Below are 56,537 nucleotides of genomic sequence, written 5' to 3'. Positions count from 1 at the left end.
CAAATCGACACCCTGACCCGTGAAGACGTTCAGCAGCGTGCTCCAGGCGTCTTGCCCGAGCGCTGTCTTCACCTGCTTGTAGTCGGTCAGGACGAACCTGAACTTGCCGTTCTCGGGTGTGCCGAAGCCACCGCGCAGACAGTCGGCCAGCGCGTCGAAGTTGGCGCCGAAGTAGCCGCCGTCTCCGTTGACGGCGCGGCCGATCTCGGTGAACAGGTCGGCCTTGGATCCGACCGCGGCACCGTCGATCCGATAGGTCCTCACATGCCTCCGATCCGGCAGAAGCTCTGGTAGTGGTCGCCGGTGTAATAGAACTCCGGCGGATGGTCGAGCGGCTGCCCGCCGGTGACGATACGGCGGGTGCCGCGGGTTTTCGCGCCGGGCGTGGGCACCGTGTACTCGTGGTAGTAGCCCCGTTCATGCTGGGGCAGCGCGCGTTCGTAGTTGCCGAAGACGACGCCGTCGTTGCGCGGGTACGGGAACGGGCCGCCGGACTCGATGAGCTTGACGGTCTGCACGGCCTGCGGCGGCAGCCCGTCCAGGTCGCATGTGCCGTCGGCAGCCTTCACCGCGGTCGCCGAGCTGACCGTCGCGGACTTAACGGCTGTAGAGGCACTGTGCCCGCAGCCAGCCAACAGCCCGACCAGCATCACCACTGTCGCTACCCGCCGCACCGCCACGACGCTAGCAACAAATCCCGGGATACCGCAGAACCTCGTGGCACGATCGTTACTCGAGTGAGCACAACGTCCCCTTCAGAGCAGTCCGCAGCCCGCCGCGTCGCACCCGCGAGCGGACGGAAAGCCCTGTCCACCAAGCAATTTCGCCCCGACATCGAGGGGCTGCGCGCGGTCGCGGTACTGGCTGTCGTGCTCTACCACGCCGGCATACCCGGGATGCGCGGCGGATTCGTCGGCGTCGACATGTTCTTCGTGGTGTCAGGTTTCCTGATCACGGGGCTGCTGTGGCGGGAAGCCGGCCAGACCGGAACGGTGCGGCTGGCATCGTTCTACGCCGCACGGGCGCGGCGATTGCTGCCCGCTGCCGCAGTGGTGCTGGTGGCGACGTCCGTCGGCGCGGTGGCGCTGCTGCCGCCGCTGCAGGCTCGTGGCGTGCTCGGCGACGCGATCGCCAGCGCGCTCTACGTCGGCAATTACCGATTCGCCGTGGAAGGTACCGACTACCTGGCTGCCGACGCCGCACCCTCGCCGCTGCAGCACTACTGGTCCCTCGGAGTCGAGGAACAGTTCTACCTGCTGTGGCCGGCGCTGATCATCGGGGTCGCATGGCTGTTGACGCGGTCCGGCCGGGACACGCGCTCGGCCGGACCGTACGCACTGGTGCTGCTGGCCGTGACGGGTGGCTCGCTGGCACTGTCGTTGGCCTGGACGCAGACGATGCCGCCGTGGGCGTTCTTCTCGCTGCCCACCCGCGCGTGGGAGTTGGCCGTCGGTGGTCTGATCGCCTTGACCGCCGCGCGTTGGCGGACGCTGCCACCGGTGTGCGCGGCCATCGCGGGCTGGGGCGGGCTGGCGCTGATCCTGGTGACGTGCACTCAGCTCGGGGATTCGGGACCCTACCCCGGCACCGCCGCGTTGCTGCCGACGTTGGGCACCGCGCTGGTGATCGGCGCCGGGTGCGCGATACCCGATCTGGGGGCGGGACGGCTGCTGGCCCTGCCGGTGATGCGCGGTATCGGCCGGGTGTCCTACTCGTGGTACCTATGGCACTGGCCGCTGCTGTTGTTGGCGCCTGCGCTGTTCGGCGGCCCGCTGGAGCTGGGCGGCCGGGTGCTCATGGTCCTGATGTCGCTGGGGCTGGCGATCTTGACGCTGCACCTCATCGAGGATCCGGCCCGATTCGCCGCGGCCCTGCGTGCCTCCGCGTGGCGGAGCCTGGCGGTCGGTGCGACCGCCACGGGAGTTGCGGTGTGCGCCGGGCTGGTTCTGCTGGCCGTGCGTCCCGTGCCGACGGGTTCGGGGCCTGCGGCGATTCCGGTCGCAGCCGTGCAGTCCCCCGCGCCGGGGCCGACACCTCGGATGCTGACACCGGCCGAGCAACTGCGGGCCGCCGTGGCGACGTCGGTGAACCTACGGGCCGTGCCGTCGAATCTGTCACCGCCGCTGGGGAACATCACCAAACCGGAGGTGTTCCTCAACGGCTGCGTGTTGTCGTGGAAAGACGTCACTCCGCCGGAATGCGCCTCCGGTCAGGTGAATTCGAAAACCACCGTGGCACTGATCGGCGACTCGCATGCGGGTATGTGGCATCCGGCATTGGAACCGATTGCGCGTCAGCGTGGTTGGCGGCTGGAAACGATGGCCAAGGTCACCTGTCCGATGTTGAAGCTGCCGATCGTCAGTCCCTATCTCGGCCGTGAGTACACCGAGTGCAAGCAGTGGCGGGCCGCAGTGCTCGCCCGGGTGCAACAGGAACGGCCGGCGCTCGTCGTGGTCGACATGGTGCGCCGCTATGGCGCCGACTTCGGTTTCACCAGCTACGACCAGGTCTGGCTGGATGCGCTGACCCGGTTGGTGTCGCAGTTGCGGGGCACGGGCGCCAAGGTGCTGGTGCTCGGCCCTGTTCCCGATCCGCACGGCACCGTGCCGACGTGCCTCTCGGCGCACATCAACGATGTCACAACCTGCACGCCGCAACGATCGATCGCCATGAACGACACCGGTATCGCCGCCGAGACTGCGGCCGTGCAAGCCGGAGGCGGGCAGTACGCGAACCTCGCCGAGTTCTTCTGCACGGCCGACCGCTGCCCCGTCATCATCGGCAACACCATGGTGTTTCGCGACGACAACCACATCACCACCGAGTACGCGCAACTACTGAGCCCCATCGTGGGCGGGCTGGCCGAGAGCGCGCTGGCGCGGAACTGAAAACCCGGCTCGTGGCGCCGTCAGCTGCCGGCGCGCAGCAGTTTCGCCACGACGGCAGCGACCTGACCCGCATAGCCCCCGCCGAAGAGCACCACATGCGCCAACAGCGGGTAGAGCTGATGCAGCCCGACGCGACCTTGCCAGCCATCGCGCAAGGGGCACACCGATTGGTAGCCGGCCAGCACCTCGCCGAGATGTGGACAACCGAACAACGTCAGCATCGCCAGATCGGTCTCGCGGTGCCCACCGTGCGCGGCCGGGTCGATCAACACCACACCGTCGGCCGTCCACATCACGTTGCCGCTCCACAGGTCACCGTGCAGCCGAGCCGGGCCTTCATCGTCGTCGAACCGGCCCGCACGGCACAGCGCCGCCACCTCGGCCAGGCCGCGACGGGCGGCCGCGTCGAGCCGTCCCGCAGCCAGCGCACCCATCGGCTCCAGGCGCTCCTGCGCATAGAACTCGCCCCAACAACCATGGTGGCTCAACGACATCGGAAGCGGTTGCGTCATCGGCCCGAAAAACGCTGCGCCACGGTAGCCGTCGGGTCCGGCGCCGAACGCCGCGGCACCCGCATTGTGGGTGACCGCCAGCATGCGACCGAACTCGTGCGCGGCCCGCGCCGACGGGGCGACCGATTGCAGCCGTTGCAGCGTCAGTGATGTGGCGTCATACGCCAGAACCCGAGCGCACGGCACACCACCGTCGACCGTCAACCACTGCAGCCCGGCGGCTTCTGCCGCGAAAAACCCTTGCGGCGCCGCCGGATTGCGTTTGACGAAATAGTCCATCAGACCCGCCTTCTGCGCGATGGACTTCTGCATAGAGCGAGGGTACTGCGCGCCGTTACTGGGACCCAGCCGGTGACCTGACCCGCGCGAGGGTTTCCGTGATCCGCAGAGTCAGCTGGGTTCGAGGTCGATCCTGATTGTCAATCTGTCGGTTCCCGCGGCCCGCACCGCAAGGCTGTTGAAACCACCGAGCTCATCGAGTCGTTTCTGGGTGTCGTCATCGGGGAGCAGTGTGGCGGTGCCGGTGTGCCATCGCCCTTTGAGCCGTAACCGCACGTGAGGGTTGGATTGAATGTTGCGAACATAGTCGGATCGGTATCCGTGTTCGGACACCAACCAGAAACTGTTGCCCTGGCGTCGGCCACCGATAGGCGTGACCCGCGGCAGACCGCTCTTGCGGCCGGTGGTCTCCAGCATGATCAGCCGTGATGAGCGTCGCGCCAGCGGGTTGACGACGAGGCGCTGGCCCGTATGGATGAGTCGGAATTTCAAAAGGTTTCGGTCAACCACGTCATATCCCTCTAGTCAGATGGTGTGTCAATCGTCAGCGATTACAAGCGTCTTGCTGCCTTGCCTCGAAGAGCTGCGTCACCTACATGTTTGCATCATCGATATGGCGCGTCATCAATTTTTCTCGCACCGCGTTGACGATTTCGAGTTCACCCGTTTGCTGCATAGACAATCCCGTTCGGGGCGCGGACTTTCGACAAACGATCGCGAGCACTTCTTCGATCCTGCCGTCGAGGTCTTCGACCGGATCCGAGCCACCGGCCGACAGTCGCATCCTCAGACGTTGCCAAAGTCCGCTTTGAAGGCAATCGCCAATCTGCTGAAGGCGCTCTCCCAACATCATTCACACAGCTCATACATAGGTCACACACACATGTTCGGGTTGGAACTCCCACGCTGGCGATTCTCTGGGAGTTCGCTGCGGTTGTACATGGACAACGTTTCGAAGCCGTCGACGGTGTCAATGTGGACTCGTATGCCCGCGGTGACATCACGGCGGGGGTGGTCGGGGAGAAAGAGGCACTATGACCGTGAAACGCATAGCCGGTACCGCGGCAGCGGCTGCGGGCATCGGCATGTCAGCGCTGTTGGCGGCGGGACCAGCCGCGGCCGTTCCGCAGGCGCCGCAACTTTGTGATCAAGCCAATTCCGCCAACTGCCCGCCAGGGCCGGGCGGCGCGCCTCAGGCGCCCAACAACGCACCACAGAGCCCGCGCGGTAATCCGCCGCAAAACAACGGACCGCAGGGCAACCCGCCGCAAAGCAATGCGCCTCAGGGCCCGCAGGGCAATGCGCCGCAGGGCAATGCGCCTCAGGGCAATGCGCCTCAGGGCCCACGCAACGAGGGTCCGCGTAACGGGCCACAGGGCAGTCTGCCTCAGAATGAGCCGCAGGGTCCGCAGAACAACGGACCAGAAGGCAACCCCCGTCCGAATGGCCCACAGGGCAACGGACCTGGCAACGGCCCACAAAACAACGGGCCTCAGAACAACGGCCCACAAAATAATGGACCCGACAACCATCCCAACGGTCAGCCGAACGCGCCCGCGGGCCGCTACGACCGCGGTAATGACCAGATCGGCGGCCCGCGGGACGCACCGCACGGGTTCAGCACTCCAGGCAACGGCGCCCCGCCGCCCCCGCCGGAGCGGGGTCCGGGCTGGAATGACGGTCCTCCCCCCGGCGGTCCACCGCCCAATTGGGACGGCCCTGCTCCTGCCGGTGGCTGGAACGGCCCGCCGCCCCCCGGCGGCTGGAACCGCCGGTATGACGGCCCAGGCCGTGACATCACCCAAGCCCGAATGGATTTCGGTCCGTTCAACTACAACGGCTACACCGCGATCCCGATCTTCAACCCCGTGTTCGGGGGCTGGGGTTTCTGGTTCTTCGGTGTGTGGATCCCGCTGTTCTGATCAACACGACGCGGCGGCGCCGGAACTGCTCGCACGCCGAGCCGGTTTCGGCGCCGGCCGGCTCCCGGCGGATCAGCTGCCGGAATCTACAACCTCTTCTAAGGAGAAGACATGGTCACACGCGTTGTGATGATCGGCGTAGCGAGCGCAGCGGTCGCGGCCTGCGCCATCACCGGATGCTCGAACGGTACCTCCAGCGACAACTCCAGCAAGCCCTCGTCGTCGCAGTCCGGGTCAGCAGGCACTTCAGGCTCCGTCGGCGCTTCCGGCGCCACCACAGTCGTCATCGACGGTCAGAATCAGAACGTGTCCGGGCCGGTGACATGTACCGCCACGGACTCCGACATCAACGTCACGATCGGCGATTCGGCCTCCGGCGTAGGCGCCGTCATCAGCAACGACTCTCCGCCGAACGTTCACTCGGTGGGCCTCGGCACGGTCAACGGTGTGGCACTCGGATATGCCGATGCCGCAGCCGGACACGGCAACGCATCGGCCACCAAGAGCGGCAACACGTACAAGATCACCGGCAACGCCGTCGGTTTCGACACCTCGACCCAACAGCAGGTGACGAAGTCCTTCGAGCTCGATTTCACCTGCCCATGACCAAGCATCCGGCACCTCTGCCGACCCATCAAACCTGGTGCCCTGGTCGATTTGCCTCGAACTCTCAAGAGCCGAACCGGAAGATCAACGCGCTCACCGCAATGACCAACGCCGCCAACGCAATCACCGGCGCCACGGCGACCAGAGTCAGCGACGCACCGACCATTGCGCCGCCCATCATGGTCGCCACGACGCCGTAGCGCAGCTTCGCCCGCTCACCGGTGCCGCCGGCCAGACGGCTGTCGAGCCCGATGCCCACGATCGTCTGGGTAAGCACCGTGGTACTGAGTTCCTGGATGCCGAACTGCCGCGCGGTGGCGTTCTGGATACCGAAAGTGATCGCCAGACCCGAGATGAGGATCAGCTTGCGGTTGTCCTGATAGTCGAGCACACCGGCGCCGGCCAGGGCCGAAAGCATCAGCAAAATAACGACTTCCACCGAATGCGTGACCGTCAGCCAGGTCCGGGGACTGCTTTGGAGGTGCCGCGCGAACCGCCCGCCCACCACGGTGCCCACGACGAAACTGACGAAGGCGACAACCGCCGCCGCAAGATCCACCCCGGAGTGCGGCACCAACCAGAACCCGAGAAAAATCACGTTGCCGGTCATGTTCGCGACGAACACATGGCCGAGCACCAGCACACTGACCGCATCGACCACACCGGTCGCGAAGGTGAGCAACAGTAGCGCGGTAACGGTGAGCCGGTCGGATACCGGTGACTGAATGGCCATCGCCTGGTTTCTCAGGTTACAGCTGCGGCGAGAGATCCAGCTTGGTCAACGCGGGCATCTGCGTGATCCGCCATGTGCCACCGTCACGCTTGAGCGTCAGCCGGTAGGACAGGTAGCGCAGCGACGGGATGTTCTTGGTGATCGGGCTGGTCGACACCGAGTTGGTGTACACGATCGCAGTCGCTTCGTCCGGCCCGATGGTCTCCACTGCCGTGCCCATCACCTGGGTGTTGCTGGAGACTTGCGCCTGCTTGTTGGTCGGCACGATCGAGTCGACGAATGTGCGGTACTGCACGGCGAAATCACCCGACAAGTACTGGGACGCGCGCTGCGGCAGGGAATCGATGTTGTCCGGTGTGTAGGTCCACAGCGTGGTGATCGCGTCGGCCGCCGTCTCGGCGACCTTCAGCTTGGTCGCGACCAGCGCCTGATCCGCCAGGTACGGCTGCACCATGGCGCCCGCAAAGGCCCCCGCCGCCACGAACAACGCCGCGGCCCCGGCCGCCGCATACGTCAACCGCTTCCCCGCCGGGCGGAACGGCACCATGATGGTTTCGGCGTTCTCGTCCTCAGGTTCGGCCGGCCCCTCGGAATCCGCCGCCTCATCCGAATCTGTTGGTAATTCATCAGATTCATCGTTCGCCGCAGCGTCCTCAGCCTCACCGGCGGCCACGCGGCGACCTTTACCGACCGGCGTCCGCGATTTGGGGCCGGCCTCCGGCGAGGGCGTGCTCGTCGAGAGTTGGTCGGACTCCGGCCCGTCGGTTGCCGTCTCATCGGACGACTCGGTTTCCGCCACGGCCTCGGTATCGACCGGCGCCTCTTCGACCTTGCGCTGCCACGGCATCCGTCGGCGCCGACGCGGCTCGGCCGAATTTCCCGGGCCTGCCTCCTCCGACCGTTCGGTGGTCAGATCACCTGATTCAGCTGGCTGATCTTCCACTGCTGTCCCTCTCGAATCGTCGTGACCACCCAGCGGTTTCCGCTCTCGATTATCGATTTCCCATCGGGTGACCGGGTGCTCGTCTTGGCCGCGACCAGCACATCAGCGCTGCCGTTGTCGTTCCAGCGCTGGATGCCCGCGTCTTCGACGGTGCCCTTGGTCGGCTCCGCGCGGGCCACCTGGACGACGATCTCGTTCTCTCTTTCTTTGAACATTTTCGCGAAATCGCCAGTGGCCCATTTGTTCAGGATGTTATCGGCGTAAGGGTTCGCGTGATACGGATCGATCGTCATGTAATCGGCCATGAACTCGCGCGCCGCTCCCAGCGCCCCCGCGGCGTTCCCCTGAGCCCGATCATCTGACACGTGGCGCACCAACATGAACACGCTGCCGGCGATGGCCGCCGCGATCAGCAGAGTCGACAGCACCGCCACCACCGGCAGCCCCCATCGCATGGGTGACTTCGGTTGCACCGCAAAGTAATCTGCCTCCGCGGTGTCGATCTTGCGCCGCGGGCTCATCAACCCGCCCCATTCATCTGTGGCTTCGTGAGCACGGTGAGGTTGTCCACCCGCCACTGCCCATCGATCTTGCGGAAGTCGACGCGCACCGTCGCGGTGAGGAACTTCAGGTTCTTCGGGTCGGTGCCGCGCTGGCCCTGCAACGCCAGCAACATCGTTCCCGCGGTCTTGGTCGACCCGGGTAGCACGGCGCTGCTCACGGCCCAGTACTCGTTGGTGTTTGGACCGGCCTTGCGTACCGCCGCCTGCTGCTCGGCCAACTGCGGACGGTAGGTGTCGGTGGTCACGGTCAGCGCCCTGGCGAAATCCTTTTCCATCGAGTCGACGCCGTAGCTCAGCAGCTGTTCGACGGTCCGCGGTCCCTGGTCGGCGAGCTGTGCGCGAGCCTGCTGGATCGTCAGCTCCTGGCGGTATGAGCCCCAATAACCCAGTCCTGCCGCAGAACCACACAACAGCGCAGCCACCAGCATGACCACCGCGGCCCGCCGGCGGACACCGCGCACCTGCTCTTCGGCCACCGCGACCCGGTGCACCTCGGTGCGGGCCAGCAGATCGGCGAATGTCCGATTGCGGCTGTCCCACAGCGGCCACAGCCAGCCGATGCACAGGGCGGCGGTGTCCAGCAGATGCGCGAGTTCACGCAACGTCAACCGGACCAGCCCCACGTCACCGCCGGCGGTCACCACCCGGATACCGAACACCGACCGGCCCAGCGTCCAGCCGGTCGTCGCGGGCGCAACAACGCGGTTGACCAACATCGCGACCACCACCGCAACAGCCACGCCGACGTACACCCACCACGGCCAGCCGTGGGTCGGCGATGCCGACGCCAGCACCCCCAGCGTCACGATCACGGCCAGCCCCAACAGGACGTCGATGGCGAACGCGCCCGCACGCACCGGCCAAGACGCCAACACCGGTTCCGGGGCGGCGGTTGCGGTCTGCGAGTCGACGGTGTCCGACGAAACGGTGTCCAAGGAAGCAGTGTCCAATACGGTCGTCACGAGGTGACCTGGTCGAGCCTGGCCACTTTGTAGACACCCTCGTCGGGCGCCATCTTCACCCGAAGCCGGTAGCCCTGCTCCTCGTCGGACTTCTCGCTGTTGCTGACGACTACGCGGACCGCGACCAACAGATCCATCGAGCCGTCCTCGTTGTGCTTCTCCACCGCGGCCCGCAGGTCCGAGACCTGGACCTTGACGTTTGCCGCCTGATAGGCGTCCACCAGCATGCTGCTGTAGAGCACCGACTGCGCACCGAAGTCACCGGTCGAACAGTCGATGATCTTGGCCTGGGCCGCCGCCATCGCTGCCGTGTCGGGCGCCTGCGTCGCCGTCACGCAATCCTTGGCCGCTTGCAGTGCCGCCGCCTCGTCGCGAGCGATCTGCTCGCTCTCGCCGTGCGACCGCAACGCGAGGTAGCCCCCGGTACCGGCCAGCGCCGTCAGGACGAGCAACCCCGCACTGATCGCGGCCATCGCGCCCCGGCCCAGCCGGGACGGACGCCGCTCGATTTCAGCAGCCGGCGTGACTTCCGGCCCGCCGGACTGCCCTATAGCCTCCTCGGCACGAGGTTCTGGATGTTCGGTGTCCTGCTGGCCGGCGAGGTTCAGCTGGCTGGCGCCAGCATCTCCTTCCATCCGTCATCTCCTGGTCTATTCGAGTTGGTGACGGAGTACTTCACACCGTCCGGACCGACCACCTCACCGCTTGACGGGCTATAGATCGCCGTCGAACCTGCTGCCGGAGTGTAGATGCATGGATTCGGCTGCTGTCCACTGCAAATGACGCTACCCCCTCGCGGCGCGGTCAGCGGATCGCTGGTCGGAGCCGATCCGCCCACTTCAGTGGGCGGTAACATACTCGCCGGCAACGGGTTCAATCCGGTGTTCACCGAGGGCGCGGGGATCACCCGGCCCGGATCCACAGGCTGGTCGCATCGCGCGGCCGGGGCCGGACAGTTGCGGACCTGATTCGGGTCGCCGTACCACGGGTTGGTGCCGAGCGGTACGTACGGTTCATTGCTGCGGCACTCGGCCGGGGTGGCCGCGCGCTTGCCCGGCACATCGGCGCACGGGTAGTTACGCGCCCCACGGACCGCATTCTGCGCGTCCTTGGGGATCTTGCAGTACAGGCCCGACGGCACCGGCGCCGTCGTGGTGTCGGCGGGACCCCGCCACTGCGATGCCGGCAAGAACCCCGTGAGGCACGGTGGCGGCGCGTTGATCCCGAGGCCGAGGTGAATCAGGGCTTCCGGCTGAAAGGTCGTGAGTACCTGCGCGATCGAGCCGCCCTGCGGCAGCACCACCAACGCCTGCTCGACATTCTTGTGGTAGCGCTTGAGCATGTCGATGACGATCTCGAGGTTCGCCAACGTCTGCGGCAGCGACTCCCGGACGTCCCCGAACACCGCGTTCAACTGATCCGCAGTCGGTGCGGCCTGCTGGATGCCGCTCCGTAGCACCGCATCATTCTGGGCAGTCTGGGCGGAGATCGTGTTCAGATTCTTCGCCCAGCGCGAGATCGCGTCGCCCGAATTCACCTGACTGTCGATGATCGGCCCGGAGTTGGTGACGATGTCGTTCACCGGGTCCAGGTTGTCCTTGAAATCGCTCGCGATCGCCTGCGTCGAATCGACCAGACGCTGCAGTGACGGGCCCAAGCCACCGACCGCTTTTGCGGTCTCGTCGAGCAGCAGGCCGATCTTCTCCTTCGGCAGCACCGACAGACCGTGCTCGGCGGCATCGAGCGCCGGCCCCACCTCAGCGGGCACGGTGCCCTTCCTGATGGTGTCGCCCGACGCGAAGTACGTATTCGACTCCCCGGCGGAGATCAGATCGATGAACTGCTCACCGACCGCCGACACCGAGTGCACGTTGGCCGTGGCGTCGGTGGGGATCTTGAACTGGTCGTAGATGTTCATCTGGATCCGGGTACCGGTCTCGGTGGGCTCCACCGAGGTGACCTTCCCGATGGTGGTACCGCGGTACGTGACGTTGGCGGTCTTGTACAGGCCCGCCGAGTTGGGCAACTCGGCGTTCAGGTTGTACATCCCCACGCCTGCCCAGGTCGGCAGGCGGAGGTACACCACGGCCAGCACGGCCAGCGCGACCAGCGTCAGCGTCAGGAAGATGACGAGCTGCATCTTGATGAAGCGGGTCAGCAGCACCTCATTCCCCCCTTTCCACCAGCGGGCCACCGGGTACGTCGTGCGGATTTGGCGTGAACCGGATATCCGGAATCATCGTGTTCGGATCACGACCCCAGGCCTGTTCCAGCGCCCGCAGCATGCCCGAGACACCGGTACCGGACAGGAACGCATTGTCGATCGCACTCAGGGTCAGATCCAGGTCCAGCGACACGTTGAAGTAGTCGCCCCGAATGACCTTCGGGACGTTGTCGATGTTGAACGGGGCGGTGAGTATCAGCTTCAGCGCACCGACCAGGTAGGGCGCGGCCCGGCTGAGCTGCTTGAGCGGACGCTGCAGGTTCTCCAGATTGGTGTGCAGATTCGCATTAGTTCCCGACAGCGTCTCGTCAGCCGCGGCCGAGAGCCGGCCCAGCGCTGTCACCGCATCGGCGAACAGATCGCGGGTGTCGGCGAAATGTTGAATCAGCGGCGGGAACTCGGTAAGCACCCGATCCAACGTGTCGTTGCGCTGGGCGACGATGTTGAGCAGTTGATTCGTCGAATCGATGGCCCGGGTGATGTCGTCGCGCTGCTGGTTGAGCTCGTTGGTGAACGTGTCCAACCGGCCCAGGAACTCCCGGATCTGATCGGCGCGACCATTGAGGATGTTGAACACCTCGGTCTGGATCACCTCGATGTTGGGGATGCCGCCGCCGGTCAGAATCCCGGAGATCCCGGCCAGCGTCCGCTCGATCGTCGGATACGCCGAGGACTGCGCCAGCGGGATGGTGTCGCCGCTGCGCAGCATCTCCTTGGACGGATTCTGATCCGGCGGGTTGAGCTCGACGTGCTGCGAACCCAGCAAGCTGGTCTGGCCGATCTTGGCCAGTGTGTTCTTCGGCAATTCGATGCCCGGCTGCAGGTCGAGAGTCAACGTGGGCACCCAGTTGACCAGCTCGATGCTGCGCACCCGGCCGACGAACACGTCGCGGACCCGCACCCGGCTGTTGGCGTTGAGGGCCAGTGTTTCGGGCATCTGCACGTACAGCGTGGTGTGGCCGCTTTCGGTGCCCGGACCGCCTGGCAGCGGGACGTTCGCGATGCCACGCCACTGACCGCACGAGGTCAACATCAGCGTCGCGGCCGCCAGCGCCGCCAGGCGCAGGCCCACCCTCTTGGGTGCCGGTTTCTTCGGCAACCTCATCGGACGCATTACGACCCTCCTGCCTCGGCCGGCAGCGGCGGTGCACCTGGTGCGGGTGCCGGAGCGGCCGGAGCCGCCGGGGCGACCGCCGACACCGGATCTCCTGGAACGACGCCGGGCGCCGGTCCGGGCGGTGGCCCTGGCTGTGGATACCACGGCGGCGGCAACGGAGTGTTCTCGCTGTAGGCATTCGGTGGGCCGGGTAAGTTGCCGCCCGGCGGCACCCCGAATGCCGGCGGAGCCGGTGGAGCCACGATGTCGGGACCGCCCATCAACTCGGCCAACGACTCCGGAGTCAGCATGTTCTGGGTGAACGGCTGCACCTGGACACCCTGCATGCCCGGTGCGACAGTCCAACCCGGCTCGTGGTTGCCGTGCGAGAACAAGGTGTCACGTGCCCAGATACCGGGCACAGTGGTGTCCTTGTACCCCGGCGGCGGCTGCAGCCGCGGCTCGGAGTACGCGATCTGCTTGGGCAGCGTCATCGCGGTGCTGGCCAGGTTCATGCCGAACGGCAGGTAGTTGGACTTGATCGCGTCCAGGATCGGCGCCAGGTACTGCGCGCACAACTCGGCCGAATCCTGGTAGCCCAGACGGCTGCCCGCCTGGATCGAGCTGCAGATGAACTGCAAGGGGTTGGCGAAGCTGGTCAGGCCCGGCAGCACCGGCAGACCGATAATGCCACCCTGATTGGGCGCCACGATGTTGACGAAGTTCGCGGCGAGGTTCGGGTAGGCGTGCAGACCCGTCTCCAGCCCGTTGCGCGGCTCGGGCTGCAGGATCGCCGTGGTGGTCTCTTCGAGGTTGTTGACGTCGTGGGTCAGCACGCCGCCGTTGCGGTCGAGGAACTGGCGAGTGGTCTTGAGCACCCGGTTGAGGTCCTGCAGCGCATTGGACAGTTCCTGATCCTTGGAGAAGGAATTGGTGAACTGGACCAGATCGTTGTTGAGCGCCACGAACTGCTGATCGCTCTTGTGCAGCGCATTGACGAACAGCGCCAGGCTCTTGACGATCGTGAAGAAGTCCCCGCGGCCCTGGTTGAGCGTGGTCAACGCCTCCGACAGACCGTTCAGCGTGCGGTTGAGCTGTTCCCCCTTGCCGGCGAAGCCGTCGGCGAACGACTCGATGACGTCGCCGAACGGACCCTTGGGCTGTTCGGGGGTCGGGCCCAGCTCGGCGAGCAGGCGGGTCACCTGATTACGCAGCTCGTCGTACTCGATGGGGATCTGGGTGCGGTCGACCGGGATGACCGCGCCGTCCTGCATCTGCGGGCCGCCGGTGTAGGGCGGTGACAGCTGGATCACGCGGGACGCCACCAGGCTCGGGTTGAGCACCGAGGCACTGGCGTTCTCCGGCACCTTGTACCGGTTGTTGAAGTGGAACACCACCTTCATCTTGTCGCCGGCGGTTTCGATGCTGTCGATCGCGCCGACCCGGACGCCCATGATGAGGACCTTGTCGCCGGGATACAGCGCAAGTACCTCGGGGAAGTACGCCGTGACCGTGGTGTTGGTCAGCTTCTTGTACAGGCTGATGCCGAAGTAGCCGACCACCAACGCCAACACGACGCCCACCGCGCCGACGATCGCCGCCAACCGCGACATATGCGGCAGCTTCAGGTTCCGGATGTTGAAAATCGTTGACATAGCTCGACGTATCCCCCTACCTATCCCTGCGACCCGGGCGGAAGGAACGGCGGGTTACCCGGCAACGGGGCCGTACCCGCAGGAGGTAATTCCGGTCCGGGGCCGGGCGGCGCCGGCGGTGCGTTCAGCGGTGGCGGTATCGGGGCAAACCCGGGGACGAACTCGTCGGGCCCCGGTTGCGGGCTGACCGGCACCGTGCGGGCACCCGGCGGACCGGGGGCCAGCGGCGCCGGCGCACCCGGCTGATCCGGCGGCAGCTGACCGGGGATGACCGCGCTGGGGACGCCCGGCGAATGCGCGACGCCATCCGGATTCGGCGCTGATGTGGCGACGTCCGGCGGGGTGTAGTTCGCGCCGTACGGGTTGTCGCCGAACGGTCCCGTGGTGGCGGCCGCACACGGCAGCGGGTTGCCCGGGGACGGGATACCGTCGGCGGGCGGCGTGTACGAGCACGGAGAACCGGGCGGGACGGCCGGTCCCGGATGCTCGGGAGTGCCTTCCAGCGGGGTCGGGGCGGGCGGCGGTGCGCCGTTCTCGAATCGCTCGCCGTTGGGGTCTGGGAACCGGAACGACGGCAGGCCCGCGTTGCGCCAGAACTCCTCGGGATCGATACCGCGCTTCTTGAACGCAGCATCGACGAACGGTTGCAGAATCTGCGGCGGCAACAAGTTGACGAGCATGACCTTGAAGTACGGGCCGGAGGCCAGCGCCTCGGCCAATGACGTGATGAACTTGCCCGCGATACTCAACGTGTCGGCCAGGTCCTGCTTGCGCTGGGCCAGGATGTCGCTGACCGTGCGGAGCTGCTCCAACACGTGGTTGAGGTTCGGGTTGTCGCTGATCAAGCCCTCGACCTGATGCGATACCGCCGACACCCGTTCCAACAGCATGCTGACGACCTGGCCGCGCTGGTTGACCGCGGCCAACAGGGTCTGCGCGTTCACCAGCAGCTGGTTGACCTGCGTGCTGCGGTCGCCGAGCACGGTGGCGATCTTGTTCGCGTTGGCCAGCAGTTGCCGGATCTGATCGTCACGCTTGCCGATGGTTTCGGAGAACCTGGCCACCCCGTCCAGCGCGGCGCTCAGGTGCGGCGAGGTTTGATCCACCGTCTCCGACAGCACATTCAGCGATTGACGAACCGACTGGGTGTCCCAGCCCGAGGCGTTGCGTGTGACGTCGAAGATGGCGTCGTAGATCTGGTAGGGCGTCGTCGTCTGGCCTACCGGCAGAATCCCGCGCGGGGGCAGAGTCTGGTTGCCTCGCGGCTGAATCTCGATGTTCTTGCGACCCAGGATGGTGTCGGTCCGGATCGCGGCCCGGCTCTCGGTGCCGATGGTGCGGCCGCCGAGCGTATAGCCGATCACCACCCTGTCGCCGTTGATGTCCATCGACCTGACGTCGCCGACGTCCATGCCGGCGATCCGCACTCGATCACCCAGGTTCAGACCACCGGTGTCGGTGAACTGCGCATAGTAGGTCGGCACCGCGAAGATCATCGGCACGCTGGTCAACGTCGAACCCACACCGATGATGAGCGCGACGACAACCACGCCCATCAGGCCCTTACGGAACCGGTCGGAACCCTGCAGTGTCCTCATTTCGGCGTGCACCTACCCGACGGCTGCGACGTGATCCGTACGTTTCGGACCGGTCCGCCCGGCTGCAAACCGTTGAGCTTCAACGTGATGTCGCACGCGTAGAAGTTGAAGAAGTCACCATAGATGCCACCGGCACGTCCGATGATCTTCAATGCGGCCGGCATTTGCACCAGGATGTCGTTGACCTCCTGCTTCTGGTCGATCAAGGGCTTCTGGATGACGTCGAGATATCCGAGAGTGTCCTTGAGCAGCGGCCGGTTGTCGCTGAGCAGATCGGCAAGGGAACCCGCCACGTTGCTGATGTTGGCCACCGAGGCGGCGATCGGGTCGGCCCGGTTCTTCAGCCCGGTGATCAGCGTCTCGAAGTTCTTCAGCGTGTCGTCGAACTGCTTCTGGTGCTTGACGGTGGTGTCCAGCACGATGTTGAGGTTCTTGATCACCTCACCGATGGCCTGATCCCGATCGGCGATCGTGGAGGTCAGCTGGGAGGTCTGGTCCAGGATGTCGTTGATGGTGCCGCCCTGGCCCTGGAAGACCGTGATCAACGACTTGGCAATGGTGTTGACCTTGTCCGGGGCCAGCGAGTTGAACAGTGGCCGGAAGCCACCCACCAAGGCGTCGAGGTCCAGCGCGGGCTGGGTGCGTTCCAGCGGGATGGTGCTGCCGGGGGGGATGATCTTGTTGCTCTCGCCGCGCTTGAGCTCGAGGTAGCGGTTGCCGATCAGGTCCTGGTAGCGGATCACCGCGGTGGTCTGGTCGAACAACGGCAACGACTTGTCGACGTCGAACGTGACCTCGGCCTGCTCGCCGCCGTTGATCAGGTCGACCTTGGATACCTTGCCGACCTCGACGCCGGCGGCGCGGACGAACTGCCCGCTGCGCAGACCGCTGACGTTGTTGAAGATCGCCGAGTACTCGCTGGTGCTGTTGAACCGGAGCTGGGCGAACACCACGAAGATGAGCCCGGTGAACGTGAGCAACACCAGGGAGAAGATCCCGAGCTTGATAAGCGTGCCCTTGATGCTCATGCGGCTCCCTCGCAGGCTCGGGTTCCGCATGCCCTCTGTTTATTCGTTCCGCTAGCTTCACTCATGGGTTGATCGTGTTCTCCCCCACTTGGCGGCCCCAGACATACTCGGCCGTCAACGGCTGGCCGAGTTCGAAGTGGTTGTACGGCGCAATCGATGCACCGGTGTCCATCACCAGGTACGGCATCGGCCACAGATCACGCGTGATGGGCTGCCAGCAGCCGGGCCGGCCCTCAGGACCCCCCTTGGCGTTCACCCTGGGCAGGTTGTCCGGGTACACGTACGGGTTGGCCGCGCCGACGAGTTCCGCGCGTTCCCGCAGCGAGTAGCCATTGCCGCCAAGCGACGCCGCAGCACTCGGCGCCGCATCGTGGAAGTTGCGGATGGTGCAGAACAACGCCGGGCTGTACTCGTCCAACAGAGCGGACGTCGGCAGCAGATCCTTGGCGCCGCGGACCAGGTATGGGCCGCCACGTTCGAAGATGTCGCCGCCAGTGTTGCCGAACCCGACCGCGGCGACCAGCGCCTGATCGAGGTTGCCGCGTTGGTCGTTGAGGGTGCGGGCGGTGGTGACGGCGTTGCTCAGCCCGTCCCACAGATCCGGTGCGGCCTTGGCGTACACGTCACTCAGGTCGGCCAGCCCCGTGATGTCGTGGCGGATCTGGGGCATGCGCGCATTGAGGTCGGCCAGGATGGTGTTGCCGTTGACGATCGACTGGCCGAACTTGTCGCCGAGCCCATCGAGCGCCTGAGCCGTCGCGGTCAGGGTCTCGTTCAGCTTGATCGGGTCGACCTGTTCGGAGATCTTCGTGATGGTTTCGAACAGCGTGTTGAACTCGGTCGTCACGCCCTGCGCCTGAATCGGCGTATCTGCGGAGACGCGCTCGACCGACGGATTCGCCGGTGAGATGAACGAGATGTACTTGTTGCCGAACACTGTGGTGGCCCGCAGCTCGGCGTCGACATTCTGCGGGATGAGGTGCAGGTACTTCGGGTCGACGTCCAGGATCAGCTTGGCTTCCGGGTTGTCGTTGACCTCGACGACGTGCACCGAGGCCAGCCGGCCGATCGGCACCCCGTTGTAGGTGACCTTCGACCCCGGGTCCATCGACAACCCGGCCCGGCCGGACAGCACCGTCAGCTGCGTCTTGGGCTCGAACACCCCACGAAACTGCAACCAGGTCAGGCCGAGAATCAGCGCGGTGATCACGGCCAGCACGAGCCCCGCCAACTTGTACGGCGGCGTCCTCGACTTGTTCAGGGGGGCGTGCGGCGCGGTCATGGCGCTACACCGTGAGGTTGAAGTTGGGGTTGGTGCCGTACAGCGCCAACGATGCCAACAGAACCACCATCACGATCGCGATCAACGAGGTGCGCATCGACCTCCCCACTGCCTCACCGACACCGACAGCACCGCCACTGGCGAAATAGCCGAAGTAACAGTGGTTCAGCATCACGATGATCGACATGATGATGACCTCGAGGAAGGACCACATCACGTCGTCGACGCGCAGGAACGTGTGGAAGTAGTGCTCGTACGTTCCGACAGACTGTGCATAGAAAATGGTCGTCACCGTCTGCGCCGACAGGAACGACAGCAGGATCGCCATCGCGTACAGCGGGATGATGACGATGGCGCCGGCCATGAGTCGGGTGGACACCAGGTACGAAATCGACTTGATGCCCATGACTTCCAACGCGTCGACCTCTTCGCTGATGCGCATGGCGCCGAGTTCGGCGGTGGCGCCGGCGCCGACCGTGGAGGCCAGCGCCTGACCGGTGACCACCGGCGCGACGACGCGGATGTTGGCCAGTGCCGCGAAGAAGCCCGTGAACGCCTCGACACCGATGTTGCCCAGGGATGCGAAACCCTGGATGGCGATCAGTGAACCGGCCGAGAGGGTGACGAAGCCGATGATGGCGACGGTGCCGCCGATGACGGCCATGGCGCCGGTGCCCATGCCGATCTCGGCGACCAGCCGGAGCGTCTCACGCCGGTAGTACCGGAGCGCGTGGGGGACGTGACCGACCGCCTGCACCACGAACCATGCGACATGGCCCATGCTGTCGAGCAGCCGCGCCGGAGCAGCCGCCACCTCGGATGTACGCGAGAACGCCCGGGGAAACCGGGAGCGAAGGACGGTTGCCGTACTCATCTCAGGTCTTCGTTCCGAACCGCACACCGATGGTGGTGAGGACGACGTTGACTGCGAAAAGAGCGATGACGCACAAGACCAGGGTCTCGTTCACCGCGGTACCGACACCTTTCGAACCGCCTGCTGTCGTCAGCCCGCGGTAGCAGCCGACCAGGCCGGCGATCAGACCGAAGATCGTGGCCTTGATGACCGAGATCATGACCTCGGGGAAACCGGTGAGCAGCGTCAGCGTGGAGACGTAGGCACCGGCCGAGACGTTCTGGATGTACACACCGAAGAAGAAGCCACCGACCAGGCCGATGATGATCACGGTGCCGTTGAGCAGGAAGGCGACGAACGTCGCGGCGACGACGCGGGGAACCACGAGGCGCTCGATCGGGTCGATGCCGAGCACCTCCATGGCGTCGATCTCCTCGCGGACCGTCCGGGCGCCGAGGTCGGCACAGATGGCCGTCGAGCCGGCACCCGCCACGACCAAAACCGTCACGAGGGGCCCGAGCTGCGTCACTGCGGCCAGGCCGGCACCGGCGCCGGAGATGTCTGCCGCGCCGAATTCCGCGAGCAGGATGTTCAACGTGAAGATGATGAGCACGGTCAGCGGGATGGAAACCGCCAGGGTGGGCAGGAACGCGACGCGAATCAGAAACCAGCTCTGAAAAACGAACTCTTTCCACTGGAACGGTCGAGTGAGAAGTGCCTTGCCGGTGAGTACAGTCATCTTGAAGAAGCCACCGACCATGGACATCGGCTTTTCGAGCTGATCACGGACGTAGTCGACAACCGCGTTGGTCGATGCCGTCACCGGTGCATCCCCTGGACCTGCCGCACGCCCCCTCCTTGGCTCAACCCCGTGATCGGAATCTCCCTACTCGTGGGTAGTAAGTGAGACCACAGGACTGTACCCGATACCAGTGGGGCCGTGTACTGCATCGGCTGGATTGCGCCGCGATCCGTTAGCAAACCCCGATCCCATTCATTGTTCTGCGTGATGACCAGCAGAATCCGTTGACGGAGAATAACTTTCGCTAACGTCAATCTGCGCCCGCACGCCGAACCGCTCACGTAGTTCGGTCTTGCGCACCTTGCCCGCCGCCGTGCAGTGCCACGACGGCCACGGGCACCTCACCCCACTTCTCGTGCGGACGCCCGATCACGGCCGCCTCGACGATCGCCGGGTGCGCTGCCAGCACGTTTTCGACCTCCGCGCAGTAGATGTTCTCGCCGCCGGAGATGATCATGTCCTTCTTCCGGCGCTGATATCACCCCATCGGTCACACTTGCCACGATCGCCTCGGCGGATCCGAGCGCATGCGACACGAGGGCCTCAACAGCCTGTCTCGCAACATATTTCACCGTGCCCGGCTACTAGCGACAAAGTCGCTCGCAGCGTAGACACACAACTATCGGGACTGACGCGACACCAGCTACCAAAGCGGCCAACGTGGTTCGATGAATGTTGCCCAAGAGGCCACCGTGACCCTAGAGGTGGCTTCAGCGACTTTGTCGCTAGTAGCCGGGCAGAGCCGACATGCTTTCCGCAGCGCTGCAAATAGTGCAGCGTCACAACGAACCTGTAGCCGTGTGGGACAGGCCGGTTGCGTGACTACGCCGACAGCTGCGCTGCCCTGGCGATCAGGCTGCTGGCGAGGTGGTCCAGGGTGTCACCGGCGAGCTTCTTCACCATCAGGCTCGGGATCGGCAGCTTGGTGTCGACCTCGACGTCGAGATCCACCTGGAGCAGGGTGTTCGCCCCGAGTGACACGACGGAAAATCGCTGCTCCTGCTTGGAGAAGTGGTCGCCCTGCTGCAGCACGGTGTGAATCTGGGTCTCGGTGGGGTAGTAGACGGCGGTGATGAAAACGCCGGATTGACCCTGAATCTCGACGTCCAGCCGCAGCTGGCTGGGCCGCCCGTCGTCGTAGCGGGCCAAAATCCAGCAACCCTTGATCTCCGGGTTCCATTGCGGATACGCCTCAAAATCGGCGACGATTGCCATGATCGCCTGAGCGGGGGATTCGACTTCGACGGTCTTACTTACCAGCGGCATCCGCCGAGCATATCGACTCCAGCAGGGACCGGATCGCCTCGGGAATCGGTACCGGGCGCCGGGAGCTCCGCTCGACGTAGACATGCACCCAGTGACCCACCGCGGCGACCGGGCCGTCGGGCCGAAAGAGTCCCAGCCGGTAGGTGACGCTGCTGTGGCCCAACTGAGTCACCGATAACCCCACCACCAGCAGATCCGGAAACTGCAACTCCGAGAGGAAACGGCAGCCCGACTCGGCCACGACCCCGAGCCAGGGTGCTGTGATCGGGTCGATATGGCAGTTGGTGTTGATCCACGCATTGATCGCGGTATCGAACAGCTCGTAGTACACCGCGTTGTTCAGGTGGCCGAACATATCGTTGTCGGTCCACCGGGTGAGCACCGGCCAGTGCAGCGGAAAGTCGGCAGAGGTGGGTGCGGCGGGGGCCTCGGTCATGGCTGAAGTCTTGCAGTCACGGCGCCCTCGTTGCCGGTGAGTTCCTCGACGGCCGGTCTGACGTATAGTTCATTCAGTTTGTACTGAACGAACTATCTGGAGGGGTGTTGTCACCGGAAGAGTCCGAATTCGTCGACCGTATCGGGCTGTTCATGGAGCAGCTCGGCGCGTCGCGGACCATGGGTCGGGTCTACGGCTGGCTGATGATCGCCGACCCGCCCGACCAGTCGCTGACGGCGTTGGCCGACACCTTGTCGGTCAGCAAGGCCTCGGTGAGCACCGTCGCACGCCAACTGCAAGAGGGCGGGCTGATCGAGCGGCTGCCCAGCGCCAACCGACAGCACCGCTACCGCGTGCGCCCGGGAGGGTTCACCAGCGTGCTCAGCGTGCAGCTGTCACGGATGAAGCTCGGCATCGAGGCCGCCGAGTTCGGGCTGGCGATCCTCGACGAGAACCGCCCCGACCAACGCGAACGGCTCGAGGATTTCAAGCACTTCTGCGAATTCTCCAGCCAGGCGTACCACGACGAAATGATCGGGCTGTGGGCCCAGTACCGGGAATCACAAAGGAGCGGGTCATGACGACCAACAAGGTGGACTTCAGCTCCGTGCGCTGGGGGTCGGTGGAATGGACCAACCTGTGCACGCTCTATCTACGGGCATGCGAAAGCCGGTTGCCGCAACCGGTTCTCGGTGATCATGCGGCCGCCGAGGCCGTCGAGCGCATCGACTACGACTTCAAGCGCATGCGCCGGGCCGCACTGCCGTGGGCCAACCAGTTCCTGGTCGGGTTGCGCGCCAAGCAACTCGATGACTGGACCGTCGACTTCCTGACCCGTCACCCCGACGCCGTCGTGCTGCACCTCGGGTGCGGCCTGGACACTCGGGCCTTCCGCGTGCGGCGCCCCGCCACCGTCGACTGGTTCGACGTGGACCAGCCCGGCGTGGTCGAGCTGCGGCGCAAGCTCTATGAAGATGGGCCCGGTTACCGCATGATCGGATCGTCGGTGACCGATCCCGGCTGGCTTGACGAGGTTCCCACCGGCCGTCCCACGTTGATCGTGGCCGAGGGGCTGCTCATGTACCTCGCCGCGAGCGATGTGCGGGAGCTGCTGCAGCGCCTGACCGACCGCTTCGAGCATGGCGAGATCGACTTCGACACGATCGCCCCGATCGGCCCCAAACTGTCCAGACTGTTGAGCAACGGGATGATCAAGTGGGGCATCAGTGACATGAGCGAGGTCGAACGCTGGAATCCGCGGCTACGGCTCGTCGACCGCGTTCCGGCGTACGCCAACTACAGGACGATCCCGCTCGCGCCACAACGGCTGCTGCTGGGCTTCTTCAACGCCACCGTCGCCGGCCGCTACGACGTGTTGAACCGGTTCCGGTTCTAGACTTCGACGCCCAGCGGCGATTCGTTGCGGATGGCCTCGTCCTTGATGAGCCCGCGCAGCAACGCGGTGCTGAACTCGATGGCGATCTCCTGCGCCGAACGCCGGCCGTGCGGCCGCAGCCACCGATAGGCACCCAGGGTCATCCCGATGTAGCCCAGGGCCAACACGTGCGAGTCGCAGTCGTAGAACTCGCCGCTGGCGATGCCGCGGTCGATGACGTCGCGGACATGCTCGTAGACCTGGGTCTCGGCGCGTCGGATATAGGCGACCTGCTCTTCGGTGAACCACTCGGTGATGTAGGGCCCCTCCTGGAAGTACACCGCCGCCTTCTCCAGGTCGTTGGCGATGCCGACCATGAGCCGCCGGGTGAAGTTGTAGATCGTTTCGCGGGCCGAGGCGGTCGGATCGTCATGGAGGGCCTCGACGGTGAAATCCGCAGTGCTCTTGTAGAGGTCGTAGAGGATGAGCGACTTGCTCGCGTAGTAGTGGTAGACCGTGGCCTTGTTCAGGCCGACGGCCTCGGCCACGTCATCCATCCGGGTGCCGTGGTAACCGCGCGCGGCGAATAGTTTCGCGGCGACACTCAGTAGCTCGTCCCGCCGCGAGGTACCGTTGGCGGACGCGGCGCCGCGACCTCGTCCTGCTTCTGCATCGGATGCCATGTAAAACCCCGTACCTCACCTATCAACTCGTTGGTTGAACAGTGTAGGCAATGCCTGTTCCGCGTGGGCGTAACCGGTCTAGACTTCGCACATGGATCCGACTCCGGATTATGACGCCAGTGACGAGATCGAGTATTTCTTCAACTGGGTTCCGTGGGGCCTGCGCGGTGTGTACCCGCCCCCGGCGTATCCCCCGGTGTAGTCCACCCGTCGGCGATTATCCGACGAGGTTGATGACCAGGTTGATGGTGCACGCGATGATCACCGTGCCGTAGATGTAACTGAACAGACAGTGCTTGAGGACCTCACTGCGCAGCTGCGAGGTGGTGACGTTGGTATCGGACACCTGGTAGGTCATCCCGAGGTTGAACGAGAAGTAGTAGAAGTCGACATACCGGGGCGGGACATCGGAATTGAAGTCGATGTCCGTCGGCTCGCTCTGGTAGTAGATCCGGGCATAGCGCGCGGCGTACATGGTGTGCAGCAGCGCCCACACCGCCAGAATCGCCACCAGCGACATACCCGCATACCGGGCTTTGTCAGCGTTGTTGGCCGATGCCAGCAGGATGCCGATCGAGGCGAGACTGGCCGCGAGGATGAGCACCAGCATCAGGTCCCCAACGTCACCTTTGACATCGGCATCGCTCGCATGTTCCCGCGTCTGGTCGGGATCCATCGGCCACAGCACTGCCAACGCCCACACCACGCTGAGCCCCGCCGTGACGATGACCACCGTCAGCAGACCGACAGGCCAGTGCCCGGAAAGGGCCCCCGCGACCGCGCCGACGGCCAGGCCGGTAGCCAGGCTGATCCAGAACCTGTTGGCCCCCGATATCGACGACCGATCGCTCACAGCTCCCCCGATCACCCCGGATTCGGCTCACCGGAGCGTACCGGCAACCGACCACGGCCAAGGGCCAGACGCTGACGATGGTCAGTGCCGCGGAGCGTGATTGACTCGATACCCATGACCCAGGTGCACGGGCGGATCTGGCGAGCCGGCAAGCCGGTCGACGGCTTCATGTTCGACGAGATCTCGGACTGCCTGACCGACGAGGAGGCCCTGATATGGGCTGATATCTACGATCCGGACCATGGCACACTGCGGGCGTTGGCCGAGGAACTCGGGCTCAACATCTGGGCCGTCGAGGACGCTATGGCGCCGATGGAACGCACCAAGGCGTCCGTGTACCACACCCATACGTTCTTCACGGTCTACGCCGTGCACCTGCGCATCCCCACCGACGACATCTCGACCATCCTGGTCAAACACCGTATTTCGGCCTTCGTGCTGCCCCGCGGGCTGATCACCGTGCGGTTGCCGCCCACCGAGTCGGAGGCCACCGACTTCGACATCGATGAGGTGTCCCGACGTTTCGACGAGCTCGGCGGACAGCAGTACGGCGTCGGCGCGCTGGTCCACGGTCTGCTCGACGTCGTGGTCGACGGACATTTCGACGCTGTCCAAGAACTCGACGACGCCATCGAGTCGCTCGAAGACGAGCTGTTCGACGACGGCGGGCCGCGGCGGGGGCTGCAGCGGCGCACCTTCCGGCTCCGCAAGGATCTGGTCCAGCTGCGGCGTGTGGTCCTGCCGATGCGCGAGGTGGTCAGCACCATTCAGCATCGACGGATGGATTCGCAGATCTCCCCCGACCTCGACCCGCTCTACGCCGATCTCTACGACCATGTGCTGCGGGCCTCGGAGTGGACCGAGTCCCTGCGGGACATGGTCACCACCGTTTTCGAGACCAACCTGTCACTGCAGGACGCGCGGCTCAACACCGTCATGAAGAAGCTCACCGGTTGGGCCGCGATCATCGCCGTGCCGACGGCCATCACCGGCTTCTACGGCCAGAACGTCACGTACCCAGGGATCAACACCGTGGTGGGCTTCATCGCCAGCTCGGCTCTGATCGTCGTGCTCGTCGTCCTGCTGTACGTGATGTTCAAACGCCGCGATTGGCTGTAGCGATGCAGTGATGAGCGCACGACTCGCCCCCGTAAAAGGGATGCGTGGTCGCGCGGTGCAAATGGGAGACTCAATCGATGCCCAATCAACAGATCGGATAGAACTAGATGATCATTGGGATACCGCAAGAGTCTCAACCAGGGGAAACGCGTGTTGCCGCCACTCCGCAGACCGTCGGACAGATCATCAAGCTCGGCCACACAGTTGTCGTCGAATCCGGTGCCGGCGCGGCGTCCAGCTTCGCCGACAGTGCCTACGTAGCGGCCGGCGCGGAGATCGGGCAGCCGTGGGATGCCGACGTGGTGCTGAAGGTGAACGCACCCGACGACAACGAGATCGCCGAGCTGCGCGACGGCGCGATGCTGGTCAGCCTGATCTCACCGGCACTGAACCCCGAGCTCGTCGAAAAACTGTCCACCCGACCGATCACGGTGTTGGCGATGGACGCGGTGCCGCGGATCTCGCGGGCTCAGTCGCTGGACGTGCTGTCCTCGATGGCCAACGTCGCGGGCTACCGCGCGGTGATCGAGGCGGCTCATGAGTTCGGCCGGTTCTTCACGGGTCAGGTGACCGCGGCGGGCAAGGTGCCGCCGGCGAAGGTGCTCGTGGTGGGTGCGGGGGTGGCCGGGCTGGCCGCGATCGGTGCGGCCGGCAGCCTCGGAGCGATCGTGCGGGCCACCGACCCCCGGCCCGAGGTGGCCGATCAGGTCGCGTCGCTGGGTGCGGAGTACCTCTCGGTCGCTGACCCCGCGACCGCGGAAAATGAGGTGTCGGCCACCGGCTACGCCAAGGAGATGGGTGACGACTACAAGGCCCGCGAGGCCGCGCTGTACGCCGAGCAGTGCAAAGACATCGACATCATCATCACCACGGCCCTGATCCCCGGGAGGCCCGCGCCACGCATCATCACCGCCGACATGGTCGCGTCGATGAAATCGGGCAGCGTGATCGTCGACATGGCCGCGACCAACGGCGGCAACGTCGAGGGCACCGTCAAAAACCAGGTGACCGTCACCGACAACGGCGTGACCATAATCGGCTACACCGACCTCGCCGGCCAGCTGCCCGCCCAGGCCTCCCAGCTCTACGGCACCAACCTGGTGAACTTGCTCAAGCTGCTGACCCCGGAGAAGGACGGAAAAGTCGTCCTCGACTTTGACGACGTGGTGCAGCGATCGATAACGGTCGTCTGCGACGGCGAGATCACCTGGCCGCCGCCACCGGTAAAGGTCTCTGCCGCGCCGGTGGCCCAGCCGGCAGCCGCCACGCCGGCGGCGAAGCCAGAGAAGCACCCGATGTCGATGGGGCGCCGGCTCGGTGTCACCTTCGCCGTCGCGGCCGTCATCTTCGCGCTGATCGCGATCTCGCCGTCGGCACTGCAGGTGCACCTCACCGTGTTCGCGCTGGCGATCGTCATCGGCTACTACGTGATCGGCAACGTGCACCACGCGCTGCACACCCCGCTGATGTCGGTGACCAACGCAATCTCCGGGATCATCCTGGTGGGCGCCCTGCTGCAGATCGGCCAGCACAACCTCCCGGTCACCGTGCTGGCCTGCCTGGCGATTCTGCTCGCGAGCATCAACGTATTCGGCGGATTCGCGGTGACGCGCCGCATGCTCGCCATGTTCTCCCGCAGCTAGTGCCCACAGAAACTTCGGAGCCGATTCCATGCTCACTTTAGAAAACATCGCCACGGCGGCCTACGTCGTCGCCGCGCTGCTGTTCATCCTCGCGCTGGCCGGGCTCTCCAAACACGAGACATCCAGGGCCGGAAATACTTTCGGTATGGTCGGCATGACGATCGCCCTGACCGCGACCATCGCGCTCGCGTTCGACCGCGAGATCGAGCCGATGGGCGTGGCGCTGCTGGTCGGCGCGATGATCATCGGCGCCGCGATAGGCCTGTGGCGCGCCCGAGTGGTCGACATGACGGGCATGCCCGAGCTGATCGCCCTGCTGCACTCATTCGTGGGCCTGGCTGCGGTGCTCGTCGGTTGGAACGGCTACTTGCACGTCGAGCACGATCTGGCCGGCGCCGAAGCCGCGAAACTGACCGGCGAACACATGCTCGGCATCCACTCGGCCGAGGTGTTCGTCGGCGTCTTCATCGGCGCTGTCACCTTCACCGGCTCGATCGTGGCGAACCTCAAGCTCTCGGCCCGCATCAAGTCCGCACCACTGATGCTGCCCGGCAAGAACTTTCTCAACGTCGGGGCGTTGGTGGTCTTCTTCGCGCTCACCGTGTGGTTCGTCATCGAACCCCACCTGTGGCTACTGGTGGTGGTCACCGCGCTCGCGCTGCTGCTGGGCTTGCACCTGGTGGCCTCCATCGGCGGCGGCGACATGCCCGTGGTGGTGTCGATGCTCAACAGCTACTCCGGGTGGGCCGCGGCCGCCTCGGGGTTCCTGCTCGGTAACGACCTGCTGATCATCACCGGCGCACTCGTCGGCTCCTCTGGTGCCTACCTGTCCTACATCATGTGCAAGGCCATGAACCGGTCGTTCATCTCTGTCATCGCCGGCGGGTTCGGGATCGAGGCTGGCCCCGCCGAGGATAAGGACTACGGCGAACCCCGCGAGATCACCGCCGAGGGCGCGGCCGAGCTGCTCAGCCACGCCGACTCGGTCATCATCACCCCCGGCTACGGCATGGCCGTGGCGCAGGCTCAGTACGGTGTCGCCGACCTGGCCCGCAAACTGCGCGAGCGCGGCGTCAACGTCCGCTTCGGCATCCACCCGGTCGCCGGCCGGCTGCCCGGTCACATGAACGTGCTGCTGGCCGAGGCCAAGGTGCCCTACGACATCGTGCTCGAGATGGACGAGATCAACGACGATTTCGACGGCACCTCCGTCGTGCTCGTGATCGGCGCCAACGACACCGTGAACCCGGCGGCGGCCGAGGATCCGGGCAGTCCGATCGCGGGTATGCCGGTGCTGACGGTGTGGAACGCCGACAACGTCATCGTGTTCAAGCGGTCCATGGCCTCGGGCTACGCCGGTGTGCAGAACCCGCTGTTCTTCCGCGAGAACACCCAGATGCTGTTCGGCGACGCCCGCGACCGGGTGAACGACATCCTTGCCGCCCTGCCCGCCGCACAGCGCGTGTAACCGTCCGGGCCGAGCAGGAAACTAGGATGTGCAAGTATGCCGGTCGACCGCTTACTGCCATCCGATGAGGCACGCGAACTCGTCGCCCTGACCTGCGATATCGCCGACAAGGTACTGGATCCGATCGTCGACGAATATGAGCGGCACGAAAAATATCCGGAAGGGGTCTTCGCCCGGTTGGGGGACGCGGGGCTGCTGAGCCTGCCCCAGCCCGCGGAATGGGGTGGCGGCGGTCAGCCCTACGAGGTGTACCTGCAGGTGCTCGAGGAGATCGCCGCCCGGTGGGCCGCCGTCGCGGTCGCGGTCAGCGTGAACAGCCTGTCATCGCATCCACTGCTGATGTTCGGGAGCGACGAGCAAAAGCAGCGCTGGCTGCCCGGCATGCTCTCGGGCAGCCAGATCGGCGCGTACAGCCTGTCGGAGCCCCAGGCGGGCTCGGATGCCGCGGCGCTGCGCTGTGCGGCCAAGCGCTCCGGTGACAGCTACGTGCTCAACGGCTCCAAAGCGTGGATCACCCATGGCGGCAAGGCCGACTTCTATACGTTGTTCGCGCGCACGGGCGAGGGTTCCCGCGGAGTGTCATGCTTCCTGGTTCCCGGGGATCTGGAAGGCCTGACCTTCGGGAAGCCCGAGGAGAAGATGGGCCTGCACGCGGTACCCACCACCTCGGCGTTCTACGACAACGCCGAGATCGAAGCCGAGCGGCTCATCGGTGCCGAGGGCCAGGGTCTGTCCATCGCGTTCTCGGCCCTGGATTCGGGACGCTTGGGCATCGCCGCGGTAGCCGTGGGTATCGCCCAGGCCGCGCTCGACGAGGCCGTGCGCTACGCCAACGAGCGCAGCACGTTCGGCCGCAAGATCATCGACCATCAGGGCCTGGGGTTCCTGCTCGCCGACATGGCCGCCGCGGTGCTGAGCGCTCGAGCCACCTATCTCGACGCCGCCCGCCGCCGCGATGCCGGTCTCCCGTATTCGATGCAGGCCAGCGTGGCCAAGCTGACCGCCACCGACGCCGCGATGAAAGTGACGACCGACGCCGTGCAGGTCTTCGGCGGGGTCGGCTACACGCGTGACTTCCGCGTAGAACGTTTCATGCGGGAAGCCAAGATCACCCAGATCTTCGAAGGCACCAACCAGATCCAGCGGCTGGTGATCGCGCGGGGGTTGGGATCCTGACAGGCCGCATAATGGCAGGCAGCCCATAATGACAGGCGACTATGACACAGCCCGCGCATGCGCACCATTCCGCTCGGCACCGGATGGACCGCCGAGCACCACGCCGCGGTCTTCGGGTTGCCCGCAGAGTGACCGTCGGCCTGGCCGCGACAGCCGTGCTGGCGGGCACGGGCATGGCCTGGGCCGGCTATCACGGAGCACTCAACGGCATCACCACGTCCAATGCGCTGGCGGGCGGTCCCGCGTCGTCGGGTAACGCCGAGAACATCCTCATCATGGGGCTGGACAGCCGGCTCGATCAGCACGGCAACCCGCTGCCGCAGGACATCTACGACGCACTGCACGCCGGCGACGAGACGGTGGGCGGCTACAACTCCAACGTGCTGATCGTCGTGCATCTCCCCGGCGACGGCAGCCCGGCCACGGCGTTCTCCATCCCGCGCGACGACTACGTACAGCTGGCCGGATGCCCCTCGGGCACCTGCAAGGGCAAGATCAAGCAGGCCTACGGGCTGGCCTACCAGCACGCGATGGACCACATGGAGTCGGACACCGACAACGTGGCCGTCCACGAGCAGCAGGCCCGTGAGGCGGGCCGCAAAGCCGAGATCGCCACGGTGCGCAATCTGCTGGGTATCCCGATCGATCACTTCGTCGAGGTCACCTTGGGCGCGTTCTTCCAGATCGCCAAGACTGTCGAGCCGATCACCGTATGCCTCAACGCCGACACCTCGGATCCGTACTCGGGAGCCAACTTCCGCAAGGGCGTCCAGGAGATCGACGCCGCCCAGGCGATGGCGTTCGTGCGGCAGCGCCGTGACGTCAACGACGAGAACTTCACCGATCTGGACCGCACCCGGCGCCAGCAGGCATTCATCGCGGCCCTGGTCTCCGCACTGGGCCACAACGGCGGGCTGAACAACGCCAGCACGCTGCACAACCTACTGAACGTCGCCAAGCAGAACGTGGCCCTGGACTCCGGTTTTGATCTCGCCGAATTCACCAGACGCGCATCGGCTCTCACCGATCATCCGCCGTCGCTGTACACGCTGCCGATCAAGGAGTTCGGGCGGGACTCGCTGGGCGAGGACGTCAACATCATCGACGTACCCACCGTCCGCAAGATCGTGCACGACCTGGTCTCCGGACCCGATTCCGCGCCGACCAGTACGTCGGCGAAAGAGTCGAAACTCGACGGTCACGGTGCTGTGCTCGACGTAGTCAACGCGTCGTCCTACAGTGGGCTGGCCACACATCTGGAATCCACCTTCACCGCAAAGGGATTCACCGAAGGTCAGATCGGTGACGCACCGGCGTTGTCGGCGACCACCACGCTCGAATTCGGGCAGGGCGCCGATGCGGCGGCGCACGCGTTGGCCGACGAACTGGGACTGACGGCCGAGCCGTCCACCGGTGTCGCTCCCGGCGCCGTGCAATTGACCATCGGCACCGACTTCCCCACAGACAAGTACCTCGACCGGGGTGTCGACGCAATGTCGGGCAGCGAGACGTCGTCCGGGACTTCGGGGTCGACGACGACCTCATCGACCACGGCGAGCGCACCGGTGACCACCGTGGCCGCCACCGCGACCGGCAGCTACACGCCCGCGCCTACGGACCTGACCCGGATGAAGGTGTCCGGTATTCCGTGCGTCAAATAGGCTGCTAGAGCACCACTGTCACGCGGGTACCCGCTCCCGGCCGGGTGTCGACGTCGATGGTCCCGCCGTTGGCTTCGATCCGGACCTGCAAGGACGCCAAGCCGATGTGCCCGCTTGCGACGGATGTCGTCACCTTCGCCGGGTCGAAGCCGACGCCGTCGTCGGCCACCACCAACACGATCCGATCCCCTTTGCAATGCAGGCCGACGGTCACCTCGGTGGCGCGGGCGTGCTTGTTCACATTCGCCAACAGTTCGCGGGCTGTCCGGTACAGCAGGGCCTGCGACGCCGGCTGGCCGACATCCCCGATGTCGGCGGTGATCACCAGATCGCGATTGTCGTACTGGCGCAACAATTCCCGCACCGCCGCGGCGAGCCCGAGCTGCGCGAGCACCTGCGGGTGCAGCTCGGTGACCGTCGAACGCAACCCGGCGGCGGTCTCCTGCAGCGCCGCGCGTACCCGGTCCAGCGCTGGATCCGGAATGCGTTCGCGGATCTCGTCGAGATCCAGCCGCGCGGCCAGCAGGGTCTGCAACGGCCCGTCGTGCAGGTGCTCCGCGAGTTCGGCATTGCGGATGTCGTCGGCGCGAGCGGATTCCGACACCAAACGGCGGCGCACCTCCAGCAGCCACCGCACCCGCGCCGACCGGCGCACCAACACCAGGGACAACGCGGTGGTCGCCACCGCAAGCCAGACCAGGAAGCCCACGTTCATGTAGACGACGTTGGGCATCCCGACGTTGTCGTCGCGCTTGGAGTAGAAGATCCACACCACCAGGTAGCCGAGTGCGGTCGTAGCGCCCAGCAGCGCGGTGAGCATCGGACGGTCCTGGAACGCGATGGAGATCGGCAGCAGGAAGAACACCGGCAGCAGCGCCGCGGTGGCACCACCCGAAACCGCGCACAGCGCCACCAGCACCAGCACGTCCACGGCCGTCGACGCCCACTCCACCCAGCGCGGCGTCGGCCCGCGCAGCACCACCACCAGCCAGAGCACCGCCGCTATGGCGTACACGCCGATGATCACCGCGTAGACCTCGGGCAGCCAGTGGTCCACTTCCCACACCGAGACCAGCAGGAGGATCAGCACGATCAACGGGATCCGCAATATCGCCGACACCCGGACGGGTTGGGAGGCAAAGAAGTCGACGGTCCGTTGAAGTTGAAACGGCATATCAGTCCAGCAGCTTGCGCCGCATCGCCTCGGCGACCGCGGCCGCGCGGTCACCGACCCCGAGCTTCTCGTAGAGCCGCTGCACATGCGTCTTGACCGTCGACGGCGCGAGGTAGAGCTCCTTGGCCATGGCCGGAATGCTGCGGCCCTTGGCGATGAGATCGAGCACCTCACGCTCACGCGGGCTGAGCACCGGGGTATCGGGATCGTTGCGCCGCCGGATTTCGCCGGCCAGCCCAGCGGCCAGGTTCGGGTCGATCACGTCGCGACCCTTCGCGCAGGACAACACCGCGTTGACCAGCTCGCTGCGGGTCGACTCCTTGGACAAGAACCCCGCCGCGCCCTGCTGCAGGGCCGTGTACACGATGGCCGACTCGTCATGCGCGGAGATCAACAACACCCGGGTCCCCAGTTCGTCGCGGCTGACCGCGGCCGCCACCTGAGCGCCGTCGAGTTGCGGCATGCGGTAGTCCAGCAGAGCCACTTGGGGGCGATGGGTCTTGATGAGCTCCAGTGCGTCCGCGCCGTTGTCGGCCTCGGCGACGACGTCGATCTCACCACTGGAGGTCAGTGCCCGCACCACACCTTCGCGGAACATCGGGTGGTCATCGCCCACCACCACCCGCACCTTGTCGGCCATGGGGCACAGCATCCCACAGCGTCGCTCTTCACCGGCCGGAAAACCCCTTGGTTCTGCCGCTGGAACGGGACCCGGGACAATCACCACATGCACCTGGACGAGCTGCACTGGTTCGTCGTGCTCGCCGAAACCGAGCACGTCACCGACGCCGCGGCCGAGCTGCACATCAGCCAGCCCACGCTGTCGCGCGCGCTGGCCCGGTTGGAGGACGAGGTGGGCACACCGCTGTTCGACCGGGTGGGCCGCCGGTTACGGCTCAACGCCTACGGCGAGATCCTGCTCGAGCACGCGCGCCGGAGTTCGGCCGAAATACGTTCTGCCACTGAGCGAATCGCCGCCCTGCGCGATCCCGACACCGGAACCGTTCGGCTGGCGTTCCTGCACTCGCAGGCCAGCTGGTTCGTTCCGGATCTGCTGCGCCGGTTCCGCGTCGAAGCTCCGCGTGTGCAGTTCGGCCTGATCCAGGGTGCCGCCCACGAGATCGTCGAAGCGCTCGCCGGCGGCCGGGTGGACCTGGCCATCACCTCGCCCCGCCCGGAGGGATACCGGTGGTGCGGGCTGTATCTGGAACGGTTGTGCCTGGCTGTGCCGCGCGGACACCGGCTCGCCGGGCGGACCCGGATCCGCCTGGCCGACGCCGGCGCCGAGCCGTTCGTCGCGCTGGCATCCGGGTTCGGGCTGCGTCAGCTCACCGACGAATTGTGCGCGGAGGCCGGGATCGAGCCGCAGGTGGTGTTCGAGGCCATGGAGATCCCAACCATGGAGGGTTTGGTCGCGGCCGGTTTCGGCGTCGCGGTGGTGCCGGTTCCGCGGCCCGAGCGGGCCGAGCCGGGAGCGGTCTACATCCCGTTGTCGCAGACCTCGGCCAAGCGCCAGCTGGGCCTGGCCTGGTCCGCGGACCGTCCGTTGCCGCCCGCTGCCGAGAGGTTCGCTCAGTTCGTCATGCGTGAACCGCATGAAGAATACTAAATCTATGCATTGGACACATCAGGCGTAGCTGCCTACCGTCAACGGCGTGACTGCTGCTCCTGTGATCTCCGTTGACTGGCAAGGGCACACGCGCGGCTCCGCCGACTACCGGCGGTTGCTCACCGCGTTGTTCTGCGCCGGAGTCGCGACCTTCGCGCAACTGTATTCCCCACAGGCCGTGCTGCCCCTGATCGCGCACGACCTGGGCACCGGCGCTGCCGGCACCGCACTGGCCATATCGACGGCGACCATAGGTCTCGCGGTCGGGGTGATCCCGTGGGCGGCGCTGGCAGACCGCATCGGCCGCGTCCAGGCGATGACGATATCCGTCACGGCCGCCGCGGTTCTCGGGCTGCTGGTGCCGCTGTCACCGACTTTCCACCTGCTGCTGACCGGTCGTTTTCTAGAGGGGTTGGCGGTGGCTGGAGTGCCGGCAATCGCGGTCGCGTACCTGACCGAGGAGATCAACGCCGGACATGCGGCCCGGGCCGCTGGCACCTACGTCGCAGGCACGACGATCGGCGGGCTGTCCGGCCGCTTGATAACGGGCCCCATCGCCGAACACTTCGGCTGGCGTGTCGGCGTGCTGACGGTGGCCGTGCTGTGCGGGCTGGCTGCGTTTGCGTTCGCCAAACTGGCCCCGCCCGCGCAGGGGTTCACCCCCGCCCGCAGCCACCGCGAGCTGGGCCCGCGGCTGTGGGCCAACCTGCGCTCACCGCGTCAACTGGTGCTGTACGCCCAGGGTTTCCTGCTGATGGGCGGGTTCATCGCGATCTACAACTTCCTGGGCTTCCGGCTGATCGCTGCACCCTTCCACCTGCCCCAGACCGTGGTCAGCCTGGTGTTCCTGGCCTACCTGGCCGGCACCTGGGCGTCGGCGCGGGCCGGGGCCGAAGCCACTCGGTTCGGCCGGCGGACGGTACTGCTCGCCGCCATCGCGACGATGATCGTCGGCGTCGCCATCACGCTGAGCGACAACCTCGCGGCCGTGCTGGCTGGCCTGGTGATCGCTACCGCAGGGTTCTTCGGGGCGCACGCCATACTTTCAGGTTGGGTGGGCACCGCCGCAGCCCCCGAGGGCAAGGCGCAAGCCTCCTCGCTGTACAACCTCTTCTACTACGGCGGGTCCAGCGCGATCGGTTGGTTCGGCGGCGTGGCGTTTGATGCTGTCGGCTGGCCTGCCGTAGCGGCGCTGGTCATCGGCCTGGCGGTGGTGGCGGGGTTGCTGGCGTGCACGCTCAATCGCCACAGCGGCGAGCCGCTCAATCGCTGCAGCGGCGAGCCGCTCAATTACCAGAGCTCGATGTCGCGGCCGTACTCCGATTCCGGCCGCGGACCGAAGTAACGCCGCTGCGATTCGTCGATGAGGACGTCGTTGATGCTGGCCTCACGGCGCGCCATCAGCCCGTCATCAGTGAACTCCCACAGCTCGTTGCCGTAGCTGCGATACCACTGCCCGTCGGCGTCGTGCCATTCGTACTGGAACCGCACCGCCATTCGGTTTTCCCGGAAGCCCCACAGGCTCTTGCGCAGCACATAGTCCAGTTCGCGCTCCCATTTGCGGGTCAGGAACGCCACGATCTGCTCCCGCCCGACGATGTGTTCAGCACGGTTACGCCAGTGGGAATCCGGCGTGTAGGCCACGCTGACGCGTTGCGGATCGCGGGTGTTCCACGCGTCTTCAGCGGCTTGGACTTTCTGCGCAGCTGTTTCCTGAGTGAACGGCGGGAACGGGGGGCGAGGTCCGGTCATGTCACCTTTCTACCTGTCTAACCATGTGTCATATCGTGGCTTGCATGGACTTCGCGATGTCGGCCAAGGCGACTGAATACCACAAGCGGCTCACCGACTTCATGACCGAGCACGTCTTCCCGGCAGAGGTGTCCTACGACGCCTATCGAGAGGAGAAGGGTCCGAAAGACCACACGGTGCCGCCGGTGATCGAGGAGCTCAAGGCCAAGGCGAAGGCCGCCGGACTGTGGAATCTGTTTTTGCCCTCGGAGTCGGGGCTGACCAATCTGGAGTACGCGCCGCTCGCCGAGATCTCGGGCTGGAGCCCCGAGATCGCCCCCGAGGCGATCAACTGTGGGGCCCCCGACACCGGCAACATGGAGACCCTGCACCTGTTCGCGACCGAGGCACAGCGCAAGCAGTGGCTGGAGCCGCTGCTGGCCGGGGACATCCGCAGCGCGTTCGCGATGACAGAACCCGCTGTGGCTTCCTCGGATGCCCGCAACATCGAGACCACGATGCTGCGCGACGGGGCCGACTACGTGATCAACGGCCACAAGTGGTGGATCAGCGGGGCGGCCGACCCGCGCTGCAAGATCCTGATCGTCATGGGCCGCACCAACCCCGACGCGGCCAGCCACGCCCAGCAGTCGATGATCTTGGTGCCGATTGATGCAGCGGGGGTCACCGTCCGGCGTTCCTTGCCGGTGTTCGGTTGGCAGGATCAGCACGGGCACTGCGAGATCGTGTTCGACAACGTGCGGGTGCCTGCCGAGAACCTGCTGTACGCGGAGGGCAGCGGGTTCGCGATCGCTCAGGCCCGGCTGGGTCCGGGCCGCATCCACCACTGTATGCGCGCGCTCGGGGCCGCCGAGCGCGCGTTGGCGTTGACGGTCGACCGGGCGCAGAAGCGTGTCGCGTTCGGTAAGTCGTTGGCCGAGCAGGGTGTGGTGCGCGAGTCGATTGCCAAGTCCCGCAACGAAATCGACCAAGCCCGGCTGCTGTGCGAGAAGGCCGCGTGGACCATCGACCAGCAGGGCAACAAGGCCGCACATGTGCTGGTGGCCCAGATCAAGTCGGTGGCCCCGCAGGTGGCGTGCACTGTCATCGACCGGGCCATCCAGGTACACGGCGCGGCCGGGATCAGCGACGATTTCCCGTTGGCGCGGCTGTACGGCTGGCACCGCGCGATGCGATTGTTCGACGGGCCCGACGAGGTGCACATGCGCACCATCGCGCGTGCGGAACTCGGTCGAGAGAAGTCCCCGCTGGCAACGGCGGTGTGCCGCCAATCAGACACGGCGGCGTGCCGCCAATCGAATACGGCGGTGACAGCACAGTGACCGTCGGACTGGGGGAACTGTCGGGGGCGTGGAACTTCCGGGATGTCGCGGAGTACACCGGGATTCGGCCGGGGCGGCTTTACCGGTCCAGTGAGTTGAGCGCACTCTCCGACGCGGGGCGCGACCGGTTCGTCGATCTCGCCATCACCGACGTTGCCGACCTGCGCTCGCACCGCGAGGTGCAACGCTGGGGACCGGGCCTGGTTCCCGACGGCGTCGAGATACACATGCTGCCATTCCACTTCCAGGACGACTCCGATCAGGACGCCCCGCACGAGTCGACATTCCAGCGGGTGATGTCCGAATCACCGGGCAGCGAGAATGTGGTGGCCGCCGCCAAACGGTACATGGTCGAGGTGTACCAGGAGTTCCCGACGTTGCCCGGCGCGCATACCGCAGTGCGCCAAGTGATCTCGCTACTGGCCGCGGGCCGGCCGGTGCTCGCCCACTGCTTCGCCGGCAAAGACCGTACCGGGTTCACCGTGGCGACCGTGCTCAATGCCGTCGGCATGCCGAGAGACGCCGTGATGGCCGATTTCCTCCGCAGCAACGACGCCATCGGGCCGCTGCGTGAGCACATCCTGGAGTCGGTGCGGGCCCGGTCCGCGGAGCGCTCCGAGGTGTTGTCCTTCGCCGAAGCCCGGCTGACCGACGAGGTGCTCGGGGTGCGCGAGGAGTACCTCGACGCGGCCTGGCGCACACTGGAGGACAACTACGGTTCGACGGCCGGCTTCCTGCAGGCCGCCGCGGTGACCGAGATAGACCTCGTCGGCCTGCGGGCGACGCTCCTCGGCTAGTTCCCGGGCTACGTCACCGTCGTCACGATGATCAACTGTCACACTGGTCACCGGGCAGAACACTTGGTCGTTCTGCCCGGCTGTTCGCGACTTTGTCGCTCAAATCGCCACACACGACCGTCTGGATGTCATTAGCCCCACCGGCAACAACCCCAATTGACACTCATATCACTTCAGCATGTCGAGTCATCAGCTGTCACATGCCCGGCTATCGGCGACTTTGTCGCTCACAAAAGACCGCCTACCACCGCCACAGGGCGGCGCTGCCGCGGTTCCTGCACCAACCCCCGCCTACGCATGCGGCACCCGCCGGACGCATGCCGCGACCGCGAATGCCGTTGCCGCCCAAAATATCCACTTGTCCACCACCGGGCGACTTTGTCGCCAACAGGCGGGCACACTGACACCGCTCTGAATCCTGTTACTGATGTGACAGCTGGCTAACCGTGCGTCGCGGTCAACGTCACCCGCACCTCGTCGGTCACCTTCATTGCGCCCATCAACATCGAATACTGTTTGATGCCGTAGTCGGTGTGCCGCACAACCGCTTCACCCGAGATGCGCCAATCCGAACCGTCGCGCACCGCATGGACATCGACGGTCTGTTCGCTGCGGCGGCCGCCGATCTCCAGGGTTCCGACGAGCCGCAATGTGTCAGTGGCCTGTTCGATCGAGGACGAGCGAAACGTCGTCTGAGGAAACCTGTTGGCCTGCAATATTTTCAGTGCATTGGCCCGCACCAGCTTCTTCTCGGCGCCGGACAGCGGCGTCACGCCGCCCTCGCCCGTGAGCACGTCCAGGGAATCGAGATCGATCGTCAGCTCGACCGCGGAGGGGCGGTCGCCGTCCCAGGTCACCGTCGCCCGCCACGACCGCACAGCGATGGTCAACCGGTGACCCATGCGGGCCGCGGTCCCGGTGACGCCCGTGTGCAGGAGCAACTCGCCGTCGGACGCGTCGAGAATCCATTGCGGAGAAGTCAACTGCTGAACACCAATCCCGTCACCCACGCGATAGTAGCCAGCAGCGCACCGGTCAGCTCCACACCGACCGAGAGGGCCACGCCCTTGACCGCGTGCACCGTCGACGCCCAGGCCCGGCGGCGGTCCCGCCGCAGCGACAACTCTGCCAGGTACACCCCGATGACGAAACCGAACAGCAGACCCAGCACCGGGATGACGAAGAACCCGATGATGCCCAGCACCCCGCCCGCCACCAGACTCCAGGTGCGGACGTCGGCGGCCCGCATACGGCGCACCGGCCACAGGTACTTGACCACCTCGGTAGCGATGAACAGTGCCGCGACGACGCCAAGAGTGACCCAGGACACGGCGGTGTGCTCGACGATCGCCCACACCGCGATCGCGGCGAACACGAGCAGGCCGCCCGGCAGGATCGGCAACACGATGCCGATGAGGCCGACGGCGATGGCCAACGCGACAAGAATGACTCCAACAGTGCTCACGGCTTCTGGCCGCGCACCCACTGAATGGAGCCGATGCTCTTGGTGCGTACCCGGATCAGACCGAGCTGCTCGAACCGGTCGCCGATCTCGTCCTGACCGAAGAACCGCGCGCCGCCCTTCGAGAGCAAGCGCGCGGGGCCTCGCCCGGCGGTAGGCACCATGACGGCCATACGGCGGCCCGGCCGCAGCACACGCACCATCTCGGATAACGCGGCCTCGGCATCGGGGATCAGCTGGACGACGGCGATGGAGGTCACCGCGTCGAAACACTCGTCGCGGAACGGCAGCCGTTGCGCGTCGGCACGCACGAACCCCACCTGAGGTCCGGCCTCGGCTTTCACCGCGCGAGCCAGCATGGCCTCGGAGATGTCGACGCCGACGGCCAGCCCGCCGGCACCGGCCGCGCGTGCCAGTGCCGCAGTGATGTTCCCGGGGCCGCTACCGACGTCCAAAGCGGTACCACCGGACGGGATGCTCAGCCATTCGGTCGGCTCCTGCCACGCCGCCAACAGTTTGCGACCCAGCACCTGGGCGCGGTCGTAGAGCATCGAGCCCACCGGCGACGCCCACAACTTCTGGATCGCCCCGGAGTTCTTCGGGGTGTCGCTGCCGGCCGCGCCGAGCAGATCGAGATACCCCTTGCTGACGTCGGGTTCGGCCGGCGGATCGATGAGAAGATCCAGTGCCCTGCGCAATGCTCCACTCGATGCGGTGTCCACAACTCCACGCTACGTGCCGAACTCGCTCGGCCGAGGCCGCTTCAGAGCTTGAAGCTGGCCTGCTGCGCCTTGGACAGGTTGGTGATCTCGTCCCACTTGGCAGCGATGTCGTCGACCGACGGCACGCCGTCGGAGAACGTGACGCCGTCGTTCTGGAAGAGCGCTGTCCGCTGTATTTTGCCGCCGCCGACGATGAAGATCGAGTCGGTGTCGGCCAGTTCCTCGGTCATCAGGTACGCCACCACCGGGGCGACATATTCCGGGGTGAGCTTCTCGAACACCTCGGGTGGCAGGATGTCCTGCGTCATCCGGGTGGCGGCAATCGGCGCGACGGCATTGGTCTTGATGTTGTACTTGGCGCCTTCCAGGGCCAGCGTGTTGATCAAGCCGACCAGGCCGAGCTTGGCGGCGCCGTAGTTGGCCTGGCCGAAATTGCCGAACAGGCCACTGGTGGAGGTGGCGACGACGACACGGCCGAAGCTCTGCTCGCGGAAGTGCGGCCATGCCGCGCGGATGACGTTGTAACCGCCGTACAGGTGCACCTTGAGCACAGCGTCCCAGTTCTGATAAGTCATCTTGTGAAAAGTGCCGTCACGCAGGATGCCGGCGTTGCTGATGACGCCGTCGACCTTGCCGAACTCGTCGATCGCGGTTTTGACGATGTTCTCCGCACCCGCGGGCTCGGCCACGCTGTCGTAGTTGGCGACGGCCCGACCGCCGGCCTCTTTGATCTCGCTGACCACCTGGTCGGCCATGTTGTGTCCGGCACCAGTGCCGTCGCGGGCGCCGCCAAGGTCGTTGACGACGACGCTGGCACCTTCGCGGGCCAGCGTCAGGGCGTATTCACGTCCCAGACCGCCGCCGGCTCCGGTGACGACGACAACACGGTCCTGCACTCCGGGCATGAGGGTCCTCTCTCACAAAGGGGCTCGCGGGTAGCCGTCCCCTGTATACGGCGGCCAACTCGGCATCGCTGAGCCGGGTCCGCAATGCACTCGGTCGATTCTGCCAACCGCCCATCAATTGCTGCCAAAGCCGTGCGAGCCGAAATCACCGCGGGTCGCTTTCGGTTGAACGAGTCAGGAAAACAAAAGAGGAAGAGGCAAAAGAAATGAAGAAGTTCGGATTCACCGCAGTCATCGCAAGCGGACTGGCCGCAGCCGTTCTGGGTCTGGCCGGACCGGCATCGGCGGGGGTGGACCACCACAGCTGGCTGGACCAGATCGGTCCGCACGTGAGCGTGCCGCAGGTCGACACCTCCGTCCACCAGAGCCACTGACGACATAGCCACTGACGACATGGAAAGCGGGGCACCGGCGAACATCCGGTTGCCCCGCTTTTTTGTTGCGCTATTTCTACGAGCGCTCACCCGTCACGAACGTCGAGAACGCGTCGTCGTCGCGCAGATGCTCCGATTCGACGGACCGGTTCAGCCGGCGCATCTCGGCCAGCGAATGCAAGCCGTGGGCCTGCCAGCCGTGCTCGTTGAGCCACCCGGTGACGTCGGCCCGATCCGGGTCGTCGTAGATCAGGTTCTGGATGTCGAGGGCCTGACCGAGGTTGAACTGGGCGGCGAACCGCGCGAACCGTTCCCGCATCTCCTCGCGCCGCTCCTCGGCCGTGCGTCCCGCGGTCTCGGCCGCGACCCGGCTGCCCGGCGCCGACAGTTCGGTGATCTGCTCGAAGAGGCGGTCCTGGGCGTCGGCGGGCAGATACATCAGCAAGCCCTCGGCCAGCCAAGCCGTGGGCTTGGCCGGATCGAAGCCGGCCTCCCGCAACGCCTTCGGCCAGTCGAAACGTAAGTCCATGGCCACCTCGTGCCGCTCGGCCGACGGCTGTGCACCATGGTCGGCCAGGGTGGCTGTCTTGTACTCCAGCACCTTGGGCTGGTCGATCTCGTACACCGCGGTGCCCGCGGGCCAGTCCAGCCGATACGCCCGCGAATCCAGGCCAGAAGCCAGGATGACGACCTGCCGGATACCGGCCTGCACGGCGTCGGCGAAGTACGCGTCGAAGAAGTGCGTGCGCACCGCCTGGTAGTTGCCCATGTGCTCGAAGATCGCTGCGGCCTCGGCATCGGCCGACTCGATCTTGGCGGCAAAATCCTTGTCCAACAAAGTTTCCCAGATGCCGGTGCCGGCTCCTGTGACCAGTACGCGGGCGTACGGGTCGGTGATCAGCGGATCCTCGCGCTCGGTTTCGGCGGCGCGGGCGGCGGCCACCATGACGGCCGTGGCACCGACGCTGGTGGCGATGTCCCAGGTGTCGTCATGACTACGCAGTGAGCTCATCTGACCGATGCTACTCAGTAAGTTAGGCAGGCTACGGGCTGGCATGGCCCAGCTCACATGTCAGTCGCGCAGCTGCCAGAGTTTGTTGGCCATCAGCAGTTCGAACTTGTCGACGACGACTCCGAGTTCATCGGCATTACCGACGTATCCGGCATAGAAACCCATGCCCCACATCACCGCGATCAGCATCTCCACGATCGCCGGGATGTCGGTGTCGGCGCTCAGCTCGCCGAGCTTGACGGCATCGTCGACCGCCCACGACACGAAGGCTCGCGAACTCTTCAACGCATCGTGTTCTTCAGAGATCAGATCGGGGTGCCGCTGGGCCTCCAACACCGAGGTGACCAGGAACGCCGCTGTCGACCGGTCAGTTGAATCGGCGTCCATCGCGGCAGCGAAAAAGGCCGACAACCGGCCGAGCAGCGTCGCGGACTCATGTGCCCTGGCAATACCCGCGGCAATCACCGACGCATTCGTCTGCTCGACCACTTCGCGGTAGAGCACACTCTTGCTGCCGAAGTAATGATTGATCGCCGGACGGGTCAGATCGGCCCGGATCGCTATCGCCTGGAAGGTGGCCGCGTCGTATCCGAGTTCGCTGAATACCTCAAGAGCAGCACGCAAGATGCGCTCACGGGTCTCTGCAGCCTTAGCTGCGGGGGGACGTCCTGGTCCCCGGCTCGCGGTATGCGCCACATGACAAAGTGTGCCACAACACACCGGGCATTGGTCGCAACACCTGCCGCCGCGACGCCGTCTCAGACCTGCTCAGCAAACATCAGGAGGGGAATTGGCCGACCGAGAAACGATGATGTCCTGGCTGGCCGACATCGCCTCCGGGAGCCGTACTCCGGCGCCCCAGATCAATCGCCCGGCTAGCATCGGCAGTCATGCTGAACCCGGGTGAGCTCTGGCACCGGGCAGTAGATCGGATCCGTGACCGCGACCCCGAACACGACGCGCTGCGGCGCGCGTCACGGGCCGCCATCGTCATTCCCATCGCAGCGGCCCTCGGCTTCATCGTCGGGCCCGGTTCGCAGACCCCGCTGTTCAGCATCTTCGGCGCCGTCTCGCTGCTGATCACCGCCGACTTCCCCGGCAACCGGGCCGCCCGTGCGCTGGCCTATTGCGGCCTCGCGTTCAACGGCGCCGTGCTGATCACACTGGGCACGCTGCTGGCGCCGCACCCGTGGTTGAGCGTCGCGGCGATGTTCATCGTGGGCGTGGTGGTGTCGTTCTCGGGGGTGCTCAGCGAGATCGTCGCGGCCGGCCAGCGCGCCACCCTGCTGATGTTCGTACTACCGACATGTACACCGGTCGGTCCGATTCCCGACCGGCTGCTGGGCTGGCTCATCGCGCTGGTGGTCTGCGTGCCCGCAGCCTTGTTCCTGTTCCCGCCACGCCATCACGATGAATTGCGCCGCAATGCGGCCAAGGTGTGCCAGCTGCTCGCCGACCGCCTGGAGGGCACCGCATCGGGCCGCGACGTCACCCGGGCGATGAACGCCCTGTACGCAAATTTTCTCGGCGCCGACTACCGGCCGGTGGCGCTCACCGCAGGCAGCCGGGCCCTGGTGCGGGTGGTCGACGATCTGGGCTGGCTGACCGACCAAGTCACCGGCGGCACCGGAGACCTGCTGGGTCCGATGCGCGCCACGGCGGTGCGGGTGCTGCGCGACAGTGCGGCGGTACTGAGCATCCACGATGTCGGCAAGCGGGCAGCCCATGGCGCGGATCTCCGTGCGGCCCTCGCCGAGCAGCGAACGGTGGCGCGAGGCACCTACCGCGAGGACGTCATCGCAGTGCTCGACGCGCCCGACGACGAGACTGCCGTCGAAGTCGGCCGCACGCTGCTCAAGCGGCGCACGACCTCGGCCACCATCGCGGTGACCGGACGCGTCATCGGCAACGCCGCGCTGGCCGACGCGCGACCGGTGTGGGCCCGGGTGCTGGGACTGCGGCTGCCGGAGACCGGCGCTGCGGACTGGGTGATGCCGGAGACCGTCGCGGTCGCGGCGATCGCCAGAGGATTTCTGGCCACGCGGGCCGTGGTGCTGCGCAACAGTCTGCGTACCGGGATCGGCCTGGCCGTCGCCGTCACGGTCACGCACGTGTTCCCGGTGCAGCACGGATTCTGGGTGGTGCTCGGCGCCATGTCCGTGTTGCGCAGCAGCGCGCTGGCCACCGGGACGCGTGTGTTGCGGGCAGTCGCCGGTACGGCGGTGGGTTTCGTGCTCGGTGCGATCGTGATCAAGCTGGTCGGCGTGGATCCGGTGGTGCTGTGGCTGCTGCTGCCGGTGGTGGCGTTCGGTTCGGCGTATGTGCCGGGGGTGATGTCGTTCACGGCCGGGCAGGCCGCCTTCACCATGATGGTGCTGATCAACTTCAACCTGATCGTGCCGACCGGTTGGCGGGTGGGCCTGGTGCGGGTCGAGGATGTGGTGGTCGGTGCGTCGGTCGGCATCGTGGTATCGCTGCTGTTGTGGCCGCGGGGCGCTTCCGCGTCGGTGACCAAGGCGATCAACGACGCCAGAACGGTCGGGGCGAAGTTCCTGCGGGCTGCGGTGCTGCGGGCGACCCGGGGCGCGTCCGAGGAGGCGAACGACCGGGTGATCGCGCTCAGCTACGACGGGCTGAAGGCGACCCGCATATTGGATGACTCGGTGCGCCATTATCTTTCAGAAAACGGCGGGCCTTCTGACCTGCGTGCTCCGGTGGTGAAGGCGGCCAACCGGGCGATTCGGGTACGGGCGGCCGCGGAGCTGATCACCGATGTCGTACCGCCGCCACATGACACCTACCAGCGGACACGAGATGTGCTGGAGATGCACGCGCAGGCGATCTGTGCGCGACTGGTCGGCGGCGACACCCGCTCGCTGCCGCCGATCAGCGACAGTCTCGTGCGGTGTCTGCGCTCCGAGTCCACTGGTGAGGACCTCGCGGTCTCGGCCGCGCTGCCGCTGGTGACGGTGGCCGCCAACCTCGGCGAGCTGGAACTGCTGTATCCACAGCCCGCCGAGACGATGCAGTAGCCGCGTCAGTCAAACGGCCGGTGCGGCATCAGCGCGTTCGGCGGAATCTGGCCGAACCTGCCGGACTGGTAGTCCTCCAGGGCCTGGATCAACTCCGCCTTGGAGTTCATCACGAACGGGCCGTAGTGGAAGACCGGCTCCCGGATCGGCCGGCCGCCCAGCAGCAGGATCTCCAGCGCGGGCCGGTTCGAATCCTGGGTGCCCTCGGCCGTCACCGTAATGCGGTCACCGGGCCCGAACACGGCCAGCTGACCCTGGTGGACGGGGTGTGCGACCGGGCCGACGCTGCCGCGCCCGCTCAGGACGTAGACCAGTGCGTTGAACTCGCGGTTCCATGGCAGGTTGAGCTGCGCACCGGGTTCGATCGTGGCGTGGGCCATGGTGATCGGCGTGTGCGTAGCACCAGGACCGCGTGCCGGCCCGGTTTCACTTTCGATGTCGCCGGCGACGATGCGCACCAGCGAGCCGCCGTCCTGCGACGACAACAGCTTGGCCTCGTTACCCTCGATGGCCTGGTACCTCGGCGTCGCGAACTTGTCCTTGCGGGGCAGGTTCACCCACAGCTGGATGCCGTGGAATGTTCCGCCGCTCTCGACGAGTTCAGCCGGCGGGGTCTCGATGTGCAGGATGCCGGCCCCGGCCGTCATCCACTGGGTGGCGCCATCGGTGATCAGGCCGCCACCGCCGTGGGAATCCTGGTGGGCGAACCGGCCGTCGATCATGTACGTGACGGTTTCGAAGCCGCGGTGCGGGTGCCAGTCGGTGCCACGGGGCTCACCCGGCTGGTACTCCACCTCACCCATCTGGTCCATGTGGACGAACGGGTCGAGGTCGGCGGCGCTGACCCCGGCGAACGCACGCACGACGGGGAATCCTTCGCCCTCGTAGCCGCGCGGGCCGGTGGTGATGGACCGAACGGGGCGTTCGGTGTCCGACGCCTTGGGTGCCGCGATGCGCGGCAGAGTCAGGGTGTCGGCGGTGATGGCTGGCATCTGTACCTCCTGGGGTATCTGTACTGATACCCCTATAACCGGACTGCAGTCCGATTATTCCGCGCGGGTGCTTTACTCCTCGCCGCCGCCCCTTGCCGCGCGTCGCCGTCAGGAGAGGAGGGTCAAAGCGGCAGCCCGCGCCTCGGCGGCCGTCGCAGTCCCCAACACCGCGTCCGCAGCCGCGCGGCATTGCGCCAGGCTGACCTGCGCAAGCTTCGCGCCGACCGCGGCGACCGCAGCCGAGGCGGCCGACAGGGACGTCACACCGAGGCCCACCAGCACACAGGCCAACAGCGGGTCGGCAGCCGCCTCGCCGCACACACCCACCGGCTTACCGACCGCCGCGCCGGCCCGCACCGCCATCGCCACCAGCGCGAGTACCGCGGGTTGCCAGGGGTCGGTCAGCGTGGCCAGATCGGCAGACATCCGGTCGGCGGCCATCGTGTACTGCGTCAGGTCATTGGTGCCGATCGACAGGAAGTCGACGTGATCGAGGATCTTGTCGGCCAGCAGCGCCGCGGCGGGCACCTCGATCATCACGCCCGGCGTCAATCCGTATGAACGAGCAGCGGCGGCAAAGCTTTCCGCTTCGGCCGCGGTGGAGATCATGGGCGCCATGACCCACGGCTGGTTACCCGACGCAACGCCCGCGGCGGCAATGGCCTCGAGCTGGCGGTGCAGCAACCCCGGATTGCCCTCGGCGATCCGGATGCCCCGCACTCCGAGTGCCGGGTTGGCCTCATCGGGATGTCCGGCGAACTTCAGCGGCTTGTCCGAACCGGCATCGAGCGTGCGGATCACCACCTTGTGGCCGACGAACGCGTCGAGCACCTCGCCATAGATCTTGGCCTGCTCGTCGACGGTGGGCTCGGTGTCGCGGTTCAGAAAGCACAACTCGGTGCGAAACAGGCCGATACCTTCGGCCGGGGTCTGACGGGCCGCGCGGGCCGCGGCACCGTCCTGCACGTTCGCGAGGACGGCGACGACGTGACCGTCGGCGGTCGCACCCGGGCCGGTCCACCGCCGCGCCTGCTCGGCTGCGTGTTCAGCAGCGGTCACCGCCCTCGCCGCCTCGAGCGGATCCGGATCGACGGTGAGAGTGCCCGACGTACCGTCGAGCAGCACCGACGTACCGACGGCGACATCATCGAGCCCACCGACCGCCACGACACACGGGATGCCCAGCTGGCGGGCAATGATCGCAGTGTGGCTGGTAGGCCCGCCCAGCGTGGTCGCCAGCCCGATCACCAGCGAGGGATCCAGACCCGCGGTGTCAGCTGGTGCGAGGTCCTCCGCGCACAAGATCGACGGCACGTCCGGCAGCGGCACTCCCGGTTCCGGCAGACCCGACAGTTCGGCGACGACACGATCGCGGATGTCCCGCAGGTCGGTGACTCGCTCGGCCATCAATCCCCCCAGCTGGGTGAACAGCGCCACGAACTGGTCGACGGCCCCGTCGACCGCACGCACTGCGGGCGCACCGCCGGCGATGCGCTTCTCCGCAGCGCCCAGCCAGGCCCGATCCTGCGCCAGTGTCGCAGTGGCGGCCAACACCTCCGCGGCCGCTCCGGTGGCGTGCGCCGCCCGGTCACGCAGGCGGTTGGCGACGGCTGTCGCGGCGGCGGTGAAGCGCGCGGCTTCCGCCGGCCGCTGGGGCTCATCGACGTCACCTGCCGGCGCGTCGATGACGGGCAGCCTGCCCGGACGGATCACGGGCCCACATTGCACCCCGCCCACCACGGGGACACCGCGTAGGACGACGTGTGAAGTAACGGGAGACGAAGTACTCATGTGAGACACATTACAAGAAACCGTTGACAAGTCAACACGAATAAGCGTAAAACAACATATGTCAACATTTAATTACGATCTAACCCACACAAACGGGAGGGTCATGTACGCCGAAGAACGCCAGCAGGCCATCGCCACGCTGGTGATGAGCAGAGGCCGCGCCTCTGTTGCGGAACTCGCACAGACTTACGACGTCACCACCGAAACCGTGCGCCGCGACCTGGCCGTGCTCGACAAGGCCGGCCTGTTGCGCCGTGTCCACGGCGGCGCCGTCCCCGCCCGTACGCTTCACCTGGTCGAATCCGGAGTCGGCGAGCGCGATACCACCCGTGCGGAGCAAAAGGATGCGATTGCTGCCTCAGCCCTGGACTTCCTGCCCCTCAGTGGCGCCACAGTGCTGCTGGACGCCGGAACCACCACGGCGCGCCTCGCCGCCCAATTGCCCACGGACCGGGAATTGACCGTGGTGACCAACTCTGTGCCCATCGCGGCCCGACTGGCCGTCATCCCGACGGTCACGCTGCAACTGCTCGGTGGACGGGTACGCGGCCTGACCCAGGCCGCCGTCGGGGAGCAGGCCCTGGCCGTGTTGAGCACGCTGCGGGTGGACGTTGCATTCATCGGCACCAACGGCATCACCGCGCGGCACGGCCTGTCCACGCCGGACTCCGATGAGGCGGCAGTCAAACGCGCCATGGTCGCCACCGCCAATTACGTTGTGGTGACCTCGGACTCATCGAAGGTGGGCCGGGAGGATTTCGTCAGCTTCGCCCCGATCGAGAAGGTCGACACCCTGATCACCGACGGTGATATCGCTCCGGCCGACCGCGCCGAACTGACCTCGCACGGCGTCGAAGTTGTGATTGCATGATCGTCACCGTGACCCCCAATCCGAGCCTGGACCGCACCGTCACCCTGGCCAACCCGCTGACCCGCGGCGCGGTGCAGCGTGTCGATACCGTCACGGTCGAACCCGGCGGCAAAGGCATCAACGTCGCCCGCGCCCTCATCCTGGCCGACGTCGACGTGTTGGCCGTCCTGCCCGCTGCCGACGACGATCCGCTGCTGGGTGCGCTGCGTACCCGCAAGGTTCCGTTCACCGCGGTGCCGATCGACGAACCGGTCCGCACCAACCTTGCCATCACCGAAAATGACGGCACCACAACCAAACTCAACGAACGCGGGGCGTCACTCGACGAGGTATCGTTGAGCGCCCTGACCGACTGCGTGGTGCAGCAGGCCCAGTCGGCATCGTGGGTCGTGCTGTCGGGATCGCTGCCACCCGGAGCACCCGTCGACTGGTACGCCCGCATCGCAGCGCAGCTCGCACCGCTCGACTGCCTGGTGGCGATCGACACCTCCGAAGCTCCGCTGGCGGCGCTGGCCGCGGCGTTCGACGTCGCCGCGCCCGACCTGATCAAACCCAATGCCGAGGAACTGGCCGACCTGGTCGGTGGCTCCGCCGAAGAACTGGAACACGCTGCCGCCCAGGGCGATCAAGGGCCGGTCGTGGCAGCGGCCACGCAACTGATCGACCGCGGCGTCGGCGCAGTACTGGCCACGCTGGGCGCGGCCGGCGCCGTACTCGTCAACCGGGTCGGCGCCTGGCACGCGACGCCCCCTCCCATCATCCCGCGCAGCACCGTCGGAGCCGGCGACGCCTCCCTTGCCGGTTATCTGCGTGCCACAGTCGACGGCGCCGAACCACCGCAACGGCTGCGCATGGCCGTCGGTTACGGCAGCGCCGCCGCCGCCCTACCCGGATCTGCCTTGCCCACCCCTGACCAACTCGATCTCGAAGCCATCCGTATCCACGCCACGAAGGTGCCGCTATGACCCAACCGATCATCACCCCAGATCTCGTCCTGCTCGACGTGGCCGTCGACGGCGACAAGGAAGCCGTCATCGGCCGCCTGGCGGGTGCACTCGCCGCGGCGGGACGTACCTCCGACACCGAAGGACTGATCGGTGCGGCACTGGCCCGCGAGGCGCAGTCCGCCACCGGACTGCCCGGGGGCATCGCCATCCCGCACTGCCGGTCGCCATACGTCGACACGCCCACGATCGGGTTCGCCCGGCTGTCCCCCGGGGTCGACTTCGGTGCGCCCGACGGCCCGGCCGATCTCGCGTTCCTCATCGCAGCGCCGGAATCCGGTGGTGCCGAACATATGAAACTGCTGTCCAGCCTGGCCCGGGCGCTGGTACGCAAAGAGTTTGTGGCGTCGCTGCGCAGCGCCGCATCCGCCGAGGACATCGTGACGCTCGTCGACGGTGTGGTGAACCCGGCGCCCGCCGCCGCACCCGCTCCTGCCGCAGCCGCCGCTCCGGCGTCAACGACTCCGACGGCCGCGCCCAAGACCGTGTCCATCGTGGCAATCACCGCCTGCCCCACCGGAATCGCCCATACCTATATGGCGGCCGACGCACTGAAGTACGCGGCCCAGGAGGCCGGCGTGAACTTCACCGTGGAGACCCAGGGTTCGTCCGGCAGCACACCGCTGGCCGCCTCGACCATCGCCGAAGCCGATGCCGTCATCTTCGCCACCGACGTCGGAGTCAAGGACAAACAGCGCTTCGCCGGTAAACCCGTCATCGCATCCGGTGTGAAACGCGCCATCAACGAACCCGGCAAAATGATCGCCGAAGCCGTCAGTGCCGCGGGCGATCCCAATGCTGCACGAGTCGCCGGCGATGCCGCCGCGTCCGCCACCCCGTCGACCGCCGGCGGCATCGGCTGGGGCACCCGGCTGCGGCAGATCCTGCTCACCGGCGTGAGCTACATGATCCCGTTCGTCGCCGCTGGTGGTCTGCTGATCGCACTCGGCTTCCTGTTCGGCGGATACGAGATCGCCAACAAGCCTGCCGGGCAGACGGATTCGCTGGCTCACATCATCGCCACCACGAACACGCTGACCAACCTGCCCAGCGGCGGCTTCACCCAATACCTGGGGGCGGTGCTGTTCAGTCTCGGCGGGCTGGCCTTCGGATTCCTGGTGCCCGCGCTGGCCGGCTATATCTCCTTTGCAATCGCCGACCGGCCCGGTATCGCACCGGGTTTCACCGCAGGAGCCGTGGCGGTGTTCGTCGGCGGCGGATTCATCGGCGGTATCGTCGGCGGTCTGATCGCCGGCTTCGCCGCGCTGTGGATCAGCTCCTTCAAGGTGCCGAAGTGGTTCCGCGGGCTGATGCCGGTCGTGGTGATTCCGCTCGGCGCGTCGCTCATCGTCGGCCTGCTGATGTTCATGCTGCTCGGCCGGCCGCTGGCCGCCATCACCTCGGGCCTGACGAACTGGCTGGGTGGGCTCTCCGGCAGCTCGGTGGTCCTGCTCGGTGTCATCCTCGGTCTGATGATGTGCTTCGACCTCGGCGGGCCGGTCAACAAGGCCGCCTACGCGTTCGCCACCGCCGGACTCAACGTCGCCGACCCTGCATCGCTGCGGATCATGGCCGCCGTGATGGCCGCCGGCATGGTGCCGCCCTTGGCCATGGCGCTGGCAACCACGCTGCGGCCCGGGCTGTTCAGTGAGCCCGAGCGTGAAAACGGCCGCGCCGCCTGGTTGTTGGGCCTCTCGTTCATCTCCGAGGGCGCCATCCCGTTCGCTGCAGCCGACCCGTTCCGGGTCATCCCGTCAATGATGTTCGGCGGTGCGGTCACCGGTGGCCTCATCATGGCGTTCGACGTCACCTCGAAGGCCCCGCACGGCGGCATCTTCGTGTTCTTCGCGATCGGAAACCTGTTGTGGTTCCTGGTCGCACTCGCTGCCGGCGCCGTCGTCAGCGCCCTGGCCGTCATCGCGGCCAAGCAATTCGCCAAACCCACCATCACCACGTCGGATGCCCCGGCGCTGGCCACCACCTAAGGAGAAGAATCAATGCCCAGCAAGACCGTCATCGTCGGCTCCGCCATCGGCCTGCACGCCCGGCCCGCCGCCGTCATCGCCGAAGCTGTCGTCAACGCCGGTGTACCCGTGACTCTTTCGGTCGACGGCGGCGAGCCGGTGGACGCCGGATCCGCCCTGATGATCATGACCCTCGGCGCCGCCAACGGAGCATCGGTCACCGTCGAATCCGACGACGCCGACGCACTCGCCACTGTCGCCGGCCTCGTGGAGCAAGACCTCGACGCGTAAGTAGTTGTCCCACAGCGACTCGCACCGTTCGTACTCGAACGGTGCGAGTCGTCATTTGGTCGGCTTTCTACGCCCGGCCGTCCTCCACCTCAGCGGACGCCATGCGATCGGCCTGGGTCTTAAGGCGGGCGGCCGCCTCCGAATCATTACGGTCATAAGCCTGCGCGGCCTGGCGCAGCAGATCACTGATCCTGGCCGACGCGGACTGAGTGGCACCCAAGGCATCACCCCGCGCCGACTGCGCAGCGTCAAGCACATCCTGCATAGGAAAGCCGATCGGGCCGTGGCTGTTCCGAACCCCCGATGCAGGCGGCGCGCCACTGACGAGGCTGCCCACCTCGTCGCTGAGGTTACTGGCCTGCTGTCCCCATGCCGTGACGGCACTCGTGTCGGCCCTGAACTGGGTCATCGCCCCTCCGATCCTGACGCACTTGCTGATCGACAAGTCTATGGCCGCGACAACCGTCCCCCTCACAGAAGTTTCGTATGCCAATCGGCCTTGCTGTCATTCGCCGAGCACCCCGGCAAGAAAGCGTAATTCCCGCCTCTGATACACCTTTATGATTGCCTGCGTGCAAATAGCCAGTCGGCTTGGCGTAGGTAGATGGGGTTCGGGGCAGGCGAGTACTTGTTTGCTGTATGTGCATCAGCACACGGCAGACAAATCTACTGTCGAGGGGGTGCGTAAGGCGTGCAGCGGGTAGCCGTCGTGGCGCTTGCGGTGTTACTGACAATGTTCAGCGCACCGCAGGCCTGGGCCATCGATCCGCCGGTGATCGATTCCGCCGCAGTTCCGCCAGATCAACTGGGTCCCGACGAACCGACCGAGCAGCGCTACGAGTGCAAGGGCCCCACGGCTATGCCGAACTCGAACTTCGCGGACAAGCCGTGGGCGAATACCTATCTCCGAATCGCCGACGCGCACAAGTTCGCAACGGGCGCCGGGGTAACTGTGGCCGTCATCGATACCGGCGTCAACGGTTCGCCACGGGTGCCCGCCTCACCCGGCGGTGATTTCGTCGACGCCGGCGGCAACGGAATGTCCGACTGCGATGCCCACGGAACCCTGACCGCGTCCATCATCGCCGGACACCCGTCACCCACCGACGGTTTCGTGGGTGTCGCACCCGACGCCCGGATCCTCTCGCTGCGCCAAACCTCGGGGATGTTCCAGCCCAAGGGCGCTCAGCGGGACCTCAACAACCCGAACGACACCCCCACCGCCGGGTCGATCCGCAGCCTGGCCCGGTCCATCGTGCACGCCGCCAACATTGGGGCGCAGGTGATCAACATCAGCGAGGCCGCCTGCTACAAGGTCACCCGACGGATCGACGAGTCAACTCTGGGCGCCGCAATAAACTACGCGGTCAATGTCAAGAATGTGGTGATCTTGGTAGCCGCCGGCAACACCGGCGGCGACTGCACGCAGAATCCGCCACCAGACCCCTCGGTTCCCTCCGATCCCCGGGGGTGGCGGGAAGTTCAGACCATCGTCAGCCCGGCCTGGTATGACCCGATGGTGCTGACCGTGGGCAGCATCGCCGAGAACGGTCAGCCGAGCAACTTTTCGATGTCCGGGCCCTGGGTGGGCGCAGCGGCACCCGGTGAGAACCTCACCGCGCTCGGGTACGACGGTCAGCCGGTCAACGCCGTCGCCGACCAGGACGGTCCCAAACCCCTGTTCGGAACGTCGTTTTCGGTTGCCTATGTATCGGGTCTGGCTGCACTGCTCAAGCAGCGGTTCCCAGATCTCACCGCCGCGCAGATCATCAACCGCATCACCGCCACCGCCCGGCACCCCGGCGGTGGCGTGGACAACTACGTCGGGGCCGGGGTGATCGACCCCGTCGCTGCGTTGACATGGGAGATCCCCGACGGCCCCGCCAATGCCCCCATGCGGGTCAAGGAAGTGCCGCCGCCGGTGCACATCGCGCCGCCGGACCGTGGGCCGATAACCATGGTCGTCGCCATTGGTCTCGGCTTGGCCTTTGTGCTCGGGGTCGGCGCCATGGCCCGGCGCGCTTTGCGGCGACGCCGATGAATCTCCTGCGCCAGTTCAGTTTTCGGTTCAGCACCGGCCACGCCATCTGGGCTGCGGCGCTGATCCCCGCGTGCGTGGCGCTCTGTATGCGCTTCCACCTGCTGTGGTTGGGGATCACGCTCGCCACTCTCGTTGCGCTGTTCTCGGTGCTGACGATCCGCGGTCGGCGGCTCACCGGCTGGGTCGCGGCCGTCTTCTCTTGGCGCCGGCGGCACCGCACGACCCCCGATCCGGCGTCCGAGCCTGCGGTGGGCTCAACCGTGATGCCCGGCGATCACGTCGCAGTGCGGTGGCAGGGCGACTACCTGATCTCCGTGATCGAGCTGGTGCCACGGCCGTTCACCCCGACCGTGATCGTCAACGGCACAGCTGTTACCGATGACGTCGTCAGCAGCAAGCTCGTCGAAGATCTGCTACTCGCACATTGCCCTGACCTAGAGGCCGACATCGTGTCGTCCGGCCATCGGGTGGGCCGCACAGCACCGGCCAGTCTGGTGGCGCTCTACGAACAGGTGGTGGGACCCTACCCAGCGCCGGCGAATCGGCGTACCTGGGTTGTGCTGCGCGCTAATCCCGATACGACGCAACGCTCTGCGCAGCGCCGCGACTCAGGAGTGTCGGGCCTGGCACGGTATCTGGTGGCGTCGACGACGCGAATCGCCGATCAGCTGGCCAGCCATGGGATCGATGCCCAGTGCTGCCGCAGCTTCGACGACTACGACAAGGCCACTGAAATCAGTTTCGAGAAGGAAGCGTGGTCGGCCATCAAGGGCCGCAGTACTTTTACCGCTGCCTACAGCGCTGCGGGTGGTCCTGATGTGTGGTGGTCGGCACGGGCCGATCACACCACCACGCGGGTGCGGGTCATCCCTGGAATGGCGCCGACCAGCACTGTGCTGCTGACGACGTTGGCCAATCCCACTACTCCGCGCGGGTTTTCGTGTCTGTTCGGTGGCCAGCGGGCAGCGCTGCAGGGCATCAGCCCGGTGGCCGACAAGCACTACGAGCTCCCGATCGGATCGGCCGGTGTGCTTGTCGGCGAGACCGCCGACCGCTACCCGGTGTACATGCCGTTCGACAACGTCGATGCCAGCATCAACCTCGTTGACGCGCAGCTCTTCACCCAGTTTTTGATCCGTTCGGCAGCCGCCGGTGCGGTGATCACACTCGGCCCACAGTTCCGCGAGTTTGCGTCGTTGATCAACGGTCGAGTCGGACGTGTGCCCCGGGTGGCCTGGCCGCATGCCACAACCTATCTCGACCCGCATCAGGAAATCGGACGAGTCATCTTGCGGCCCAACTTCATTGACACACCACGGCACCGGCAGCTGCCGATCCAGCTGATCAATCCGCGTGAAGAGAGCCGTTACCAAACGGCGCTGGGGCAGTAGGGGATTGCCATGGCAGAGGATCGCCCGCAGTCAACACCCACCGAATGGCATCGCTGCAGCACCGCAACGACGTCGCAAAGAAGACGGAAAGGAGTCCTCGTGACCGACGGCATGCACCCCGAAGTCGCCGCAGTCCTACAAAAAGCACAACAACTGCAAGCCCTCATGGACGACCAACTACACAAAATGAACACCGAAACCTTCACCGCCGCAGACGAAACCAACACCGTCGAGGTGACATTGAACGGACACCACCACCTCAAATCGGTCTTCATCGAAGAAGGCCTCCTCCGCCTGGGCGCCGCCACCGTCGAACAACGCCTCAACGAAGCACTCCACAAAGCCACCACCCAAGCCTCAGCCGCCATCACCGCCGACCGCGAACGACTCGACCAAACCGTCGCC

The 56,537-nt window shown here is 66.1% G+C and carries 58 protein-coding genes and 1 pseudogene (1 of these 59 running past the window's edge); 24 read left to right on the top strand and 35 right to left on the bottom strand.

Annotation, left to right across the window (positions count from 1 at the left end; all coding sequences use genetic code 11):
- Together H276_RS0121125 and H276_RS0121120 are read right to left on the bottom strand one after the other, a co-directional pair.
- A protein-coding gene (locus H276_RS0121125; RefSeq protein WP_019973280.1) for a barstar family protein crosses the window boundary here: on the bottom strand, positions 1-264 show its 5' portion. It extends 15 nt beyond the left edge of the window; the window shows 264 of its 279 coding nt (coding positions 1-264); its start codon is at positions 262-264; the stop codon falls past the left edge of the window.
- Positions 261-650, bottom strand: coding sequence for a ribonuclease domain-containing protein (locus H276_RS0121120; RefSeq protein ID WP_369758543.1), 390 nt, complete (start codon positions 648-650; stop codon positions 261-263). Before H276_RS0121120 ends, H276_RS0121125 begins: the two co-directional genes overlap by 4 nt.
- Positions 651-737: 87 nt before the next feature.
- Here H276_RS0121120 and H276_RS0121115 point away from each other — a divergent pair, with 87 nt between their 5' ends.
- Entirely contained in the window at positions 738-2,888 is a 2,151-nt protein-coding gene (locus H276_RS0121115; RefSeq protein WP_019973278.1) for an acyltransferase family protein, read from the top strand.
- Between the two features lie 20 nt (positions 2,889-2,908).
- Here the strand turns inward: H276_RS0121115 and H276_RS0121110 are convergent, their stop codons facing one another.
- From H276_RS0121110 to H276_RS0121100, 3 genes are all read right to left on the bottom strand, one after another.
- A complete protein-coding gene (locus H276_RS0121110; RefSeq protein WP_019973277.1) occupies positions 2,909-3,712 on the bottom strand; it encodes a fructosamine kinase family protein in 804 nt (267 codons plus the stop codon).
- A 78-nt stretch (positions 3,713-3,790) separates the two neighbouring features.
- Positions 3,791-4,189, bottom strand: a complete 399-nt coding sequence (locus H276_RS0121105) for a nitroreductase/quinone reductase family protein (RefSeq protein ID WP_019973276.1) — start codon at positions 4,187-4,189, stop codon at positions 3,791-3,793.
- Between the two features lie 82 nt (positions 4,190-4,271).
- A complete protein-coding gene (locus H276_RS0121100) occupies positions 4,272-4,532 on the bottom strand; it encodes a hypothetical protein (RefSeq protein ID WP_155943208.1) in 261 nt (86 codons plus the stop codon).
- Between the two features lie 181 nt (positions 4,533-4,713).
- On the opposite strand from H276_RS0121100, the gene H276_RS25065 reads away from it, so the two are divergent.
- Both H276_RS25065 and H276_RS0121085 read left to right on the top strand, forming a co-directional pair.
- Positions 4,714-5,601 carry an MAP_0585 family protein gene (locus H276_RS25065; RefSeq protein WP_196807969.1) on the top strand — a complete coding sequence of 296 codons (888 nt, stop codon included), beginning with the start codon at positions 4,714-4,716 and terminating at the stop codon, positions 5,599-5,601.
- A 111-nt stretch (positions 5,602-5,712) separates the two neighbouring features.
- On the top strand, positions 5,713-6,207 hold the full coding sequence (locus H276_RS0121085; RefSeq protein ID WP_019973273.1) for a lipoprotein LpqH: 495 nt from the start codon (positions 5,713-5,715) through the stop codon (positions 6,205-6,207).
- Positions 6,208-6,271: 64 nt separating this feature from the next.
- Here the strand turns inward: H276_RS0121085 and H276_RS0121080 are convergent, their stop codons facing one another.
- The 16 genes and pseudogenes from H276_RS0121080 to H276_RS0121005 form a co-directional block, all read right to left on the bottom strand.
- Complete coding sequence (locus tag H276_RS0121080) at positions 6,272-6,940, bottom strand: YoaK family protein (RefSeq protein ID WP_019973272.1); 669 nt, start codon at positions 6,938-6,940, stop codon at positions 6,272-6,274.
- A gap of 16 nt (positions 6,941-6,956) precedes the next feature.
- Positions 6,957-7,883, bottom strand: a complete 927-nt coding sequence (locus H276_RS0121075) for a hypothetical protein (protein ID WP_026357268.1) — start codon at positions 7,881-7,883, stop codon at positions 6,957-6,959.
- Positions 7,850-8,404, bottom strand: a complete 555-nt coding sequence (locus H276_RS0121070; RefSeq protein WP_019973270.1) for a hypothetical protein — start codon at positions 8,402-8,404, stop codon at positions 7,850-7,852. Before H276_RS0121070 ends, H276_RS0121075 begins: the two co-directional genes overlap by 34 nt.
- The gene (locus tag H276_RS0121065; RefSeq protein WP_019973269.1) at positions 8,404-9,408 is read right to left on the bottom strand and encodes an RDD family protein; all 1,005 of its coding nucleotides are present in this window, start codon (positions 9,406-9,408) and stop codon (positions 8,404-8,406) included. The genes H276_RS0121070 and H276_RS0121065 overlap by 1 nt, the downstream gene beginning before the upstream one ends.
- Complete coding sequence (locus H276_RS0121060) at positions 9,405-10,043, bottom strand: hypothetical protein (RefSeq protein WP_019973268.1); 639 nt, start codon at positions 10,041-10,043, stop codon at positions 9,405-9,407. Before H276_RS0121060 ends, H276_RS0121065 begins: the two co-directional genes overlap by 4 nt.
- Positions 10,013-11,569 (bottom strand): MCE family protein, encoded by a 1,557-nt coding sequence (locus H276_RS0121055; protein ID WP_026357267.1) that lies wholly within the window; start codon positions 11,567-11,569, stop codon positions 10,013-10,015. The genes H276_RS0121060 and H276_RS0121055 overlap by 31 nt, the downstream gene beginning before the upstream one ends.
- Before the next feature lie 4 nt (positions 11,570-11,573).
- A complete protein-coding gene (locus H276_RS0121050; RefSeq protein WP_081625522.1) occupies positions 11,574-12,746 on the bottom strand; it encodes a virulence factor Mce family protein in 1,173 nt (390 codons plus the stop codon).
- A complete protein-coding gene (locus H276_RS0121045) occupies positions 12,746-14,383 on the bottom strand; it encodes a virulence factor Mce family protein (RefSeq protein WP_019973265.1) in 1,638 nt (545 codons plus the stop codon). Before H276_RS0121045 ends, H276_RS0121050 begins: the two co-directional genes overlap by 1 nt.
- A 20-nt stretch (positions 14,384-14,403) precedes the next feature.
- Positions 14,404-15,981 (bottom strand): virulence factor Mce family protein, encoded by a 1,578-nt coding sequence (locus tag H276_RS0121040; RefSeq protein ID WP_026357265.1) that lies wholly within the window; start codon positions 15,979-15,981, stop codon positions 14,404-14,406.
- Entirely contained in the window at positions 15,978-17,009 is a 1,032-nt protein-coding gene (locus H276_RS0121035; protein WP_019973263.1) for a virulence factor Mce family protein, read from the bottom strand. The genes H276_RS0121040 and H276_RS0121035 overlap by 4 nt, the downstream gene beginning before the upstream one ends.
- Before the next feature lie 61 nt (positions 17,010-17,070).
- Positions 17,071-18,291 (bottom strand): MCE family protein, encoded by a 1,221-nt coding sequence (locus tag H276_RS0121030; RefSeq protein WP_019973262.1) that lies wholly within the window; start codon positions 18,289-18,291, stop codon positions 17,071-17,073.
- A 4-nt stretch (positions 18,292-18,295) separates the two neighbouring features.
- Positions 18,296-19,072, bottom strand: coding sequence for an MlaE family ABC transporter permease (locus tag H276_RS0121025; protein WP_369758542.1), 777 nt, complete (start codon positions 19,070-19,072; stop codon positions 18,296-18,298).
- Between the two features lie 94 nt (positions 19,073-19,166).
- Positions 19,167-19,910: an MlaE family ABC transporter permease gene (locus tag H276_RS0121020; protein WP_369758541.1), complete on the bottom strand. Its 744-nt coding sequence runs from the start codon at positions 19,908-19,910 to the stop codon at positions 19,167-19,169.
- 228 nt (positions 19,911-20,138) lie between these two features.
- Positions 20,139-20,415: pseudogene (locus H276_RS24300) on the bottom strand (long-chain fatty acid--CoA ligase); the annotation flags it as partial.
- A gap of 353 nt (positions 20,416-20,768) precedes the next feature.
- Positions 20,769-21,212: an SRPBCC family protein gene (locus H276_RS0121010; RefSeq protein ID WP_026357264.1), complete on the bottom strand. Its 444-nt coding sequence runs from the start codon at positions 21,210-21,212 to the stop codon at positions 20,769-20,771.
- Entirely contained in the window at positions 21,196-21,648 is a 453-nt protein-coding gene (locus H276_RS0121005) for a thioesterase family protein (RefSeq protein ID WP_019973256.1), read from the bottom strand. Before H276_RS0121005 ends, H276_RS0121010 begins: the two co-directional genes overlap by 17 nt.
- 107 nt (positions 21,649-21,755) lie before the next feature.
- Here H276_RS0121005 and H276_RS0121000 point away from each other — a divergent pair, with 107 nt between their 5' ends.
- Positions 21,756-22,229, top strand: a complete 474-nt coding sequence (locus tag H276_RS0121000) for a MarR family transcriptional regulator (protein WP_026357263.1) — start codon at positions 21,756-21,758, stop codon at positions 22,227-22,229.
- Positions 22,226-23,044, top strand: coding sequence for a class I SAM-dependent methyltransferase (locus H276_RS0120995; RefSeq protein WP_019973254.1), 819 nt, complete (start codon positions 22,226-22,228; stop codon positions 23,042-23,044). The genes H276_RS0121000 and H276_RS0120995 overlap by 4 nt, the downstream gene beginning before the upstream one ends.
- Here H276_RS0120995 and H276_RS0120990 read toward each other — a convergent pair.
- Positions 23,041-23,706 (bottom strand): TetR/AcrR family transcriptional regulator, encoded by a 666-nt coding sequence (locus H276_RS0120990; protein ID WP_019973253.1) that lies wholly within the window; start codon positions 23,704-23,706, stop codon positions 23,041-23,043. The two genes, H276_RS0120995 and H276_RS0120990, sit on opposite strands and share 4 nt — an antisense overlap.
- Before the next feature lie 91 nt (positions 23,707-23,797).
- Here H276_RS0120990 and H276_RS24890 point away from each other — a divergent pair, with 91 nt between their 5' ends.
- Positions 23,798-23,908: a hypothetical protein gene (locus tag H276_RS24890; protein WP_019973252.1), complete on the top strand. Its 111-nt coding sequence runs from the start codon at positions 23,798-23,800 to the stop codon at positions 23,906-23,908.
- 15 nt (positions 23,909-23,923) lie between these two features.
- Here the strand turns inward: H276_RS24890 and H276_RS0120980 are convergent, their stop codons facing one another.
- Positions 23,924-24,541, bottom strand: a complete 618-nt coding sequence (locus H276_RS0120980) for a DUF1345 domain-containing protein (RefSeq protein WP_026357262.1) — start codon at positions 24,539-24,541, stop codon at positions 23,924-23,926.
- A gap of 132 nt (positions 24,542-24,673) precedes the next feature.
- Between H276_RS0120980 and H276_RS0120975 the strand changes: the two genes are divergently transcribed.
- The 5 genes from H276_RS0120975 (at position 24,674) to H276_RS0120955 (ending at position 31,626) form a co-directional block, all read left to right on the top strand.
- A complete protein-coding gene (locus H276_RS0120975) occupies positions 24,674-25,678 on the top strand; it encodes a magnesium transporter CorA family protein (RefSeq protein WP_019973250.1) in 1,005 nt (334 codons plus the stop codon).
- Positions 25,679-25,785: 107 nt separating this feature from the next.
- Complete coding sequence (locus H276_RS0120970) at positions 25,786-27,321, top strand: Re/Si-specific NAD(P)(+) transhydrogenase subunit alpha (protein WP_019973249.1); 1,536 nt, start codon at positions 25,786-25,788, stop codon at positions 27,319-27,321.
- 28 nt (positions 27,322-27,349) lie between these two features.
- On the top strand, positions 27,350-28,789 hold the full coding sequence (gene pntB / locus H276_RS0120965; protein ID WP_019973248.1) for a Re/Si-specific NAD(P)(+) transhydrogenase subunit beta: 1,440 nt from the start codon (positions 27,350-27,352) through the stop codon (positions 28,787-28,789).
- A gap of 36 nt (positions 28,790-28,825) precedes the next feature.
- Positions 28,826-29,965, top strand: a complete 1,140-nt coding sequence (locus H276_RS0120960) for an acyl-CoA dehydrogenase family protein (RefSeq protein ID WP_019973247.1) — start codon at positions 28,826-28,828, stop codon at positions 29,963-29,965.
- A gap of 83 nt (positions 29,966-30,048) precedes the next feature.
- Complete coding sequence (locus H276_RS0120955) at positions 30,049-31,626, top strand: LCP family protein (RefSeq protein WP_155943211.1); 1,578 nt, start codon at positions 30,049-30,051, stop codon at positions 31,624-31,626.
- 4 nt (positions 31,627-31,630) lie between these two features.
- Here the strand turns inward: H276_RS0120955 and H276_RS0120950 are convergent, their stop codons facing one another.
- Both H276_RS0120950 and H276_RS0120945 read right to left on the bottom strand, forming a co-directional pair.
- Positions 31,631-32,800, bottom strand: a complete 1,170-nt coding sequence (locus H276_RS0120950) for a sensor histidine kinase (RefSeq protein ID WP_019973245.1) — start codon at positions 32,798-32,800, stop codon at positions 31,631-31,633.
- A gap of 1 nt (position 32,801) precedes the next feature.
- Positions 32,802-33,452, bottom strand: coding sequence for a response regulator transcription factor (locus H276_RS0120945; protein ID WP_036461513.1), 651 nt, complete (start codon positions 33,450-33,452; stop codon positions 32,802-32,804).
- Positions 33,453-33,527: 75 nt separating this feature from the next.
- On the opposite strand from H276_RS0120945, the gene H276_RS0120940 reads away from it, so the two are divergent.
- Entirely contained in the window at positions 33,528-34,409 is an 882-nt protein-coding gene (locus H276_RS0120940; protein WP_019973243.1) for a LysR family transcriptional regulator, read from the top strand.
- Positions 34,410-34,470: 61 nt separating this feature from the next.
- On the top strand, positions 34,471-35,754 hold the full coding sequence (locus H276_RS0120935) for an MFS transporter (protein WP_019973242.1): 1,284 nt from the start codon (positions 34,471-34,473) through the stop codon (positions 35,752-35,754).
- Here the strand turns inward: H276_RS0120935 and H276_RS0120930 are convergent.
- Positions 35,700-36,161 (bottom strand): nuclear transport factor 2 family protein, encoded by a 462-nt coding sequence (locus H276_RS0120930; RefSeq protein ID WP_019973241.1) that lies wholly within the window; start codon positions 36,159-36,161, stop codon positions 35,700-35,702. The genes H276_RS0120935 and H276_RS0120930 overlap by 55 nt on opposite strands.
- 56 nt (positions 36,162-36,217) lie before the next feature.
- Between H276_RS0120930 and H276_RS0120925 the strand changes: the two genes are divergently transcribed.
- Both H276_RS0120925 and H276_RS0120920 read left to right on the top strand, forming a co-directional pair.
- Positions 36,218-37,483 carry an acyl-CoA dehydrogenase family protein gene (locus H276_RS0120925; protein ID WP_196807970.1) on the top strand — a complete coding sequence of 422 codons (1,266 nt, stop codon included), beginning with the start codon at positions 36,218-36,220 and terminating at the stop codon, positions 37,481-37,483.
- The gene (locus H276_RS0120920) at positions 37,480-38,280 is read left to right on the top strand and encodes a tyrosine-protein phosphatase (RefSeq protein WP_019973239.1); all 801 of its coding nucleotides are present in this window, start codon (positions 37,480-37,482) and stop codon (positions 38,278-38,280) included. The genes H276_RS0120925 and H276_RS0120920 overlap by 4 nt, the downstream gene beginning before the upstream one ends.
- A 440-nt stretch (positions 38,281-38,720) precedes the next feature.
- Here the strand turns inward: H276_RS0120920 and H276_RS0120915 are convergent, their stop codons facing one another.
- The 4 genes from H276_RS0120915 to H276_RS0120900 are packed head-to-tail and all read right to left on the bottom strand — an operon-like array spanning position 38,721 to position 41,369.
- Positions 38,721-39,290: a YceI family protein gene (locus H276_RS0120915; RefSeq protein ID WP_019973238.1), complete on the bottom strand. Its 570-nt coding sequence runs from the start codon at positions 39,288-39,290 to the stop codon at positions 38,721-38,723.
- Positions 39,260-39,745, bottom strand: a complete 486-nt coding sequence (locus H276_RS0120910; RefSeq protein WP_019973237.1) for a DUF456 domain-containing protein — start codon at positions 39,743-39,745, stop codon at positions 39,260-39,262. The genes H276_RS0120915 and H276_RS0120910 overlap by 31 nt, the downstream gene beginning before the upstream one ends.
- The gene (locus H276_RS0120905) at positions 39,742-40,464 is read right to left on the bottom strand and encodes a class I SAM-dependent methyltransferase (protein ID WP_019973236.1); all 723 of its coding nucleotides are present in this window, start codon (positions 40,462-40,464) and stop codon (positions 39,742-39,744) included. The genes H276_RS0120910 and H276_RS0120905 overlap by 4 nt, the downstream gene beginning before the upstream one ends.
- A 41-nt stretch (positions 40,465-40,505) precedes the next feature.
- Complete coding sequence (locus tag H276_RS0120900; protein WP_019973235.1) at positions 40,506-41,369, bottom strand: SDR family oxidoreductase; 864 nt, start codon at positions 41,367-41,369, stop codon at positions 40,506-40,508.
- Between the two features lie 206 nt (positions 41,370-41,575).
- On the opposite strand from H276_RS0120900, the gene H276_RS24885 reads away from it, so the two are divergent.
- Entirely contained in the window at positions 41,576-41,743 is a 168-nt protein-coding gene (locus H276_RS24885) for a hypothetical protein (protein ID WP_019973234.1), read from the top strand.
- 76 nt (positions 41,744-41,819) lie between these two features.
- Here the strand turns inward: H276_RS24885 and H276_RS0120890 are convergent, their stop codons facing one another.
- A complete protein-coding gene (locus H276_RS0120890; protein WP_019973233.1) occupies positions 41,820-42,755 on the bottom strand; it encodes an SAM-dependent methyltransferase in 936 nt (311 codons plus the stop codon).
- 60 nt (positions 42,756-42,815) lie between these two features.
- Positions 42,816-43,451: a TetR/AcrR family transcriptional regulator gene (locus H276_RS0120885; protein ID WP_026357260.1), complete on the bottom strand. Its 636-nt coding sequence runs from the start codon at positions 43,449-43,451 to the stop codon at positions 42,816-42,818.
- A 194-nt stretch (positions 43,452-43,645) separates the two neighbouring features.
- On the opposite strand from H276_RS0120885, the gene H276_RS0120880 reads away from it, so the two are divergent.
- Positions 43,646-45,787: an FUSC family protein gene (locus H276_RS0120880; RefSeq protein WP_019973231.1), complete on the top strand. Its 2,142-nt coding sequence runs from the start codon at positions 43,646-43,648 to the stop codon at positions 45,785-45,787.
- Between the two features lie 5 nt (positions 45,788-45,792).
- Here H276_RS0120880 and H276_RS0120875 read toward each other — a convergent pair whose 3' ends face one another.
- Both H276_RS0120875 and H276_RS0120870 read right to left on the bottom strand, forming a co-directional pair.
- Positions 45,793-46,779 (bottom strand): pirin family protein, encoded by a 987-nt coding sequence (locus tag H276_RS0120875; RefSeq protein ID WP_019973230.1) that lies wholly within the window; start codon positions 46,777-46,779, stop codon positions 45,793-45,795.
- A 108-nt stretch (positions 46,780-46,887) separates the two neighbouring features.
- Positions 46,888-48,570, bottom strand: a complete 1,683-nt coding sequence (locus H276_RS0120870; RefSeq protein WP_051111496.1) for a putative PEP-binding protein — start codon at positions 48,568-48,570, stop codon at positions 46,888-46,890.
- A gap of 103 nt (positions 48,571-48,673) precedes the next feature.
- On the opposite strand from H276_RS0120870, the gene H276_RS0120865 reads away from it, so the two are divergent.
- From H276_RS0120865 to H276_RS0120850, 4 genes are read left to right on the top strand one after another with little or no spacing between them, the layout of a single operon-like run.
- A complete protein-coding gene (locus H276_RS0120865) occupies positions 48,674-49,441 on the top strand; it encodes a DeoR/GlpR family DNA-binding transcription regulator (RefSeq protein WP_019973228.1) in 768 nt (255 codons plus the stop codon).
- Positions 49,438-50,406 (top strand): 1-phosphofructokinase family hexose kinase, encoded by a 969-nt coding sequence (locus tag H276_RS0120860; protein ID WP_019973227.1) that lies wholly within the window; start codon positions 49,438-49,440, stop codon positions 50,404-50,406. Before H276_RS0120865 ends, H276_RS0120860 begins: the two co-directional genes overlap by 4 nt.
- Positions 50,403-52,430 (top strand): fructose-specific PTS transporter subunit EIIC, encoded by a 2,028-nt coding sequence (locus tag H276_RS0120855; RefSeq protein WP_019973226.1) that lies wholly within the window; start codon positions 50,403-50,405, stop codon positions 52,428-52,430. The genes H276_RS0120860 and H276_RS0120855 overlap by 4 nt, the downstream gene beginning before the upstream one ends.
- Before the next feature lie 12 nt (positions 52,431-52,442).
- The gene (locus H276_RS0120850) at positions 52,443-52,700 is read left to right on the top strand and encodes an HPr family phosphocarrier protein (protein ID WP_019973225.1); all 258 of its coding nucleotides are present in this window, start codon (positions 52,443-52,445) and stop codon (positions 52,698-52,700) included.
- Between the two features lie 67 nt (positions 52,701-52,767).
- Here the strand turns inward: H276_RS0120850 and H276_RS23405 are convergent, their stop codons facing one another.
- The gene (locus tag H276_RS23405) at positions 52,768-53,109 is read right to left on the bottom strand and encodes a type VII secretion target (RefSeq protein WP_155943205.1); all 342 of its coding nucleotides are present in this window, start codon (positions 53,107-53,109) and stop codon (positions 52,768-52,770) included.
- A 282-nt stretch (positions 53,110-53,391) separates the two neighbouring features.
- Between H276_RS23405 and mycP the strand changes: the two genes are divergently transcribed.
- The 3 genes from mycP to H276_RS0120830 form a co-directional block, all read left to right on the top strand.
- Positions 53,392-54,741 (top strand): type VII secretion-associated serine protease mycosin, encoded by a 1,350-nt coding sequence (gene mycP, locus H276_RS0120840; RefSeq protein ID WP_026357258.1) that lies wholly within the window; start codon positions 53,392-53,394, stop codon positions 54,739-54,741.
- Positions 54,738-56,132 (top strand): type VII secretion protein EccE, encoded by a 1,395-nt coding sequence (gene eccE / locus H276_RS0120835; RefSeq protein ID WP_019973222.1) that lies wholly within the window; start codon positions 54,738-54,740, stop codon positions 56,130-56,132. Before mycP ends, eccE begins: the two co-directional genes overlap by 4 nt.
- 99 nt (positions 56,133-56,231) lie before the next feature.
- Positions 56,232-56,537, top strand: a 306-nt coding sequence (locus H276_RS0120830; protein WP_019973221.1) for a YbaB/EbfC family nucleoid-associated protein, incomplete at its 3' end; no start/stop codon positions are given.

This window comes from Mycobacterium sp. 141, from assembly GCF_000382405.1.
Classification (GTDB): domain Bacteria; phylum Actinomycetota; class Actinomycetes; order Mycobacteriales; family Mycobacteriaceae; genus Mycobacterium.
This window is presented reverse-complemented; position numbering and strand designations above follow the sequence as displayed.

Bases quoted from the DNA above. Each gene is read 5' to 3' on its own strand.
- H276_RS23405 (WP_155943205.1), bottom strand. From the start codon at position 53,109: ATGACCCAGTTCAGGGCCGACACGAGTGCCGTCACGGCATGGGGACAG.
- H276_RS0120995 (WP_019973254.1), top strand. From the start codon at position 22,226: ATGACGACCAACAAGGTGGACTTCAGCTCCGTGCGCTGGGGGTCGGTG.
- H276_RS0120940 (WP_019973243.1), top strand. From the start codon at position 33,528: ATGCACCTGGACGAGCTGCACTGGTTCGTCGTGCTCGCCGAAACCGAG.
- pntB (WP_019973248.1), top strand. From the start codon at position 27,350: ATGCTCACTTTAGAAAACATCGCCACGGCGGCCTACGTCGTCGCCGCG.
- H276_RS0121110 (WP_019973277.1), bottom strand. From the start codon at position 3,712: ATGCAGAAGTCCATCGCGCAGAAGGCGGGTCTGATGGACTATTTCGTC.
- eccE (WP_019973222.1), top strand. From the start codon at position 54,738: ATGAATCTCCTGCGCCAGTTCAGTTTTCGGTTCAGCACCGGCCACGCC.
- H276_RS0121030 (WP_019973262.1), bottom strand. From the start codon at position 18,291: ATGACCGCGCCGCACGCCCCCCTGAACAAGTCGAGGACGCCGCCGTAC.
- H276_RS0120850 (WP_019973225.1), top strand. From the start codon at position 52,443: ATGCCCAGCAAGACCGTCATCGTCGGCTCCGCCATCGGCCTGCACGCC.
- H276_RS0120990 (WP_019973253.1), bottom strand. From the start codon at position 23,706: ATGGCATCCGATGCAGAAGCAGGACGAGGTCGCGGCGCCGCGTCCGCC.
- H276_RS24890 (WP_019973252.1), top strand. From the start codon at position 23,798: ATGGATCCGACTCCGGATTATGACGCCAGTGACGAGATCGAGTATTTC.
- H276_RS0120960 (WP_019973247.1), top strand. From the start codon at position 28,826: ATGCCGGTCGACCGCTTACTGCCATCCGATGAGGCACGCGAACTCGTC.
- H276_RS0120875 (WP_019973230.1), bottom strand. From the start codon at position 46,779: ATGCCAGCCATCACCGCCGACACCCTGACTCTGCCGCGCATCGCGGCA.
- H276_RS0121035 (WP_019973263.1), bottom strand. From the start codon at position 17,009: ATGAGCATCAAGGGCACGCTTATCAAGCTCGGGATCTTCTCCCTGGTG.
- H276_RS0121020 (WP_369758541.1), bottom strand. From the start codon at position 19,910: ATGTCCATGGTCGGTGGCTTCTTCAAGATGACTGTACTCACCGGCAAG.
- H276_RS0120855 (WP_019973226.1), top strand. From the start codon at position 50,403: ATGACCCAACCGATCATCACCCCAGATCTCGTCCTGCTCGACGTGGCC.
- H276_RS0120930 (WP_019973241.1), bottom strand. From the start codon at position 36,161: ATGACCGGACCTCGCCCCCCGTTCCCGCCGTTCACTCAGGAAACAGCT.
- H276_RS0121100 (WP_155943208.1), bottom strand. From the start codon at position 4,532: ATGATGTTGGGAGAGCGCCTTCAGCAGATTGGCGATTGCCTTCAAAGC.
- H276_RS0121040 (WP_026357265.1), bottom strand. From the start codon at position 15,981: ATGAGGACACTGCAGGGTTCCGACCGGTTCCGTAAGGGCCTGATGGGC.
- H276_RS0121085 (WP_019973273.1), top strand. From the start codon at position 5,713: ATGGTCACACGCGTTGTGATGATCGGCGTAGCGAGCGCAGCGGTCGCG.
- H276_RS0120900 (WP_019973235.1), bottom strand. From the start codon at position 41,369: ATGCCCGGAGTGCAGGACCGTGTTGTCGTCGTCACCGGAGCCGGCGGC.
- H276_RS0120970 (WP_019973249.1), top strand. From the start codon at position 25,786: ATGATCATTGGGATACCGCAAGAGTCTCAACCAGGGGAAACGCGTGTT.
- H276_RS0121080 (WP_019973272.1), bottom strand. From the start codon at position 6,940: ATGGCCATTCAGTCACCGGTATCCGACCGGCTCACCGTTACCGCGCTA.
- H276_RS0120860 (WP_019973227.1), top strand. From the start codon at position 49,438: ATGATCGTCACCGTGACCCCCAATCCGAGCCTGGACCGCACCGTCACC.
- H276_RS0120865 (WP_019973228.1), top strand. From the start codon at position 48,674: ATGTACGCCGAAGAACGCCAGCAGGCCATCGCCACGCTGGTGATGAGC.
- H276_RS0121070 (WP_019973270.1), bottom strand. From the start codon at position 8,404: ATGAGCCCGCGGCGCAAGATCGACACCGCGGAGGCAGATTACTTTGCG.
- H276_RS0120950 (WP_019973245.1), bottom strand. From the start codon at position 32,800: ATGCCGTTTCAACTTCAACGGACCGTCGACTTCTTTGCCTCCCAACCC.
- H276_RS0121010 (WP_026357264.1), bottom strand. From the start codon at position 21,212: ATGCCGCTGGTAAGTAAGACCGTCGAAGTCGAATCCCCCGCTCAGGCG.
- H276_RS0121045 (WP_019973265.1), bottom strand. From the start codon at position 14,383: ATGTCAACGATTTTCAACATCCGGAACCTGAAGCTGCCGCATATGTCG.
- H276_RS0121060 (WP_019973268.1), bottom strand. From the start codon at position 10,043: ATGGAAGGAGATGCTGGCGCCAGCCAGCTGAACCTCGCCGGCCAGCAG.
- H276_RS0121050 (WP_081625522.1), bottom strand. From the start codon at position 12,746: ATGCGTCCGATGAGGTTGCCGAAGAAACCGGCACCCAAGAGGGTGGGC.
- H276_RS0121025 (WP_369758542.1), bottom strand. From the start codon at position 19,072: ATGGGCCATGTCGCATGGTTCGTGGTGCAGGCGGTCGGTCACGTCCCC.
- H276_RS0120945 (WP_036461513.1), bottom strand. From the start codon at position 33,452: ATGCTGTGCCCCATGGCCGACAAGGTGCGGGTGGTGGTGGGCGATGAC.
- H276_RS25065 (WP_196807969.1), top strand. From the start codon at position 4,714: ATGACCGTGAAACGCATAGCCGGTACCGCGGCAGCGGCTGCGGGCATC.
- H276_RS0120955 (WP_155943211.1), top strand. From the start codon at position 30,049: ATGGACCGCCGAGCACCACGCCGCGGTCTTCGGGTTGCCCGCAGAGTG.
- H276_RS0120870 (WP_051111496.1), bottom strand. From the start codon at position 48,570: ATGAGTACTTCGTCTCCCGTTACTTCACACGTCGTCCTACGCGGTGTC.
- H276_RS0121120 (WP_369758543.1), bottom strand. From the start codon at position 650: ATGCTGGTCGGGCTGTTGGCTGGCTGCGGGCACAGTGCCTCTACAGCC.
- H276_RS0120925 (WP_196807970.1), top strand. From the start codon at position 36,218: ATGTCGGCCAAGGCGACTGAATACCACAAGCGGCTCACCGACTTCATG.
- H276_RS0120880 (WP_019973231.1), top strand. From the start codon at position 43,646: ATGCTGAACCCGGGTGAGCTCTGGCACCGGGCAGTAGATCGGATCCGT.
- H276_RS24885 (WP_019973234.1), top strand. From the start codon at position 41,576: ATGAAGAAGTTCGGATTCACCGCAGTCATCGCAAGCGGACTGGCCGCA.
- H276_RS0120975 (WP_019973250.1), top strand. From the start codon at position 24,674: ATGACCCAGGTGCACGGGCGGATCTGGCGAGCCGGCAAGCCGGTCGAC.
- H276_RS0121005 (WP_019973256.1), bottom strand. From the start codon at position 21,648: ATGACCGAGGCCCCCGCCGCACCCACCTCTGCCGACTTTCCGCTGCAC.
- H276_RS0120890 (WP_019973233.1), bottom strand. From the start codon at position 42,755: ATGAGCTCACTGCGTAGTCATGACGACACCTGGGACATCGCCACCAGC.